The organism is Stenotrophomonas sp. YJH_SMC_81 (assembly GCF_059370875.1).
On sequence record NZ_JCAFUB010000009.1, the window covers coordinates 56,865 to 112,914 of the forward strand.

The 56,050-nt window shown below is 67.7% G+C and carries 50 protein-coding genes and 2 pseudogenes (2 of these 52 only partly in view); 26 read left to right on the forward strand and 26 right to left on the reverse strand.

The window, feature by feature from the left end; all coding sequences use genetic code 11:
* The 5 genes from AC5P8U_RS16405 to AC5P8U_RS16425 all read right to left on the reverse strand — a co-directional run.
* Positions 1–1,310, reverse strand: the 5' portion of a protein-coding gene (locus tag AC5P8U_RS16405) for an amidohydrolase (RefSeq protein ID WP_445391467.1). 538 nt of this gene lie to the left of the window's left edge; only the first 1,310 of its 1,848 coding nucleotides appear in the window; it begins with the start codon at positions 1,308–1,310; the stop codon falls past the left edge of the window.
* A gap of 119 nt (positions 1,311–1,429) precedes the next feature.
* On the reverse strand, positions 1,430–1,855 hold the full coding sequence (locus AC5P8U_RS16410) for a DoxX family protein (protein WP_188240890.1): 426 nt from the start codon (positions 1,853–1,855) through the stop codon (positions 1,430–1,432).
* 2 nt (positions 1,856–1,857) lie between these two features.
* Positions 1,858–2,514 carry a hydrolase gene (locus AC5P8U_RS16415; protein WP_005417006.1) on the reverse strand — a complete coding sequence of 219 codons (657 nt, stop codon included), beginning with the start codon at positions 2,512–2,514 and terminating at the stop codon, positions 1,858–1,860.
* Positions 2,511–2,954: a helix-turn-helix transcriptional regulator gene (locus AC5P8U_RS16420; RefSeq protein ID WP_072167487.1), complete on the reverse strand. Its 444-nt coding sequence runs from the start codon at positions 2,952–2,954 to the stop codon at positions 2,511–2,513. Before AC5P8U_RS16420 ends, AC5P8U_RS16415 begins: the two co-directional genes overlap by 4 nt.
* Before the next feature lie 50 nt (positions 2,955–3,004).
* On the reverse strand, positions 3,005–3,337 hold the full coding sequence (locus tag AC5P8U_RS16425) for a hypothetical protein (RefSeq protein WP_353080434.1): 333 nt from the start codon (positions 3,335–3,337) through the stop codon (positions 3,005–3,007).
* Positions 3,338–3,433: 96 nt separating this feature from the next.
* Between AC5P8U_RS16425 and AC5P8U_RS16430 the strand changes: the two genes are divergently transcribed.
* Both AC5P8U_RS16430 and AC5P8U_RS16435 read left to right on the forward strand, forming a co-directional pair.
* Positions 3,434–6,463: a sensor histidine kinase gene (locus tag AC5P8U_RS16430; protein ID WP_088497895.1), complete on the forward strand. Its 3,030-nt coding sequence runs from the start codon at positions 3,434–3,436 to the stop codon at positions 6,461–6,463.
* Entirely contained in the window at positions 6,456–7,109 is a 654-nt protein-coding gene (locus AC5P8U_RS16435; protein ID WP_447897306.1) for a response regulator, read from the forward strand. Before AC5P8U_RS16430 ends, AC5P8U_RS16435 begins: the two co-directional genes overlap by 8 nt.
* 588 nt (positions 7,110–7,697) lie before the next feature.
* Here the strand turns inward: AC5P8U_RS16435 and AC5P8U_RS16440 are convergent.
* A complete protein-coding gene (locus AC5P8U_RS16440; RefSeq protein ID WP_447897281.1) occupies positions 7,698–8,891 on the reverse strand; it encodes an MFS transporter in 1,194 nt (397 codons plus the stop codon).
* A 93-nt stretch (positions 8,892–8,984) separates the two neighbouring features.
* Here AC5P8U_RS16440 and AC5P8U_RS16445 point away from each other — a divergent pair, with 93 nt between their 5' ends.
* Entirely contained in the window at positions 8,985–9,914 is a 930-nt protein-coding gene (locus AC5P8U_RS16445; protein WP_005417015.1) for a LysR family transcriptional regulator, read from the forward strand.
* 88 nt (positions 9,915–10,002) lie between these two features.
* On the opposite strand, the gene AC5P8U_RS16450 is transcribed toward AC5P8U_RS16445, so the two are convergent.
* Together AC5P8U_RS16450 and AC5P8U_RS16455 are read right to left on the reverse strand one after the other, a co-directional pair.
* Positions 10,003–11,460 carry an amidohydrolase family protein gene (locus tag AC5P8U_RS16450; protein WP_072167483.1) on the reverse strand — a complete coding sequence of 486 codons (1,458 nt, stop codon included), beginning with the start codon at positions 11,458–11,460 and terminating at the stop codon, positions 10,003–10,005.
* A 54-nt stretch (positions 11,461–11,514) separates the two neighbouring features.
* On the reverse strand, positions 11,515–12,216 hold the full coding sequence (locus AC5P8U_RS16455) for an ankyrin repeat domain-containing protein (RefSeq protein ID WP_088497337.1): 702 nt from the start codon (positions 12,214–12,216) through the stop codon (positions 11,515–11,517).
* Positions 12,217–12,331: 115 nt separating this feature from the next.
* Here AC5P8U_RS16455 and AC5P8U_RS16460 point away from each other — a divergent pair, with 115 nt between their 5' ends.
* Together AC5P8U_RS16460 and AC5P8U_RS16465 are read left to right on the forward strand one after the other, a co-directional pair.
* On the forward strand, positions 12,332–13,213 hold the full coding sequence (locus tag AC5P8U_RS16460; RefSeq protein WP_072167481.1) for a LysR substrate-binding domain-containing protein: 882 nt from the start codon (positions 12,332–12,334) through the stop codon (positions 13,211–13,213).
* A gap of 131 nt (positions 13,214–13,344) precedes the next feature.
* Positions 13,345–13,782, forward strand: a complete 438-nt coding sequence (locus AC5P8U_RS16465; protein WP_088497338.1) for a DUF3806 domain-containing protein — start codon at positions 13,345–13,347, stop codon at positions 13,780–13,782.
* Positions 13,783–13,830: 48 nt separating this feature from the next.
* On the opposite strand, the gene AC5P8U_RS16470 is transcribed toward AC5P8U_RS16465, so the two are convergent.
* Positions 13,831–14,991 (reverse strand): amidohydrolase family protein, encoded by a 1,161-nt coding sequence (locus AC5P8U_RS16470; protein ID WP_227837780.1) that lies wholly within the window; start codon positions 14,989–14,991, stop codon positions 13,831–13,833.
* A gap of 183 nt (positions 14,992–15,174) precedes the next feature.
* On the opposite strand from AC5P8U_RS16470, the gene AC5P8U_RS16475 reads away from it, so the two are divergent.
* Positions 15,175–15,819, forward strand: a complete 645-nt coding sequence (locus tag AC5P8U_RS16475) for a hypothetical protein (RefSeq protein WP_072167478.1) — start codon at positions 15,175–15,177, stop codon at positions 15,817–15,819.
* Between the two features lie 79 nt (positions 15,820–15,898).
* Here AC5P8U_RS16475 and AC5P8U_RS16480 read toward each other — a convergent pair whose 3' ends face one another.
* Positions 15,899–18,625, reverse strand: coding sequence for a TonB-dependent receptor plug domain-containing protein (locus AC5P8U_RS16480; protein WP_072167477.1), 2,727 nt, complete (start codon positions 18,623–18,625; stop codon positions 15,899–15,901).
* 218 nt (positions 18,626–18,843) lie between these two features.
* Here AC5P8U_RS16480 and AC5P8U_RS16485 point away from each other — a divergent pair, with 218 nt between their 5' ends.
* Positions 18,844–19,443 (forward strand): GNAT family N-acetyltransferase, encoded by a 600-nt coding sequence (locus AC5P8U_RS16485; protein WP_072167476.1) that lies wholly within the window; start codon positions 18,844–18,846, stop codon positions 19,441–19,443.
* Here AC5P8U_RS16485 and AC5P8U_RS16490 read toward each other — a convergent pair.
* On the reverse strand, positions 19,440–20,219 hold the full coding sequence (locus AC5P8U_RS16490; RefSeq protein WP_134971857.1) for a CDP-diacylglycerol diphosphatase: 780 nt from the start codon (positions 20,217–20,219) through the stop codon (positions 19,440–19,442). The two genes, AC5P8U_RS16485 and AC5P8U_RS16490, sit on opposite strands and share 4 nt — an antisense overlap.
* Before the next feature lie 68 nt (positions 20,220–20,287).
* Positions 20,288–20,947: a decarboxylase gene (locus AC5P8U_RS16495; protein WP_227837778.1), complete on the reverse strand. Its 660-nt coding sequence runs from the start codon at positions 20,945–20,947 to the stop codon at positions 20,288–20,290.
* A gap of 170 nt (positions 20,948–21,117) precedes the next feature.
* Here AC5P8U_RS16495 and AC5P8U_RS16500 point away from each other — a divergent pair, with 170 nt between their 5' ends.
* A complete protein-coding gene (locus AC5P8U_RS16500; protein WP_069138284.1) occupies positions 21,118–21,414 on the forward strand; it encodes an I78 family peptidase inhibitor in 297 nt (98 codons plus the stop codon).
* 102 nt (positions 21,415–21,516) lie between these two features.
* Here AC5P8U_RS16500 and AC5P8U_RS16505 read toward each other — a convergent pair whose 3' ends face one another.
* The 7 genes from AC5P8U_RS16505 to AC5P8U_RS16535 all read right to left on the reverse strand — a co-directional run bounded on the left by AC5P8U_RS16505 (position 21,517) and on the right by AC5P8U_RS16535 (position 29,395).
* Positions 21,517–22,401, reverse strand: a complete 885-nt coding sequence (locus AC5P8U_RS16505) for a hypothetical protein (RefSeq protein ID WP_447897284.1) — start codon at positions 22,399–22,401, stop codon at positions 21,517–21,519.
* Positions 22,402–22,511: 110 nt separating this feature from the next.
* Positions 22,512–24,218: a D-lactate dehydrogenase gene (gene dld / locus AC5P8U_RS16510; RefSeq protein ID WP_447897285.1), complete on the reverse strand. Its 1,707-nt coding sequence runs from the start codon at positions 24,216–24,218 to the stop codon at positions 22,512–22,514.
* Positions 24,215–25,354 carry an FMN-dependent L-lactate dehydrogenase LldD gene (gene lldD, locus AC5P8U_RS16515; protein ID WP_088497346.1) on the reverse strand — a complete coding sequence of 380 codons (1,140 nt, stop codon included), beginning with the start codon at positions 25,352–25,354 and terminating at the stop codon, positions 24,215–24,217. Before lldD ends, dld begins: the two co-directional genes overlap by 4 nt.
* Before the next feature lie 4 nt (positions 25,355–25,358).
* Positions 25,359–26,123, reverse strand: a complete 765-nt coding sequence (gene lldR, locus AC5P8U_RS16520; RefSeq protein WP_012511377.1) for a transcriptional regulator LldR — start codon at positions 26,121–26,123, stop codon at positions 25,359–25,361.
* 53 nt (positions 26,124–26,176) lie between these two features.
* Positions 26,177–27,835 carry an L-lactate permease gene (gene lldP, locus AC5P8U_RS16525; protein WP_227837776.1) on the reverse strand — a complete coding sequence of 553 codons (1,659 nt, stop codon included), beginning with the start codon at positions 27,833–27,835 and terminating at the stop codon, positions 26,177–26,179.
* 222 nt (positions 27,836–28,057) lie between these two features.
* Positions 28,058–28,510: an MgtC/SapB family protein gene (locus AC5P8U_RS16530; RefSeq protein WP_005413774.1), complete on the reverse strand. Its 453-nt coding sequence runs from the start codon at positions 28,508–28,510 to the stop codon at positions 28,058–28,060.
* 126 nt (positions 28,511–28,636) lie between these two features.
* Positions 28,637–29,395 (reverse strand): SDR family NAD(P)-dependent oxidoreductase, encoded by a 759-nt coding sequence (locus tag AC5P8U_RS16535; protein ID WP_447897286.1) that lies wholly within the window; start codon positions 29,393–29,395, stop codon positions 28,637–28,639.
* Positions 29,396–29,715: 320 nt separating this feature from the next.
* On the opposite strand from AC5P8U_RS16535, the gene AC5P8U_RS16540 reads away from it, so the two are divergent.
* Positions 29,716–30,669 carry a helix-turn-helix transcriptional regulator gene (locus tag AC5P8U_RS16540; protein WP_072167468.1) on the forward strand — a complete coding sequence of 318 codons (954 nt, stop codon included), beginning with the start codon at positions 29,716–29,718 and terminating at the stop codon, positions 30,667–30,669.
* Between the two features lie 120 nt (positions 30,670–30,789).
* Here the strand turns inward: AC5P8U_RS16540 and AC5P8U_RS16545 are convergent, their stop codons facing one another.
* From AC5P8U_RS16545 to AC5P8U_RS16555, 3 genes are all read right to left on the reverse strand, one after another.
* Positions 30,790–32,700, reverse strand: coding sequence for a CocE/NonD family hydrolase (locus AC5P8U_RS16545; RefSeq protein WP_088496135.1), 1,911 nt, complete (start codon positions 32,698–32,700; stop codon positions 30,790–30,792).
* Positions 32,701–32,923: 223 nt separating this feature from the next.
* Positions 32,924–33,310 (reverse strand): DUF4440 domain-containing protein, encoded by a 387-nt coding sequence (locus AC5P8U_RS16550; RefSeq protein ID WP_088496136.1) that lies wholly within the window; start codon positions 33,308–33,310, stop codon positions 32,924–32,926.
* Positions 33,307–34,668, reverse strand: coding sequence for an MFS transporter (locus AC5P8U_RS16555; RefSeq protein WP_447897287.1), 1,362 nt, complete (start codon positions 34,666–34,668; stop codon positions 33,307–33,309). Before AC5P8U_RS16555 ends, AC5P8U_RS16550 begins: the two co-directional genes overlap by 4 nt.
* Positions 34,669–34,773: 105 nt before the next feature.
* Between AC5P8U_RS16555 and AC5P8U_RS16560 the strand changes: the two genes are divergently transcribed.
* Positions 34,774–35,679: a LysR family transcriptional regulator gene (locus AC5P8U_RS16560; RefSeq protein ID WP_447897288.1), complete on the forward strand. Its 906-nt coding sequence runs from the start codon at positions 34,774–34,776 to the stop codon at positions 35,677–35,679.
* A 120-nt stretch (positions 35,680–35,799) separates the two neighbouring features.
* Here the strand turns inward: AC5P8U_RS16560 and AC5P8U_RS16565 are convergent, their stop codons facing one another.
* Positions 35,800–38,595 carry a beta-glucosidase family protein gene (locus AC5P8U_RS16565; RefSeq protein WP_447897289.1) on the reverse strand — a complete coding sequence of 932 codons (2,796 nt, stop codon included), beginning with the start codon at positions 38,593–38,595 and terminating at the stop codon, positions 35,800–35,802.
* Positions 38,596–38,933: 338 nt separating this feature from the next.
* Here AC5P8U_RS16565 and AC5P8U_RS16570 point away from each other — a divergent pair, with 338 nt between their 5' ends.
* Together AC5P8U_RS16570 and AC5P8U_RS16575 are read left to right on the forward strand one after the other, a co-directional pair.
* Positions 38,934–39,368 carry a VOC family protein gene (locus AC5P8U_RS16570; protein WP_069138262.1) on the forward strand — a complete coding sequence of 145 codons (435 nt, stop codon included), beginning with the start codon at positions 38,934–38,936 and terminating at the stop codon, positions 39,366–39,368.
* Positions 39,369–39,671: 303 nt separating this feature from the next.
* Positions 39,672–40,376: an AraC family transcriptional regulator gene (locus tag AC5P8U_RS16575; protein ID WP_072167461.1), complete on the forward strand. Its 705-nt coding sequence runs from the start codon at positions 39,672–39,674 to the stop codon at positions 40,374–40,376.
* Between the two features lie 9 nt (positions 40,377–40,385).
* Here AC5P8U_RS16575 and AC5P8U_RS16580 read toward each other — a convergent pair whose 3' ends face one another.
* Positions 40,386–41,276, reverse strand: a complete 891-nt coding sequence (locus AC5P8U_RS16580) for a sterol desaturase family protein (RefSeq protein ID WP_088497897.1) — start codon at positions 41,274–41,276, stop codon at positions 40,386–40,388.
* Positions 41,277–41,379: 103 nt separating this feature from the next.
* Between AC5P8U_RS16580 and AC5P8U_RS16585 the strand changes: the two genes are divergently transcribed.
* The 7 genes from AC5P8U_RS16585 to AC5P8U_RS16615 all read left to right on the forward strand — a co-directional run bounded on the left by AC5P8U_RS16585 (position 41,380) and on the right by AC5P8U_RS16615 (position 50,195).
* Positions 41,380–42,330: a LysR family transcriptional regulator gene (locus AC5P8U_RS16585; RefSeq protein WP_172412164.1), complete on the forward strand. Its 951-nt coding sequence runs from the start codon at positions 41,380–41,382 to the stop codon at positions 42,328–42,330.
* A gap of 92 nt (positions 42,331–42,422) precedes the next feature.
* Entirely contained in the window at positions 42,423–43,073 is a 651-nt protein-coding gene (locus AC5P8U_RS16590; RefSeq protein ID WP_061479094.1) for a DsbA family oxidoreductase, read from the forward strand.
* 36 nt (positions 43,074–43,109) lie between these two features.
* Positions 43,110–44,117, forward strand: coding sequence for a cyclase family protein (locus AC5P8U_RS16595; protein WP_227837762.1), 1,008 nt, complete (start codon positions 43,110–43,112; stop codon positions 44,115–44,117).
* Between the two features lie 339 nt (positions 44,118–44,456).
* Positions 44,457–45,071, forward strand: coding sequence for a translesion DNA synthesis-associated protein ImuA (gene imuA, locus AC5P8U_RS16600; RefSeq protein ID WP_053499642.1), 615 nt, complete (start codon positions 44,457–44,459; stop codon positions 45,069–45,071).
* 9 nt (positions 45,072–45,080) lie between these two features.
* Positions 45,081–46,490 carry a Y-family DNA polymerase gene (locus AC5P8U_RS16605; protein ID WP_065178507.1) on the forward strand — a complete coding sequence of 470 codons (1,410 nt, stop codon included), beginning with the start codon at positions 45,081–45,083 and terminating at the stop codon, positions 46,488–46,490.
* A gap of 6 nt (positions 46,491–46,496) precedes the next feature.
* On the forward strand, positions 46,497–49,607 hold the full coding sequence (locus AC5P8U_RS16610; protein WP_072167457.1) for an error-prone DNA polymerase: 3,111 nt from the start codon (positions 46,497–46,499) through the stop codon (positions 49,605–49,607).
* 81 nt (positions 49,608–49,688) lie between these two features.
* Positions 49,689–50,195, forward strand: coding sequence for a hypothetical protein (locus AC5P8U_RS16615; protein ID WP_069138254.1), 507 nt, complete (start codon positions 49,689–49,691; stop codon positions 50,193–50,195).
* 102 nt (positions 50,196–50,297) lie between these two features.
* On the opposite strand, the gene ptsJ is transcribed toward AC5P8U_RS16615, so the two are convergent.
* A complete protein-coding gene (ptsJ, locus tag AC5P8U_RS16620) occupies positions 50,298–51,584 on the reverse strand; it encodes a MocR-like B6 salvage transcription factor PtsJ (protein WP_334271341.1) in 1,287 nt (428 codons plus the stop codon).
* 76 nt (positions 51,585–51,660) lie between these two features.
* Here ptsJ and AC5P8U_RS16625 point away from each other — a divergent pair, with 76 nt between their 5' ends.
* The 7 genes and pseudogenes from AC5P8U_RS16625 (at position 51,661) to AC5P8U_RS16655 (ending at position 55,178) form a co-directional block, all read left to right on the forward strand.
* Positions 51,661–52,434, forward strand: a complete 774-nt coding sequence (locus AC5P8U_RS16625) for a YggS family pyridoxal phosphate-dependent enzyme (protein WP_447897290.1) — start codon at positions 51,661–51,663, stop codon at positions 52,432–52,434.
* A complete protein-coding gene (locus AC5P8U_RS16630; protein WP_005417093.1) occupies positions 52,431–53,132 on the forward strand; it encodes a glutamine amidotransferase in 702 nt (233 codons plus the stop codon). The genes AC5P8U_RS16625 and AC5P8U_RS16630 overlap by 4 nt, the downstream gene beginning before the upstream one ends.
* Complete coding sequence (locus AC5P8U_RS16635) at positions 53,129–53,353, forward strand: hypothetical protein (protein WP_005417095.1); 225 nt, start codon at positions 53,129–53,131, stop codon at positions 53,351–53,353. The genes AC5P8U_RS16630 and AC5P8U_RS16635 overlap by 4 nt, the downstream gene beginning before the upstream one ends.
* Before the next feature lie 108 nt (positions 53,354–53,461).
* A complete protein-coding gene (locus AC5P8U_RS16640) occupies positions 53,462–53,968 on the forward strand; it encodes a hypothetical protein (RefSeq protein ID WP_495214237.1) in 507 nt (168 codons plus the stop codon).
* Between the two features lie 125 nt (positions 53,969–54,093).
* Positions 54,094–54,300: pseudogene (locus tag AC5P8U_RS16645) on the forward strand (RNA polymerase sigma factor); the annotation flags it as partial.
* 1 nt (position 54,301) lies between these two features.
* Positions 54,302–54,472 (forward strand): annotated as a pseudogene (locus tag AC5P8U_RS16650) (ChaN family lipoprotein); the annotation flags it as partial.
* Positions 54,465–55,178 carry an energy transducer TonB family protein gene (locus AC5P8U_RS16655; RefSeq protein WP_447897479.1) on the forward strand — a complete coding sequence of 238 codons (714 nt, stop codon included), beginning with the start codon at positions 54,465–54,467 and terminating at the stop codon, positions 55,176–55,178. The pseudogene AC5P8U_RS16650 and the gene AC5P8U_RS16655, both read left to right, overlap by 8 nt.
* A 204-nt stretch (positions 55,179–55,382) precedes the next feature.
* Here the strand turns inward: AC5P8U_RS16655 and AC5P8U_RS16660 are convergent, their stop codons facing one another.
* Positions 55,383–56,050, reverse strand: partial view of a cation diffusion facilitator family transporter gene (locus tag AC5P8U_RS16660; RefSeq protein ID WP_447897480.1) — the 3' portion only. Its footprint extends 235 nt past the window's final position; 668 of the gene's 903 nt are visible here — the last part of the coding sequence; its start codon lies beyond the right edge, outside the window; its stop codon occupies positions 55,383–55,385.

Here is a 56,050-nt window from a genome sequence, read left to right on the forward strand (position 1 = left end):
CGGGTGGCGTCGGTGCCTGCGCCCACCGGCACGCCCTCGGCCAACATGCGCCTGACCGGCGGCGTGTGCCGTGCCGCCTGCACACCGTAGCGCTCGACGAAGGCTTCGCCCTGGTAAGCCATGCGGTGCTGCACGGCGATACCCCCACCCAGCGCGCGGATGCGCTCGATGTTGCGCGGAGTGATGGTCTCGGCGTGGTCGATGAACCAGTGCAGGCCATCGAACGGCACCTCCCGGTTGACCTGTTCGTACACATCCAGGATGCGGGTGATGCTCTCGTCGTAGGTGGCGTGGATGCGGAACGGCCAGCGCTTCTCGACCAGCAGCTTCACCACGTCGTGCAGTTCGGGCTCCAGCTCCGGCGGCAGTTCCGGGCGCGGCTCATTGAACAGTTCGAAGTCGGCGGCAGAGAACACCAGCATCTCGCCCGCGCCGTTGTGGCGCAGCAGGTCATCGCCCTGGCGCGGCTGCAGGATCTCGCTCCAGCCACGGAAGTCATCCACTTCCCTGCCCTTGTTCTGGGTGAACAGGTTGTAGGCGATGCGCACCGTCAGCTGGTCATCGCGGTGCAGCTGCTCGATGACCTGGTAGTCCTCGGGGTAGTTCTGGAAGCCACCGCCGGCGTCGATCACCGAAGTGATGCCAAGCCGGTTCAGTTCGCGCATGAAATGGCGCGTCGAGTTGGCCTGGTATTCGATCGGCAGGCGCGGGCCCTTGGCCAGCGTGGCGTACAGGATCAGCGCATTGGGCTTGGCCAGCAGCAGCCCGGTCGGGTTGCCCAGCGAATCGCGCACGATCTGGCCACCCGGCGGATCCGGTGTGTCCTTGCTGTAGCCGCAGGCGCGCAGCGCGGCGCGGTTGAGCAGTGCGCGGTCATACAGGTGCAGCAGGAACACCGGCGTATCCGGTGCGATGTCGTTGAGCTCCTGCAGCGTCGGCAGGCGCTTCTCGTTGAACTGCGCGGCGGTGAAGCCACCGACCACGCGGACCCACTGCGGCGCGGGAGTACGGTCTACCTGGGCCTTCAGCATGTCCAGGGCGTCGCCCAGCGAACGCAGGCCGTCCCAGCGCAGCTCCAGGTTGTAGTTCAGGCCACCACGGATCAGGTGGGTGTGGCTGTCGTTGAGGCCGGGCAGCAGGCGCCGGCCCTGGGCGTCGATCAAGGTCGCTTCATTGCCCCAGCCGCGCATGATCTCCTCGTCGCTGCCGACGGCCACGATGCGGCCTTCCTGTACAGCCAGCGCCTGCGCATGCGGCTGCTGCGGGTCGAGGGTGGTAATGCGGGCATTGCGGATGACCAGCGTGCTCATGCGACGCTCCTTGGAAGTGGGATCGAGTGCGGCACCGGCGCGACCTGCCAGGCCGAGCGCAACAGCGGCGCCGCTGGCCAGCACCACGTTGCGGCGGCCATGATCGAGGGGATCGTGACTCATGCGAATTCTCCCGGAAAGCGTTGGCCGTCCAGCGCCCAGGCACCGGGGCCGGCCAGCGCGAGGGCCAGCAGCACCGTGGTCCACATCAACGGGTACTCACTGCCGCCGCGCATCCAGAACCAGCCCTTGGGCAGGGCCAACAGCACGGTGAAGCCGATGAAGGCAGCCGCTGCAAGCGCAGCGATGCGAGTCTGCCACCCCAGCAGCACGGCCAGCCCGGACAACACCTGCAGCAAGGCCAACAGCAATGGCAACGGTGCCACTGCCGGCAGCCCGAAACCGCGCAGCTCGGTGGTGAAGCCGGAAAGCCCCGGCCCCCCGAACCAGCCGAACAGCTTGCCCAGCGCGTGCGGCAGCAGGAAGCCTCCTGCCGCCACGCGCAGCATCAGCAGGGCCAGGTCGAGGCCATGGCCGGCAACCATGCTCAGTGCCCGCCTTCCTGCGCACCGAACATCCGCTTGGCGTACTGGATGCCGATGCCGTAGCCGCCAGCGTGGTCGCGCGCAATGCCGGTGGTCAGGTCGTAGGTTTCACCCCGTGCCCAGTCGCGCTGCAGTTCGAGCAGGTACTGCACGCTGGTCATCGGCACCGCGCCGGCCTGCACCATGCGGGTAATCGCACGCTCGTGCGCTTCCTCGCTGACATCGCCACAGGCATCGGTGATCACATACACCTCGAAGCCCTGCGCCAGCGCCGACAGTGCCGGGCCGACGATGCAGACGCTGGTCCACAGGCCGGCGATGACCAGACGGCGCTTGCCGATGCGGTTGATCTCATCGATCACAGGCTGGTCTTCCCAGGTGTTCATCGAGGTGCGATCGAACACCGTCTGGCCCGGAAAGATCTGCGGTAGTTCCGGGAACATCGGCCCGGAGAACGACGCTTCGGCGACTGTGGTCAGCACGACCGGTACATTGAAGCCCTTGGCGCCCTTGCCGATCAGCGACACGTTGTTGCGCAGCGCGGAGATGTCGATGGTGTGGGTGGCGAACGCCATCTGCGACTGGAAGTCGATCAGCACCAGGGCGTGGTCGGTCGGCGACAGCAGCGCCGGGGCGGGAGTGGCGGTGGCAAGGCTCATGGGTGGACTCCGTTGGAAACACGATCAAGGGGATGCAACAGGGCGGCATCGCCGGCAACGTACTGGCCGGGGCTGCAGCCGGTCTCCGCGCGGAAGCTGCGGACGAAATGGCTCTGGTCGAAGAAGCCCAGCTGCTGGGCCAGGCAGGCCATCGGCAGCTGCGCGCCCGGCAGCAGCTCGCGCGCGCGCTCGATGCGACGGCGGCGGACATAGCGCAGCGGGCTGGCGCCGGTACCGGCGCGGAACAGGCGTACCAGATGGAAGCGGCTGACGCAGGCGGCCGCCGCCAGCTCGGTCACCCGCAGCGGCTGCGACAGATGCTCATCGACATAGCGCAGGGCGCGCTGCAACGCGGCGGCCTGTTGCGGTGCCAGTGAAGCGGCGGGCGGATCAGGCGGGAAGAGGGTGGCCATGCGGGACGCCGCGAAGGGGTGCCCCATGGTGCGTGACCCCTGCGTGATGCCCTACCCCCGTCGGTCGAGGCCAGCACCTACCCGAATGGGGGAGGCCGACGGCCGAGCAGGCGGCGCCCGAACAACCGCGCATCCAATGAATAGGCGCCAGGGCCCAGCATCAACAGCGCCAATGGCAGCGCCGCCTGCGGCCACGGCGCCTGCTGCGCGAACATGCCCACGGCCGCCATCAGCGCCGCCAGCGGCGTCAACGCACCCAGCACGAGCATCAGCACTGCCAGCAGGCACAACGCCGACCACCCGCCCGCCTGCATGCCGGGCGTCAACAGCGCAGCGGACAGGCACAACCGCAACCACAGCAGGCCGATGCCCGGACCGCGGTCGGGGAACATCACGAACAGGCGCTGCATGGCGAGGCTCCGGAGGGCATGCCGGCGTGATAGCCGACGCCGGCGCACGCCGCCTACCCCGTTCGGGTCACCCCGGACTGCCCCACACCTGCCAGAATGCGCGCCATGCGTGGCCGCCCCTTCCCGTCCGTGCGTCGCCTGCCGACGCTGCTGACGTGCCTGCTGCTGTTGACCTCCCTGCCCGCCTTTGCCGTGCAGCGCCCGCCGGTGAGCGGCGGGCTGCCCGATTACGAACACACCGCCTGGCGTGTCGGCCAGGGCGCGCCGGGCGATATCTGGGACATTGCCCAGGACCGTGAGGGCCTGTTGTGGCTGGCTACCGGCTCGGGCCTGTACCGCTTCGATGGCCGTCGCTTCGAACGGCAGGCGGCGCCCGCCGGCAGCCAGTTCCCGTCCACCAACATGGTCACGCTGGCGCATGCCGCCGGCGGTGCGCTGTGGATCGGCTACTTCCAGGCCGGCATCAGCCAGTTCACGCATGGGCAGCTGCGCAGCTACGGCCGCGAGCAGGGGGTGCCGGTCGGCGTGGTCCCACGCTTCAGCCAGGATCGCCAGGGCCAGCTCTGGGCGGCGATCAATGGCGGGCTGCGCCGCTTTGACGGACATCGCTGGCAGCCACTGCCGGCCGCTGCCGGCCTGCCAGAGCGCCGTGCGCAGTGGGTGCTGCACGACAGCCGGGGCAGGTTCTGGGTGCTGGCCGACCTGAAGATCTGGATGCGTGCGGCGGGCCAGACCGCGTTCGAGGACACCGGCATCGCGGTCTCGCAGATGGCGACGCTGGCCGAAAGCCCGCAGGGTGAAGTATGGCTGGCCGACCGGGTGCGCGGCACCTCGCCGCTGGCCAACGCGCAGGGTCTGCTGGCGGCCGGCGAACGTGAGGCGCGGCGGTTGCCGGAACTGGTTGCTGCGCGCCTGCAGTTCACTGCCGATGGCGCGCTGTGGGCCACGATGAGCCCGCACGGCGGCGTCGCCCGCATCACCTTCGACGGCACCCGGGCCGTGCGCATGGAACGCTTCGATACGCCGCAAGGACTGACCGCCACATCGGCAGTGCCGATCATCGTCGATCGCGAAGGCAATCTCTGGGTCGGCACCAATCTCGGCCTCAACCGCTTCCGCGCACGCAGCGTGCACGCCCTGGTGGTCGGCCCGAGCGATCCCTACCGCTCGCTGGTACGGGCCAGCGATGGGCGCGTGTATGGCTATGGCGAAGACCTCAAGCCCTACGACCTGCGGCGCCCCCTGCTGGATGGCAGCGCCACGCAGCTGCAGGCCGCCGCGCGCCAGGCACCCACGCCGATCTGGCAGTTCGACTGGGTCAACCTCGCGCGCACGGTCGCCGGCCGCACCACATTGATCCCGCTGCCGGCGCCGTTCACCGGGCAGCCGCTGCATGCCCTGTTGTTCCCCGATGACGGACAGGCCTGGGTCTGCGCCGGAGAACGCGGGGTGCTGCACTACCAGCATGACCAGTGGCAACGTGAAATCCGCCTGCCAGAGCAGGCCTGCTCATCGCTGGCGCTGGATGCCGATGGCCAGCTGCTGCTCGGCTATGCCGATGGCCGCCTGCGCCGCCTGGGTGCAAATGGCACCGAGAGCTTCGGCGCCGGGGACGGCCTGTCGGTAGGGCCGATCACTGCGATGCTGCACCACCGGGACCTTCTGCTGGTCGCCGGCGAAGCGGGGCTGGCGGCACGGCTGGGCAACGGCCGGTTCGTTCCGGTGCGCACCGACATGGCCGGCGTACTGGAAGGCATCACCGGCATGGTCGCCGATGCCAATGGACACCTGTGGCTCAACGGCAGCCGTGGCCTGGTACGGATGGAAAGCGGGTTGCTGCGCCGTGCCCTGCGCTCCGGCCTGCCAGTGACGCCACGCCTGTTCGATGCCATCGACGGCATGCCCGGCATCGCCCTGCAGAGCGGACCGATCTCCACCGCCGCCCTGGCCGACGACGGCCTGCTGTGGCTGGCCACCAACCAGGGCCTGGCCTGGCTGGACACCACCCGCTCGCACGTCAATACGATGGCTCCCAGCGTGCGTATCGGCGAGGTGCTGTATGGCAGCGAGCACGCGCCGCTACGCGATGGCCTGCGCCTCCCGGCAGGCACCAGCCAGCTGCAGATCGATTACGTGGCGCTGTCGTTGGCACGTCCGGAGCGCAACCGATACCGCTACCGCCTGTCGGGCGTGGATGATGGTTGGCAGGACGCGGGCAGCAGCACACGTGCGTATTACACCAACCTCGCGCCCGGCGGCTACCGGTTCGAGGTGGAAGCCGCCAACGAGGACGGCATCTGGAGCACCGCACCGGCCAGCCGCAGCTTCCGCATCGCTCCCACCTTCGTGCAGACCGTGTGGTTCAAGCTGCTGTGCACCGCCGCCGTGCTTGCACTGCTGGTGCTGGCGGTGCGCATCCGCAGCGGGCAGCTGGCCGCACTGTTCCGCGCGCGCCTGCAGGAACGCAATGGCGAGCGCGAACGCATCGCGCGCGACCTGCACGACACCCTGCTGCAGGGTAGCCAGGGCCTGATCCTGCGCCTGCACGCGATCAGCCAGTCAGCGCAGACACCAGAGCCGGTGCGCAGCCAGCTTGAGTCAGCGATGCAGCTGGCCGAGCGCAACCTGGCCGAGGGTCGCGAGCGGGTCAATGCGCTGCGCGAGGGGCCGTTCGCGGGTCGCGACCTCGCTTCGGCACTGGCCGATGTGCACGCCGAATACGCCGGGCATGGCATCAATCCCCTGCGCCTGACCGTGGAAGGCGCGACGCCACCGCTGCAGGCCGACGCGGCCGAAGAGGTGTTCCTGATCGGGCGCGAGGCCATCCGCAATGCGTTGCGCCATGCCAATGCCAGTGCCATTGAAGTGGAACTGTCCTATGGCACGCGTTGTTTTCTGCTGCACGTGCGCGACGACGGTGCCGGCATTGCCGACGAGAACGCCGGCCATGGCCATTGGGGCCTGCAGGGCATGCGTGAGCGCGCCCAGCGCCTCGGCGCGGAACTGCAGCTGTGGACCCGCCCCGGGCTGGGTACCGAAGTCGCGCTGGCAGTCCCGGCCCGGCGGCTGTATCACCGCCGCCGATCGCGTTGGCATTGGCCCTGGAGTAGAGAAAACCATGACTGAGTCCCCTGCCCCGATCGGCGTGCTGGTGGTCGACGACCACCCGCTACTGCGTGATGGACTGGCTGCGCTGCTGGGCGCCCATTCCGACCTGCGCCTGCTCGGCGAGGCCGCCGATGGCGAGGAAGCCATCGCGCGCTATCAGCAGCTGCAGCCAGACGTGGTACTGATGGACCTGCAGATGCCACGCCTGGATGGTGTGGAAGCCATCGTGCGGATCCGCGTGATGGATCCGCGCGCGCGCATCATCGTGCTGACCACTTACCGCGGTGACGTACGTGCGGTGCGGGCGCTGCAGGCCGGCGCCAGCGCGTACCTGCTGAAGGACATGCTGCGCCATGAACTGGTCGACACCATCCGCATGGTCGCCGGCGGCCGGCGCGCACCGATTCCCCCGGCGGTGGCAGCCAGCATCGCCGCGCACGTGGTGGAAGATCGCTTGTCGCCGCGCGAGACCGAGGTACTGCGGCACGTGGCCGGAGGGCTGTCGAACAAGCGCATCGGCGAGCGCATGCAGATTTCCGAGCAGACGGTGAAGGCGCACATGAAAAGCCTGATGGACAAGCTCGGCGTGGGTGATCGCACGCATGCGGTAACCCAGGCGCTGCGGCGCGGCATCATCAGCCTGGACGACAGCGGTCACGATTAAGGGGGGGGGTCGGCAGGGCTTGCAGCCCTGCACCCGCGGTAGTGCCGGCCGCTGGCCGGCAACTTCAACAGCAAAATCAAAAGCGCGCTCTCCGTGGAATGGCGCGGCGGTGTCGGAGTACGGGGACGCTGCAAGTACGTCCCTGTAAGCTTGGCAGCCGCATCCATGCGGCTGACACCCCGCACTCCGACACCGCCCCACCTCTGACAGATTCCGATGGCGGTTGGTAGGTGTCGACCTTGGTCGACACTTCTGTCAGATATCGAAATCAATCAGGGGTCAGATCCGTTTTCCTCCGGAAAACGGATCTGACCCCAAGAGCCATTCCAACAGAAGGCGGGGTGGGTCCGGTTGCGGGGGCGTGAGCGCCATGGATGGCGCGACCGAGCCCCCATGGGTGAGGGCGCTTCGCTTGCGAAGCATTGCTTCGCAAGCGCCCGAACGCCCAGCCGCCAGCGGCTGGGCCGGACTGGGGATTCACGGCGTCCCCCGCAACCGGACCCACCCCGCCTCCCTACAGGAACCCCGCTGTTGCTGTTGCTGTTGCCTCCAGCAGGTGCAGGGCTGCAAGCCCTGCCGAACAACCCCCTACTTCAAACGCAGTGCCAGGCTGCCGCCCGCACACACCACCGCCAGCCAGGCCACGCCGTGCCACCCCCACTGCGCCAGCGCCAGGCTGCCCAGCGCACCGCCGGCGGCCATGCCGATGAACATGCCGGTGAACAACAGCGCATTGAGCCGGCTGCGTGCCGGCGGCACCAGGCCGTAGACCAGGGTCTGGTGCGCCACCAGCGCCGACTGGAAGCCGAAGTCGAACAGCAGCGCACTCACCACCAGCAACGGCAGCAGCGCGGCGACCGGCAACCAGCCTTCGGCCAGCAGCAGGCCGAAGCCCAGCAGCGCCACCGCAATCGCCAGCCGTGCCACCGCATGGCACCCCAGTCGATCAGCGAAACGGCCGGCAAACGGCGCGGCCAATGCACCGGCCGCACCCGCAATACCAAACGCACCCGCCGCCGCACTGCCCAGCCCCAGGCGGGCATGCAGCATCAGCGCCAGGGTCGACCAGAACGCACTGAAGCCGACCGCCAGCAGCGACTGGCTGGCCACTGCACGTCGCAGCTGCGGCTGCTCACGCCACAACGCCAGCAATGAGCCCAGCAACGCCGGATAGCGCAGCGTGCTGGTCGGCGCGAAACGCGGCAGTGCACGCGCCATCACCGCGCCCATCGCCGCCACCGATACCGCCGCCAGCACGAACTGCGTGCGCCAACCCCACGCTTCAGCCACCACACCACTGACCACCCGCGACAACAGGATGCCGAGCAGCAGGCCGGTCATCACCCGGCCGACGATCTGGCCGCGCTGCGCATCCGGTGCCAGCACCGCAGCGGCGGGAACGATGTCCTGCGCCAGCGTTGCCATCAGCCCGACCAGCAGGCTGGCCATCAACAGGCCCGGCAGGTGCCCGGCCATCGCGGCGGCGCCCAGTGCCAGCGCCAGCAGCGCGGACTTCAACAGGATCAGATGGCGGCGGTCGAAGCGATCGCCCAGCGGTGCCAGCAGCAGGATGCCCAGTGCGTAGCCGAGCTGGGTCAGGGTTGGCACCAGGCCGGCGGCGCGCTCACCGGCGCCAAGGTCCTGCGCGATCAGGCCCAGCATGGGCTGGCTGTAATACAGCGACGCGACCGAGAAGCCAGCACCGGCCGCCATTGCCAGCACCAATGGGGCGGAAGGCACGGTCGCCGGTGCGGCCGCAACAGACAGCGAGGGGGTAGACATGGGGGAGCCCCGTAGAGGAAGTGGGCGTATCCTGCCTGTATTCGCCAAACGTCTGTAGTAGGCTCTGGCACATATACTTCATACGCCACACGCATGAATGACCTCGCCACCGGCGCTGATCGCCTGGATCTGCTGCGCACCTTCCTGCGCATTGTCGATGCCGGCAGCCTGTCTGCTGCGGCCCTGCAGCTGGGCACCACCCAGCCGACGGTCAGCCGACGCCTGCAGGCACTGGAGCGGCAGCTCGGCCTGCGCCTGCTGCAGCGCTCCACCCATGGCCTGCAACTGACCGAGGACGGCCTGCGCTGCCAGCGTCATGCGCAGCGCGTGGTCGACGAATGGGAGTCGCTGCAGGCCGAACTGAACGGCGAACCGGAAACGCTGCGCGGACGCCTGCGGGTGATGGTGCCGCACGCCTTTGGCCAGGCGCAGCTGCTGCCGACCATGCTCGCATTCCTCGCCCAGCACCCGCAGCTGAGCCTGGAGTGGATCCTGGAAGATCGGCGCCCGGATTTCATTGCCGAAGGTATCGACTGCGCGGTCCGGGTGGGCCCAGTCGACGAACCGCGCATGGTTGCACTGCCGCTCGCGGAAGTGCCGCGCATCGTCGTGGCAGCGCCCTCGCTGGTGGACGCCACGGCGGTCAGCACGCCGGAACAGGCACAGTCACTGCCGTGGATCTCGCTGGTCACCTACTACCGCGAACGCCTGCTGCTGCATGACGCGCAGGGACGCGCGCATACCCTTTCGATCAGCCCGCGCCTGCTCAGCGACAACCTGTTCGTGGTACAGCAGGCTGCACGCGCCGGGCTGGGCGCAGCGGTGGTCTCGGCCTGGCTGGTGGCCGACGACCTCGCACAAGGACGGCTGGTGCAGCTGCTGCCGGACTGGCAGGCGCCGGCACTGCCGGTCCACGTCGTGTTTCCTGCCGCGCGCCAGCAGCCCCCACGGCTGCGCGCCTTCATCGATGCGATGAAGGCCGCGTTGCCGCAGCTACACGGAATGCGGCCGGCACCGCGCTAGGTCACCGGCCGCATCATCCACGCATGGCGTGGATCTACTGAGGGTACGGTAGATCCACGCCATGCGTGGATTCCGTCCAACCACGCAATCAGTCAGCTTTCGCCGCCTCTGCATTCCACGCCGCGACCTTGGCCTTGGTGTCGGCCAGCATCTTGTCCAGCGCGGCGCGGTCATACACGTTGCCGCGCAGGATCACGCTGTCGATCTTCTCGGTGGCGGCGATGTCCTGCAGCGGGTTGGCGGTCAGCAGCACCAGGTCGGCGGCCTTGCCCTGCGCGACACCACCGTAGCGGTCCATCTGGCCGAACCAGGCCGGGCCGGAACGGGTTGCGGCCGACAGCGCCTGCGGCGCGCTCAGACCCTCCTTCACGAACAGCTGCAGTTCCTGGTGCAGGGCGATGCCCGGGAAGTTGAACGAGTTGAGGAAGCCCGCATCGGTGCCGGCAATGATCGTCACGCCCGCCTCCTGCAGCAACGGCAGCACGGCCGCCACCTGGTGGTACTGCGCGTGGCGCGCCTCGATCTGTGCCGGCGTCGCCTTCGCGGCGCGGTCCACGCGCCACTGGTAGGTCGCGCGCAGGCCCGGGCCGATGTAGGCCAGGTACGGATCGTTGGCGTGGTCATCCTGGTCCAGGAAATCGAGGATACGGCCACCGTTGAGGGTCGGGGTCACGAATACGCCGCGCTTGGCGAAATCACGGTAGGCGTGCATCGCGGTGTCACGGTCGAAGCTGGCGTCGAGGCGGCGATTGGCTTCCGCGCGGTCGATGCGGCCGGCGCCGAAGTCGGCGGCGATCTTCGCTTCGTCCTTGCTGCCGGCCTTGAATGCGTAGTCCAGGTGCTCGATCGAGGCCAGGCCGGCATCGACCGCCTGCTCCACCGTCAGCGCCATCGGAATGTGGCCCGAGGCCTTGAAGCCGGCCTTGCGCGCTGCGCTGGCCGAATACAGGAACAGATCCGGCTTCAGCGTGCTGTCGGTGATCTTCACGAAATCGACCTTATCGTGCTGCAGTCGGGTGATCGCCTTGTCGACGTCGGCCTCGCTACCCACTTCGATCGTGCCCTTCCAGACCGGCTTGATGCCTTCGATCTTCGCGCCCGAGCTGAGCAGGCGCGGGCCGAACAGCGTGCCCCTGGCGATCTCACCACGCCACTGCAGCACCTGCTCGGGCAGATCGCCGGAACAGTCACGCACGGTGGTGATGCCGTGCGCGATGTACAGCGGCAGCAGCGCCTTGTTCTCTTCGATCAGCGCCGGGCCGCCACCGAAGTGCACATGCATGTCCCACAGGCCCGGGATCAGGTATTTGCCCTTGGCATCGATCTGGCGGGCCGCGCTCCACTGGCCGCGCAGCTGCGCGTCCGGGCCCACCGCGACGATGTCCTCGCCGCGGATCACCACGCTCTGCCCGGCCCGCGCGCTGGCGTGCTCGACGTCGACCACGATGGCATTGCGGATCAGCAGGTCGGCGCGCTCGGCAGCAGATGCCGACAGCGGCGCCACCGCAAGAAGGATGGCAAGGGACAACGGGCGGGAACGGAACATGATGGACAGCATCCTGGTAGGCACGGCCAGCGTGCGGGTGGAAGGAGTAGCGGTTCAGCGCGCCGCGCCGTGCTGGCGCAGCAGGGTTTCAATGCCGGCATAGCCACGCTGGCGCGCGTGCGCCAGTGGCGTTACGCCATCGCCGTCGGCCAGCTCCGGGTCGGCACCGGCCTCCAGCAACAGCTGCACGATCTGCACATGGCGTTCACCACCGTCGCCAAGCAGGATCGCTTCCAGCAGCGCGGTCCAGTGCAGGCGGTTGACGTGGTCCACCGCCACACCTGCACGCAGCAGCATGCGCACGGTGGTGACGTGGCCGCGCTCGGCGGCCGGAATCAACGCAGTGCCCCCATAGCGGTTGGTGCTGCGCAGATCGGCGCCGTGCGCCAGGGTCATCGCCAGGATCTCATCCAGGCCGCGCGCGCCGGCATACAGGTAGGCACTGTCCTGCAGCGCATCCTTGGCATTGACGTCCGCCCCGGCCTCGATCAGTTCGCGCGCGGCATCCACGTTGTTGCCCTGCGTGGCCAGCAGCAGCGCCGTGCGGCCCTGGCCATCGCGCGCCTCAAGATCAGCACCATCGGCCAGTGCGCCGCGCACCGCCTCGGCATCGCCGCGGCTGGCGGCATCACGCAGGCGCGCGTCTGCGTCAGCTCTGGAGCTGGCAGTGCAGGCAGGGGTGACCATGGCCAGCAGACACAACAACAGCACGCGCGTGAACGGTGCAGGCCAGCCAGCAGGGCAATGGAAGCGCATCACGGTGTCTCCTTTTCTCCATCGCCGCGGGGCGATGGTCGCAGGGGCCGCGCATTGCCGGCCCCTGCCCCGCATGGTAGAAGTCGGCCTGGGTATCCAGAAGTGAAATGTTCAAATGCAAGACAGTGCCAAATCGAATAGAACCCTGTTCGAACTGGACCTGCTGCGGGCGCTGGTGATGGTGGCCGACTGCGGCAGCTTCACCACGGCGGCCACGCGCCTGCATTCGACGCAGTCCACGGTCAGCCAGAAGGTACGGCGGCTGGAGGAACTGGCCGGGCATCGCCTGCTCGAGCGCGGCCACCGCGATGTACACCCCACCGACGCCGGCCACACCCTGCTCGGCTATGCGCGGCGCATGCTCGACCTGAACGAGGAAATGGCACAGGCGCTGGCCGGCGCGACGGTGGAAACCGCGGTCCGCATCGGCGTACCCGAAGACTTCGTCAACCCGCAGACCACTCGCATGCTGGCCGCCTTCAGCCGCCGCCACCCGCAGGTGAAGCTGGAGATCAGCAGCGGCCTGAGCCGCGCCCTGGCACAGGGTTTCGACCACGGCGAGCTGGACCTGGTGCTGGTCAAGCAGCGCCGCAACAGCCGCCAGGCGGTGCACTGCCGCCGCGAGCCGATGCACTGGATCGACAGCCTGCGCAGCAGCTGCCTGCAGCAGGACCCGCTGCCGCTGGTCACCTTCCCGCCGCGAGGGCTGTACCGCGACGAGATGATCCACGCCGTGGAAGCGCTGGGCCTGCGCTGGCGCATTGCCTTCACCAGTTCGTCGCTGAGTGGCATCCAGGGCGCGGTGGCTGATGGCATCGGCATCAGCCTGCTGCCGCGCCGCGCGGTCACGCGCGAGCACCGCATCATCGATGGCGAGCGTGGGCTGCCGGTGATCGACAACTACGAAATCGGCCTGCTGCATCGTGCCGATGCCGATGATGCGGTGCGGGCACTGGCCAGCGAGCTGTGGCGGCAGGTACAGCGCGAACCGGATTGACCACGGTAGGTCCACGCCACGCGTGGATGCCTTACGCGCATTGATCATCGATATCTGATCAATCTTGCCGCACGGCAGGCATCATGGCCTCGTACAGTGCCCCTTGATTCCGTGCTCCACGGCGCCTCGCCATGTCCGACGAAACCCCGACCCGCTTCGATCCCCTGCCTGCGGCGCTGCAGACGCACCTGCAGCACCAGCGTGCACTGATCGCCGCGCGCGTGGCCGCCAGCTTCCCGACGTTGCCGGTGCAATGGCCGCTGGCCGCCAGCACATTGCAGCGCGTGGTCGATGCCGAACTGATCGATCGTGACGACTGCGGCGGCTGGGAAGCCCTGGGCGTGGCGTTCGGTGACACTCTGGCGCAACGCGTGCCGGGCCTGGCCTGGATGCAGGTCACCGATGCCTGGGGCATCGACGCGGTGCTGCGCCATGCCGACAGCAACTTGCAGATCGGCGCCGGCACCCTGCTGCTCAAGCGCGTGGAGCAGGGCGAGGTCATCGACATCGCCCATCTGCTGGCGTGGCTGGAAGAGTTCGTCGCCACCCGCGCAGACGATTACGCCTGAAAGCCGCCGGGCATGGCTCGGCACTACACGGAGCTGGCGCGGCGTGGTCTACAGCCAACGGCCATCCACCACTACCCGGCGCTGCACCGGCACCCCGGCCACGGCAGCCGGGCCATGATCGGCCCGCACGGCCACGAAAGTGGCCGGATGCCCTTCCACGAGACCGTATTGCGGCAGCCCGATCACCTGCGCCGCATGGGTCGTGACCATGTCCAGCGCCAGCATCAGGTCGGCATCGGTGTAGAAGCCCGAGCGGTAGCCCAGCAGCATCGCCCGCTGCAGCAGATCGCCGTTGCCGTAAGGCCACCAGCAGTCGCGGATGTTGTCGTTGCCGGCGAACACGCGCACGCCCGCATCATGCAGTGCGCGCAAAGGCGGAAATGGATGATCACCCGGCGCGTTGCTCATGATCGCCACACCCGCCGTGGCCAGCGCCTCGCCCACCTGCAACGCGCGCGCCAGCGGCACGTCGCCCAGCGAGTAGGCATGACTGACCGCCACCCGCCCCTGCAGGCCAGCGGCCCGGGTCCGCGCGGCAATGCGCAGCAACTGGGCCAGTCCGGTTTCGCCGGGGTCGTGCAGGTGGATGTCGAGGCGCACGCCATAGCGCTCGGCCAGGCCGAACAGCAGTGCCAGCTGGCCCTCAGCATCGCCATCCAGCGTGGTCGGGTCGATGCCTCCCAGCACCTCCACGCCCGCTGCAAGGGCCTGCTCAAGCACGGCGGCGGTACCCGGACAGGACATCACCCCGGCCTGCGGGAACGCCACCAGCTGGATCCGCATGATGTCGGCGCAGCGCAGCGCCGCCTCGCGCACCGCTTCGAGATGACGCAGGCCCGTGCTGCCGTCGATGTCGACGTGGCAGCGCATGGCCACCGTGCCGAAGCGGCTGCACTGGCGGATCAATGCCTCGGCACGGTCCACCATCGGCGCGGCACCCGCTACCGCGGCCTTCTCTACCGCCAACCGCTCACGCAGGCTGTTCACCGGTTGATGCGGGTGCCAGCGGTCGCCGACAAAACTCTTGTCCAGATGGATGTGGCCGTCGACCAGCCCGGGCAGGACCGCGAAGCCCTGCAGGTCGACGCATTCCGCCCCGTCGGCCGGCGAGGCCTCGCCATTGAGGCCACTGATGCGGCCGTCACGGATATGGAAATGCAGTGGCGCGCCGTAGCGGTCTACACCGCCATGGACGAACTGAAGCGTCATCGGAAACTCCCGGAAAGCCAAGTCATGACGCCATCCTGCGCGCCCGCGCTGCCATCGGCCAACGAAATATCTGGATGCCACATATTCACCAATCCGATGAACGCGGTTGCGACGGAGCTCGCAGCCACGCCGTGCACACGCCTGAACGGGTACCATAGGCACCTGTTTCCGCTGTGATGCCGCATGGGCCCGTCCGACCGCCACGATCGCCTCCGCCGCTGGCAGGCCGCGTCCCTGCTCGCTGCTGCCCCGATGGCCAGCCTGTCCGCCGCCGATACGGCCGCCACCGCGCCGCTGCAGGCGCCGCCGGGCCAACAGCGCATCGCATCGGCTGCCCTCGTCGAGCGGTTGCACCAGCGTGTGCTGTCCGGGCAGAGCGCCACCGCCACCCTGGAACACTGGTGCGCCGAACACGGCCTGGCCGAACAGGCGCGGGTGCGCGCGGTGCGTGTGCATGGCCAGGACAAGCCTGCCCCTGCCGATGTGCTGCAGGCGCTGGGTGCGACGCAGCCTGGCACCGCGCTGCGCTACCGCCGGGTACAGCTGGTCTGTGGCAGCCGCGTGCTGTCCGAGGCCGACAACTGGTACCTGCCGGACCATCTCAGCCCGGCCATGAACCAGGTGCTGGACAGCACCGACGAACCCTTTGGCCGCGTGGTCGGCCCGCTCGGTTTCCAGCGCCAGACCCTGGCTGACCAGACGTTCTGGCCACCGCGTGGCGAAGGCGACGACGGCGTGGTCCTGGAAGTGCGCGCGCTGCTACGCGATCGCCAGCAGCAGCCCTTCAGCTACGTCATCGAGTCGTACCTGCAACAGGCGCTGCCCTAGCCGACCGGCGCGCGCCATCACCGCGGTGTCTAGACAGCAGAAGGCCCGGCATTGCCGGGCCTTCTGTCTGCCCGCCCGATCAGCGGAACCGGTAGTCCAGCTGCAGCCAGTACTGGCGGCCATACGGGTCGTAGTTGCCGACCGGGTAGAACGGCCAGCCGCCCCCGTTCCTGTCCGCCGGCGGGCGGCTGTCACGCAGGTTGTTGACGATCACGCCCACCGACAGGTTCTCGCCGAACTGGCGGAACACGCTGGCGTTGTAGGTCATGTACGGCGCGATGCGGCCACTGCCATCGGTCTTCGGCAGTGAACCGAAACGATTGCCGTACAGCGTGGTGGTCCAGTCGCCCTGGTTCCAGGTGATGCTGCCATTGGCCTTGCTGCGCCACTGGTAGTCATCCAGTGAATTGCGGATGTCACGCTCCGGATCATCGGAGAACTGCCGGTATTTATGCTCCAGCACCACGGTATAGGCCAGGCGCGTGGTGAAGCGGCCATAGCGGCCGGCGTCGAAGCGCCAGTTGCCCTTCAGGTCCAGGCCGCGCACCGACTCGGAGGCCGCGTTGATCGGATTGATCAGCACGCGGGTTACCTGGTCCGGCTGCACCGTGGCATTGGACGGGTTGCGGATCACCCGCGACAGCGCGTCCTGGCACAGCGGTGAACCGATATCGCGCGCTTCGCCACCCAACGTGCGTCCCAAGCGGCAATCGGCTTCATCACGAAGAATACGGCTGGTGTCGAGGCTGGTGACCTCATTGTCGATGCGGATGTCGTAGTAGTCAGCACTGAAGTCCAGCCCGGACAGCGGCGACCAGACCACGCCGAACCCATAGGATTTGGCGGTTTCCGGCTGCAGCTGTGCGTTGGCACGGTTGCTGTAGTCGATCGACAGGCCGTTGTAGTCGCAGTTGTCGTACGACTGGCCTGCAGTACGGCAGCGCCAGTAATCGGTCATGCCCGGGTTGTAGCCGCGGGTCTCGGTGGCAAACACGTAGTTCATGTCCGGTGCACGGAAGCTGGTCGCAGCAGAGCCGCGGATCAACAGGCTCTCGATCGGGCGGAACTCGACGCCGAAGCTCCAGGTCGCCTTGCCGATGTGCTCGCCGCCTGCGCGGTACTGGTCGTAGCGGCCGGCCAGCGTGGTGGTCAGCGATTGCAGCAACGGCAACTGCAGTTCAACGCCGGCCGCATAGCGATCACGATCACCGCCGGCGCCGATACCGGCGCTGGTGTTCCAGAACTCGCCGGTGCCCAGGCGCGGGTCCGGGCGGTTGCGGTAGCCCTGGCTGCCGGCCTCGACCACCGCCGCCAGCGCAGCATCGCCGCCCGGCAGTGCGAACAGGCGGCCATTGATGCTGGCGCTGAAGGTCTGCAGCCACGCCGCGTTGCGACTTTCCTGATAGTCGGACAGGCCCTCGTACTCGTTCGGAGTCAAAGGCTTGAACAGGCGCACCGGGTCCGGCGCATAGACCTCCACGCCATTGCGCACGCCCAGCTTCGGGCCCAGCAGGTACTCGTTGATGCCGGCCAGCAGCACCGGGCGACGGGTGCGGTTCTCGTAGCGCGAACGGCTGTAGACCGCCTCGTAGTCCCAGCCGCTGTCGCCGATCTGGCCGCGCGCGCCCAGGTTGAACGACCACGAGTTCTCCAGGAACCGATTGGCATTGCGCGGCAGGCCACCGATTTCCTCCGGCGCGAAGCGGCGGTACCAGCTCTCCAGGTTCCCGCTGTTCTGGTTGTAGAAGTAGTTGCGTGACGACGTCCAGGTCGGCGCACGCGTGTTGTTGTAGATGCGCGCGCTGCCCACGGCGACATCGGCGAACAGGTCGGTGGTGTCGTTGACGTGGAAGGTCAACAGGCCATAGCCATTGAGGTTGCGCTTCTGGGTCTGCACGGTCCAGTAGCTGGCGGCGGCCTCGTTGCTGCCGCAGTACCAGCCCTGGCGCGGGTTGTTGGCACGGAACACGCTGCCGCCATAAATGCCCGACGCTGCGTCGCAGCCGCTCACGCCCGGATCGATGTTGCGGCCGGTGGCAGCATTGCGGCGATAGGCGATCGCGGTCGCCTGCGGCGCCTTGCCGGCCGGATCATCGTCCAGTGAATCCATGAAGTCGCGTTGGCGCGCGTGAATCGCCTTGCGCACGTCGAACTCGAAGCCGAACAGCGCATCCCAACGCTCGCCGGAACTGCCACCGACCACCTGCGCCCGCTGGTTGTCACCCCCGCCCTGCTGGGTGCCGCCGGCGCGCACGTTCACGTCCACGCCTTCAAAGCGGTCCTTGAGGATGATGTTGACCACGCCGGCGATGGCATCGGAGCCATACACCGCCGACGCACCCGCGGCGAGCACCTCGATGCGCTCGATCAGGGCGCTGGGAATGTTGGCGAGGTTGACCACGTTCACCGAGCCCTCGTAGGCCAGCGGGTAGTCGGCCTGGCGGCGGCCGTTGACCAGCACCAGCGTGCGGTTCGGACCCAATCCACGCAGGTTGATGGTGTTGGCGGCCGGTGTGAACGTATTGCCGAAGTCCTCGCCCTGCACGTTGCCGGTGTTCTCGGTCAGCGCGCTCAGCGCGTCGAAGGCATTGCGGTAGCCCTGCGCATCGATCTGCTCGCGGCTGATCACCGTCACCGGCGAGGGCCCCTCGACACTGGCACGGGGAATGCGCGAGCCGGTGACCTTCACTTCCTGCAATGTGGTGGGTGCGCTTTCCTGCGCGAAGGCCGGCAGCGAGACCAGCATCAGGGACGACAGCGCGAGCACCAGCGGACGCGGGCGCAACGCCTTGTGGGAGGCGGACATGGGCTTCCTGGGGGAGTGGGCGGGTGGTACGGGGGAGCCGTGGCCTGTGCGGCACATAACGATCCCGTAACGAAAGTGTCCTGAATGGGTGGTTTCAACGGAAATGACCAGCCCTGATGGGCTTATGCCTGAACCGAATCAGACCCCCGGCTCCGCTCACCGCATTTTTGCAATGTTTTGAATGGTGCAGGGAGGCGGGCACGGCCATCGTGCCGGGGATGATGATCCCGTATCCCACCTCGCTTCTCCCCCCGTTGCGACCGGTGCTGCGCCGTCACCTGCTGCAGCTGCAGGCCGCACCGGTCACCCTGCGCCCGTTCCAGCGTACCGACCTGCCGCGCTGGCGCCTGTTCGATGATCGCCGCCGGCGCGGCCGACGCCATCCGGCGGGTATCGACGAGGAAGCCCGCTTCCTGGCCCACATGCACCGCTCGCGGCTGGAGCAGGACAACGATCAGCTGATGCTGGGGGTATTCGATGACGAGCACGGCACCGTGCTGGACCAGTTGCATGTCCGCCTGCAGTGCTTGCATACGCGCTGCGCCGAGCTGCTGTCGCTGCAGCATTGGCACCCGCACGCGGATGCAGCGCTGCGGGCGCTGTGCCCGTTCCTTTTCGAGGATGTGGGCGTGCACCGCCTGTTCGTGATGCTGCCACCGGACTGCAGCAGCCCGTTCGCCACTGCACTGCACGCCTTCGGCTTCGAACAGGAAGGGCTGCTGCGCGACCACCACCTGGATCTGGACGGTTGGCAGGATCGCCAGCTGCTGGCACTGACCGCGCCGGTCTGGCGCAGCCGCCAGCACCCCGAGAGTTAGCGGACCCGCTCCAGCGATGCACCTGCGCCGGTCAGCACTGCGCAGGCGTGGTCCTGCAGCTCTTCAGCGCTGGCCTCGTTGCCGGTGCCGGGGTCCACACGGGTGGCCAGCAGGATGAAACCCGGGCCACCCTGCACCGGATCCCGTCCCGCCACCACCAGGCTCCACTGGCCCACGTCGTCCACGCCGGCGAGGTCATAGGCCAGCAGATTGAGCGGATTGGCGGTCAGTTCCGCGCCCGGCAACAGGCGGGCCTGGTACTGATGACCGCGCAGCGGCACCGGCAACGGTGACCACTGGCTGCCCAGGGCAGCGGCATGCACGTCCAACGCCTGCAACACGTCGCCACGCAGGCAATCCACGTGGATATGCAGCTGGTGCTGCGAACGGCCGTGCGGCGAGTTCAATGCCAGGCTCGCGACGTTGCGCGGCAGCGGTTGCCGCAAGGCTTGTTCGGTGTGGCTGCGCGCCTGCCAGGCCGCAGCGAAGTAGTTCGGCGCCCCACGCTGGTAAAGACCGCGGTTCTCGATGCCACTTACCTTGTCCAGCGGCATCAGCAGGAACTGGTAGTCACCGTGTGCATCCTTGACCAGCACGTCACGGCGGCCGGCTGCCGTCTCCACCCGCAGGCAGCTGCCGCGCGGGCCGTCAGCTGCCTGGCAGTCACGCTCGATCAGGCGCCACAGCGCATCGGAATGGACGGGCTGCAGAGGCGGCGCGCTCGCACAGGCGGACAACAGCAGCAGGGGCGACAGCAGCAACGAGCGCAGGGACACGGCGGCGACTCACGGAACAGGCACGGCAGGCGGCGCCGCACTGCATTCTAGCCAGCGCGGTGCTGCAATCAGTAGGTGCCGAACGGCACTTCAACCACGATCGGAGCCACGCCCTCGCCCGCCTGCAGGGTGTAGCGGTCCAGTGCGCCATCATCTTCGGCGTGCGGCTGGCGCTGGAAATGCAGGGGATAACGGTCATCACCCAGGCGCACGGCGCTGCCATCGGCCTCCAGCGCGGCACCTTCGGGAATCAGCAGCCCCCCCAGGTCGCTGTAGGCCCCCGGCACATCGGTGAAACCATAGTCAGCCAGCTCATCCACGCGCTGCATCGCATAGACGTGCGGCAGGTAGGGGCGTGCCGGGCTGCGGCCATTGCTGAGGTCGGTCACCCAGGCCTGTGGCAGGTGGTATTGCTCGCGCAGTGCGGCCACGCCCAGCGACGGGCTGGCCACCTGCAGGCAGCACACCGCGCGCTTGCCCTCACGATCGACAATGGCGAATCGATCGCCACGAGTGGCGGCCTGCGGCAGCATCGCGAACGCCAGGTTGCGCTGAGCGGGTGCATAGCCTGCCTCGGTCTGCAGGTTGCGCCAGGCACCGAACACCGGCGCTTCCGCAACGGCGTCCGGCGCCGGCTCGATGGCAGAGGCGGCAAACGCCACGCCCAGCACCGACACTGCCAGTACCCTTCTCGCCCTGCGCTTGTCGCGCAAACTGCCTGCCGTCATAGCGTATCCAACACCTGCACCGGAATGGCCCGGCCTGCCCGCTGGCGCGCTGCCAGCCATCCCTGCCACTATGCAATGACCACGCTGTGCCGGCAATGACCGGAGTGCTGACGCCTTTCGCGCGACGGGTGCTATCGTTCCGCCCATCTTCCCTGCGCAGGAGCGCTCGCATGTCCGCCTTCCGTCTGTCCCTGCTACTGCCTGCGTCGGCCCTGCTGCTGTCGGCCTGCGTCAGCACCCCTGGCCCGCAGGTCAAGGGTACCGGCCACTGCGATGCCAGCCAGCTGGGCTGGGCGATCGGCCAGCCGGCCAACGAACCCAACATCCGCCGCCTGTCCCGCGAGAGCGGCGCCGGGCTGGTCAACCCGATCGGCCCCAGCACCATCACCACCAAGGACATCCGCCAGGATCGCCTGCGCGTGTACGTGGACAAGGACAACATCATCACCGCTACCCGCTGCGAGTAGGCGCTGTAGAGCCGAGCCCACGCTCGGCTGCGCTTCCGTGACAGCCGAGCGCAGGCTCGGCTCTACAGAAAACTCCAGTCGAGCATGGCTCGACGCTACATGTCAGGGTTCGGTATACCCCGCGCAGTCCGGCAGCGCCTGGTCGGGGTTGAACACCCCATCACTGAAGCGGAACAGCCGCGTGTAGCTGCACGCCGGGTCCTGCTCGGTGCGCAGGTCCTTCTTCTTCAGCGGGCCCTTGGTCAGCGAATCCTCGAAGCGCGAAACACCCGCCGGGAACCGGGTCGCCACGGTCTGGTAGCGCAGCATCGGCATGCCCTCGGCCACCGGATCCAGCCCGAGCTTGGCCGAGAACCCGTATTCGTCGTGGCAGGCGCCTGCGCGCTGCTTCATGTCCTGCTCGCTGAAACAGGCGCGGATCATCGCATTGCCCAGCCATGGCACGGTCAGCACGTCGTCGTCCACCTGGATGTCGTCCTGCAGGTGGCGCACGCGTGCCAACTGCAGCGTGGACGCGTCGGCACCTCCACCGGAGTACATGGTGCTGAACTTGACGATGCCGCCTACCAGCACATTCTGGCGGGCGCGCTGCTGCGGGTCGGTCACTGTTTCGTCGCTGCCCACGCCCGACGCCAGGCGCACGATCCACGGCCACAGTGACAGGTCGGCTTCCTGCGGCACGTCGATGCTGACGTGGTAGGTGTGTGGCTTGCCCTGGCCCTGCACCTTCTCAAGCACTTCCAGCACGCTCGGCCGGTCACCCTCCTCGGCGACCGGCTGCACGCGCACGCACCAGTTGCCGTCCCGCGTGCAGTCGTAAAGCCCCGATGGTCCAGTCTCACTCGCGATCAGCACCTGCCCCAGCGGTTCCATCACATTGCCAGCGGCATCGCGCTGCTGCGGCAGGATAGAAGACTGCGCCAGCACCAGCAGCGGGGTCGCCAGCAATGCAGCGCACAGGGCGGCGCGGACGGGAATGGAAGGCATGGGCGGCTCCTGTGGCTGGGATTCCGATGGTAACCGCTACCCGGACGGCGGCGGGCCTGCCCGGCATCGCCCTTGTAGCGTCGAGCCATGCTCGACTGCCCTTTCCGTCCTCAATGCCCACTGCAATCGCAGCTGCCCCACCCCTTCGCCTTCGAGGTCTGGCCGATGCCCGGGTTGAACGTATTGCTCGGGTCCAGCTGCTTGTAGAACCCGGCCAGCGCCGGCTTGGCCGGGTACAGGTGGCCGACGTTGTGCTCGGCCGGATACTCGGCGCCACGCTGGTCCAGCAGCGCCCACATCGCATGCTCGATCGCCATCGGGTCTTCGCCCTTGCGCGCGATGTAGTCCTGATGGAACACGTGGCACAGGAAGTGCCCGTAATACAGCTTGTGCAACAGGCGGCCGTCGATATCCGCCGGTAGCTGCTCGAACCAGTCGGCGTCGTCACGTCGCAGCGCGATGTCCAGCGCGACGATGTCCTGCACCTGCTCACGATGCACTTCGCGGTAGCGCACCGCGGCACCGGCTACGGCGAAACGATGCAGGAACGCCTTGCGCCCCTCCTCGGCCGTGCAGTGGAAATAGCCGCCTTCGTGGCCAGCGAAGAAATCGCGCAGCCAGGCTTCGGTTTGCGCTGCGTCCTGCGCGGACACCTTCAGCAGCAGGTGATGCTCATAGCGCTGGCGGAACTCACCCATGCGCTTGGGCAGGTGCGAGGGCAGCAGGCCGGTCAGCATCTGCATCACCCGGTCGGTCACCCCGCGCAGGCCCAGCCGTTCGAACCAGCCATCGATGCGGCTCTTCAATGCGAACGCCGCGGGCACACGAGAGGTACCGAGGCGATCAATCAGCAGGAAGCTGTCCTTGCCGTAGCGCTCGCCGATGTCATAGGCATCGCGGTGAATGTACTCGCCCGCGATCGGCAGGCGCTCGAAGCCGGTCAGCAGCTGGCGGCGGATCGCGGTGAGGCTGTCGGTGCGGTTGCTGCCGATGTAGAAGACTTCGGCGGCCTCCTTTTCGAAGGTGTCCAGGCGCACCGCGAACACCGCCAGCTTGCCCGCGGACCCGGCCGCCTCGAAGTGGCGGCTGGGATCGGCGTTGAAACGTGCGGGGGTATCGGCATCGACCTTGCGTACTTCCTCGGCATAGCGTGGATCGGAAGCCGCACGGCCGTCGCCATCGCCCACGTCGGCGGCCGTGTAGTCACCGGCCTGCAGGCGCTGCAGGATCTGCTCGGGCGTGTCACCCAGCGCGATGCCCAGATGGTTGACCAGCTGCAACTGGCCCTGCGCATCGACCTGCGCATACAGCGCCAGCTCGGTGTAGGCCGGGCCACGTCGCACCAGCGCGCCACCGGAGTTGTTGCAGATGCCGCCCAGCACCGAGGCGCCGATGCAGGACGAGCCGATCACCGAATGCGGTTCGCGATCCAGCGGGGCCAGCGTCTGCTCCAGGCGGTCCAGCGTCGCGCCAGGCAGGCACAGCACCTGCCGGCCTTCGTTCAACAACTGGATGCCGGTCAGGCGCAGCGTGCTGACCAGCACGATCGGCCGGCCATAGTCATCGCCATCCGGGGTCGAGCCACCGGTCAGCCCGGTATTGGCCGCCTGCAGGATGATCGCGGCGCCGCCCTGCACCGCTGCCTGCAGCACGCGCCACAGTTCCAGCAGCGTCCCCGGGCGCACCACCGCCAGCACTGGGCCATCGCCGAAGCGATAGCCGCGACGGAAGCGCCGCGTGGCCTTGTCGCCGGTCAGTACATGGCGATTGCCGACCGCATCGCGCAACTGTGCCAGCACGGCGTCGTGGCCGCTCATGGCAGGCTGACCAGCGAATCGCGGCCGATGTCGGCGATGCGGCGCGCACCGGTCAGGGTCATCGCCACGCGCATTTCCTTGGCGATCAGGTCCAGCAGGTTGGCCACGCCGGCCTCGCCCTGCGCGGCCAGCGCATAGATGAAGGCGCGTCCCAGCAGCACGGTATCGGCCCCCAGCGCCAGCATGCGCACCACGTCCAGGCCAGTGCGGATGCCGGAATCGGCGAGGATCTTCAGATCGCCCTGCACCGCATCGGCGATGGCCGGCAACGCACGCGCGGTGGACAGCACGCCGTCCAGCTGGCGGCCACCGTGATTGGAGACCACGATGCCATCGGCACCGAACTTCACCGCATCACGTGCGTCATCCGGGTCGAGGATGCCCTTGATCACCATCGGGCCCTTCCAGAATTCGCGGATCCACTCCAGGTCCTTCCACGAAATGGAGGGATCGAAGTTGCTGCCCAGCCAACCGATGTAATCCTCCAGCCCGGTAGGGTTGCCGCGGTAGGTGGAGATGTTGCCCAGGTCATGCGGGCGGCCGAACAGGCCCACGTCCCACGCCCAGTGCGGATGGGTGATGGCCTGGCCGATGCGGCGCAGCGAGGCATTCGGGCCGCTCATGCCCGAGTGTGCATCGCGGTAGCGCGCGCCCGGCACCGGCATGTCCACGGTGAATACCAGCGTGGTCACGCCGGCAGCCTGTGCACGCTCCAGCGCATTGCGCATGAAGCCACGGTCGCGCAGCACGTACAGCTGGAACCACATCGGCCGCTGGATGGCCGGTACCACTTCCTCGATCGGGCACACCGACACCGTGGAGAGGGTGAACGGGATGCCGCGGCTGTCGGCCGCGCGCGCCGCCTGTACCTCGCCGCGCCGCGCATACATGCCGGTCAGGCCGACCGGCGCCAGCGCCACCGGCATCGCCAGTTTTTCGCCGAACAGCTCGGTTTCCAGGCTCAGGTCGGACATGTTGCGCAGGATGCGCTGGCGCAGCGCGATGTCGGACAGGTCGGAAACGTTGCGCTTCAGCGTGTGCTCGGCATACGCGCCGCCATCGATGTAGTGGAACAGGAACGGCGGCAGCCGGCGTTCGGCAGCAGCACGGTAATCGGTGGAGGCGGAGATGATCATGGGGTCAACCGTGGGGGGAAGGCAGGCGCGAGGCCCGCGCACGCCGGGCTTCGTTGTCATCGAGGGTGCGCAGTGTGGTGTGCACGAACTCGAGGTGGGCATGCGCGGCGGCGCGCGCGCGTTCGGGGTCGCCGGCCAGCACCGCATCCATCATCTCGCGGTGCTGGTCGGACAGCGGCGAGAAGGTCCTCGCCGAGGTGTAGAGCTTTTCGCGGCTCTGCGAGATGTTGGTCTGCAGCAGTTCGAACAGCCCGCGCATCACCTGCAGCAGCACCAGATTGTGCGAGGCCTCGGCGATGGACAGGTGGAAGGCCGCGTCGGCCTCGGCTTCGCCGGTGGGGTCGTCCTTGCCGTGCGCGTCCATCATGGTCTGGAAGGCTTGTGCGATGCGCGCGCGGTCCTCGTCGGTGGCACGCAGCGCCGCATGCCAGGCGGTGGCACCTTCCAGCGCGTGGCGGATCTCCAGCACGTCGAAGCGGTATTCCGGGTCGCCCTGGAACAGCGGCAGGTACGGCGCCAGCGGTTCATCCAGCGCCTGCCGCGCGCGTGCCGCAGGCTCGGCCACGTAGGTGCCGCCACCGACCCGTGCGGTCAACAGACCCTGGCTGGCCAGCTGCGCGATGGCCTCGCGCAAGGCCGTGCGCGAGACCCCCAGCTGCACCGCCAGGGTGCGCTCGGCCGGCAGCCGGTCACCCGGCTGCAGCCGTTGTTCCTGCACCAGGCCGCGCAGCTGCGCGGCCACCTTGTCCGAAATACGTTGCGTGCTCATGGCGCCATTGTGGCCCGAAGCGCGCAGCGGGTGGTCGGCCAGCCGCGCATGGCTCAGGGAATCATCCAGGTCAGCCAGTAAGCCTGGGCCAGGGTGATCAGGCCGACCATCGTGGTGAAGATCAGGCTGTGCTTGACCGTGAAGCGGAACAGATCCGACTCCTTGCCGGCCAGGCCGACCGCCGCGCAGGCAATGGCGATCGACTGCGGCGAGATCATCTTGCCGGTGACACCGCCGGTGGTGTTGGCCGCTACCAGCAGCACGTCGGACACGCCGATCTGCTGTGCGGTGGTGGCCTGCAGTGCCGAGAACAAGGCATTGGACGAGGTGTCCGAACCGGTCAGGAACACGCCCAGCCAGCCCAGGAACGGTGAGAAGAACGGGAACGCGTCGCCGGTATGCGCCAGCGCCAGGGCCAACGTGGCAGACAGTCCCGAGTAGTTGGCGATGAAGGCGAACGCCAGCACCATGCCAATCGAGTAGATCGGCATGCGCAGCTCACGCACGGTCTCGCCGAAGGTCTGCAGCGCCGAACGGACCGGCATGCGCAGCGCGATGATGGCGATCAACGCGGCCAGGATGATCGAGGTACCGGTGGCCGAGAACCAGTCGAACTTGTAGATGGCTTCATAGCTCAGCGGCGCAGCCACGATCGGTGGCATCTTCTGCACCAGCTGGTCCAGGCCTGGCACCGGGATCTTCAGCACCCAGCCTTCCAGCGGACCGCCCGCCGCGAACAGCGACTTGAACGGCTTGATGCTCCACAGCGTGACCATCGCGGTGAGGATCAGGAACGGCGACCATGCCCTGGCGATCTGGCCGACGCTGTGGAGCGGTGCCTCCAGCGCCTGTGCGGCCGCCTCGGCGCTGGTTTCGGTGTCGAAACGGAAGATCCGTACCGGCTTCCAGCGGCGCAGGAACAGGGTCAGGCACACCAGCGACGCCAGCGAGGCGGTGATGTCCGGCAGCTCCGGGCCGATGAAGTTGGAGGTCAGGTACTGCGCGATGGCGAACGAGCCACCGGCCACCAGCACCGCCGGCCAGGTTTCCTTGATGCCGCGCCAGCCATCCATGATCGCCATGATCCAGAACAGCACGATGATGGTCAGGAACGGCAGCTGGCGACCGGCCATCTGGCCGATCTCGAATGCATCCAGGCCGGTGACCTGCCCGGCCACGATGATCGGAATGCCCATCGCGCCGAACGCTACCGGCGCGGTGTTGACGATCAGGCACAGGCCGGCGGCATACAGCGGCTTGAAGCCCAGCCCGACCAGCAGCGCCGCGGTGATCGCCACTGGCGCACCGAAACCGGCCGCACCTTCCAGGAAGGCGCCAAAGGCGAAGCCGACCATCAGCATCTGCAGGCGCTGGTCTTCAGTCACGGACAGGATCGAGGCGCGGATGATGTCGAATTGCCCGGTCTTGACCGAAACTTTGTAGAGGAACACCGCACCGATGATGATCCACGCGATGGGCCACAGGCCGTAGACGAAACCGAAGCCGGCGGCGCCCAGCGCCTGGGGCAACGGCATGCGGTAGAACAACAGGGCCACGCCGAGTGCGATGGCCACGGTGATCGTGCCGGCCAGCCAGCCCTTCATGCGCAGCACGGCCAGGGCAACGAAGAAGAACGCGATCGGCAGCAGCGCGATCAGGCTCGACAACCACAGGTTGCCGGCGGGGTCGTACAGGTGTTGCCAGGGCTGCATGAAGACTCTCGACTGGAAACGGAAGGAGCCCACCGCAGGCGGTGGGTCGCCGTGGCCGTCGATCATTGGTATTACCATTAATGATTGCGATCAGACCACTAGCAGCGGATTTAACCGCTACTCCGACGAAGAGCCTATTAGACCATAGGGCTAGCCCTTTATTGGTCTGACCATTGGAGCCTTCATGGTGGTGCCGGCCGCTGGCCGGCCACTCGACCTTCCCTACGAGATCCGTTTCTCCAACCGCCGCATCACCGCCAGCACCAGCACGCACAGCACGCTGACCCCGATCGCGATCACGTACTTGCTGATCCCCACCGCAATCCCGATCGCCGCCGCCATGATCAGCGAACTGGCCGTGGTCAAGCCGCTGACCTGGTCCTCGCGTGAGCCGCGCAGAATGGTGCCAGCGGCCACGAAGCCGACGCAGGCCACCACCGCTTCGATCAGGCGCACCGGATCAACCTGCAGCAGGTCGCGGTAACGCTCCTGCTGGAAATGCTCGGCCACCGAGTCGCCGAGACCGACGATCAATGCCGCCGCTCCGGCAATGAGCATGTGCGTACGCAGGCCGGCGGCGTGCTTGCCCATTTCCCGCTCGACACCGAGCACACCGCCGAACAGCATCGCTGCGGCTACGCGCAGCAGGATCGAGACATCCTGGGTGAGTTCCATGGGCAAGCTCCGGAATTTTCCCGCAGCGTCGCGCGGCGATTGTGGGACGGCGGTGAAGGCCATGGCACGCCTTCTTCACCGCCCGCTTTCATCCACGCATGGCGTGGATCTGCGGGCCGCATTCGCTCACTGCGCGAGGTAGCCACCATCGATGGCGTAGTACGTGCCGGTCGCGAACGAGGCATCGTCGCTGGCCAGCCAGGCTACCAATGCGGCCACTTCCTCCGGCGTACCCAGCCGCTTCAACGCGTGCCGCCCTTCCAGCGTGGCGCGCACCTTCGGGTCCATCTTCTCCAGCAGTGGCGTGCTGATGAAGCCCGGACCCACCGCGTTGACACGGATGCCGTCAGCCGCATGTTCCCACGCTGCGGTCTGGGTCAGCCCGACCACGCCGTGCTTGGCCGCCACGTACGCAGTGGAACCGGCATAGCCCACCTGGCCCAGGATCGAGGCCATGTTGATGATGCTGCCGCCCGTGCCGGCCGCGCGCATGGCCTGGATCTGCGCACGCTGGCACAGGAACACGCTGGTGAGGTTGACATCGATCACGCGCTGCCAGCCATCGATAGGATAGTCACCGCTGGCGGCGGCCGGCCCGCTGATGCCGGCGTTGTTGACCGCCACGTGCAGGCCGTCGAGTTCCTTGATCGTGCGCTGCACCGCTGCCTCCACCGCCGCCTCGTCGGTGACGTCCAGCGCGATGCCGATGGCCTGTGTGCCGGTGCTGCGCAACTGCGCCACGGTGGCATCCACTGCATCCTGCTTCAGGTCCCAGACCGAGATACGGGCACCGGATGCGGCCAGCGTCTGGGCCACGGCCAGGCCGATGCCCGACACGCCTCCGGTCACGATCGCGGTCTTGCCGGTGAGCTGGTAGTCAATCATCTGCGTTCTCCAAATGCGGGGGTATCGAAGTGGCCTGCAACAGCCAACCTACCTACCTTACGCGCGCGCCCGTGATGGCCGGGCTGACATCGCATCTCCAGATCGTTCCAGCCATGAAACCTCAACTGCAGTTTATGTATGGAATTGCGTACGGATATGCGTGCAAAACCCCGGCGTATGTTCTTCTGCTTTTTCACTTTGGCCGTAATCGCAAATCGTTTTGACCTTATCGAAGTCAAAAGCGCGCGAATCGCGGCGACAATGGGAAACGCTTCCAGTTTCTTCGACACATTCAATTCAACCTGTGTTTGCGCAGAGCGATGTCCCGATATTTCACTTTTGCTGATTACCGCCAGTTCGGCGAACGCCATGGCTACGACTACCGGATCGAAGGGAGTGAACTGCGCGACGACCAATGGGCAGGGCGTGGCGACGTCCACGAACAGTCACTGCGCGGTGGCTTGGGCCTGATCGCCTCGGACGTGCACAACCGGTTCACCTACACGGCCACCGCTGTGCACGGTGCCGGCCTGACCATCCGCCTGATGCTTCAGGGCGAAGTGGATGTCCAGTTTCCTCGTCGCAAGGGGTTCACCCTGCGCGCCGGCACAGGCATGACCACCAGCCACCATGAACCTGTGTCGATGGCCGGGCTGCATCCCGGTGGCAGCCACCTGCGCGGGGTCAGCTTGAGCGTACCGGCCGATCTGGACGTGGACATGCTGCGCCTGCCGGCACTGCAACGGGTCCTTCATTCCCCTCTGCAGTGCCGCCACTGGGCCATTCCGCATGCCTTGCTGCCGACGCTCGCCCAATTGTTCGACAGCCCCTGGCAGGACGACATCGATGCGCTGTGGCGCGAAGGCGTGGCCCTTCAGGTGTTGGCCGTCGGCCTGCAGGCCGAGGATATGCAGACCGAGCATGTACGCACGCTGCGCGCCGGCCAGCGCGAGCGGCTGGAGCGAGTGCGCAGCTACCTGCATGACGACCCCAGCCATGCCCACAGCCTGATCGAACTGGCCCAGCTGGCCTGCATGAGCCCCAGCTCCTTGCGCCGCCATTTTGCCCAGCAATATGGAAGCTCGGTGTTCGACTACCTGCATGAGCAGCGCATGCGCCATGCCGAACAGGGCCTGCGCGAAAACGGATGGACCGTCGAGCAGGCTGCCGCCGCCAGCGGCTACCGCCACCCCAGCAACTTCGCCGCCGCGTTCCGCAAGCGCTTCGGCCTGGTCCCCAGCCGCTGGCGTACGGGCCCCTCGAAGGTGGGCTGAAGGCCCGGGCCCTGGCAGGTGTGGACCTTGGTCGACACGCTCCTGCGCCATTGCGGGTGCCGGCCAGCGGCCGGCACTACCACGTGCTACCAGGCACGGCCCGGCGTCACCCTGCGGGCCTCAATACACCGGCAGATCGATGTAGCTGGCCTGCGCCGCGCTATGCCAGACCCGCTGCGTGGCCTTCTGGTAATCGCCCGGCTTGGCCAGGTAGATGTTCGGCACGTAGGTCTGCGGATTGCGGTCGTACAGCGGGAACAGGCTGGACTGCACCTGCACCATCACCCGGTGGCCCTTCTGGAACGTATGGTTGGCGTTGGGCAGATCGAAGCGATACGGCAGCACCTGGTTGGCGGCCAGCGGCTTCGGATCGCTGAAGCTCTCGCGGTAGCGGCCACGGAAGATCGCCAGCGACACCGGCAGCTCGTAGCCCCCCATTTCCGGCGTCGACGCTTCCTGGTCCGGATACACGTCGATCAGCTTCACCACCCAGTCGCTGTCGGTGCCACTGGTCGACGCCTGCAGATGCACCACCGGCGCGCCGCCGATGCGCAGCGGCGCGGTCAGCGGTTCGGTGATGAAGGTCAGCACGTCCGGGCGACCATCGACAAAGCGCTGGTCCTTGACCAGCCAGGTGGTCCACATGTCGCGGTCACCGAAGCGCACCGGGCGCGGCACGAACGGCACCGGCTTGGCCGGGTCGGACACGTATTCCTCGAAATCACCCTCGCCCGCCGCCGGTGCCTGGAACGCCAGCTTGCCCCCGGCGCGCAGGTACAGCGGCTTGCTGCTGGCGGCACACCCCTTGTCGCAGCTGCGCGGCCAGCCCTTCAAGCGGTCCCAGTGGTTTTCGCCGGTGTTGTAGATCAGCACCGGTGGCGTATCGGCCTTCGGCGCGCCATCCACCAGGTACTGGTCAAAGAAGGGCTTGAGCACGTCGCGGCGGAACTGCAGTGCGGTATCGCCGTCGAACTTCAGCGCACCCAGTTCGCTGCCGCTGTAGTTCACCTGGCTGTGTCGCCACGGCCCCATCACCAGGTAATTGCGGTTGTTGCCGCTATCGCGTCCTTCCATCGCCTGATAGGCGTGGTTGGCACCCCACATGTCCTCCTGGTCCCACAGGCCCTGCAGCCACATGGTCGGCACCTTCAGCGGTGTCTTTGCCATCACCGCGTCCAGCGCCTGGCCCTGCCAGAAGCCGTCATAGGCCGGATGCTCGACCAGCTTCTTCCACCAGGTCAACTGGTCCACGCCGGTGAAACGCGCGTAGTCGCCTGCCGAGCCGATGCGCAGGAAGGTGCTGTAGTCGTCGTAGCCGAGGCTGGGCAGCGGCGTACCCTTGCCGCGCTTCTCGGTCTGCATGGCGAAGTAGTTGAAGTTGACCTGGCGGAACGCACCGTAGTTGAGCCAGTCGTCACCCATCCAGCCATCGACCATCGGGCTCTGTGGTGCGGCCACTTTCAGTGCCGGGTGCGGGTCGGTCAGCGCCATCACCACGGTGAAGCCCTCGTACGACGAGCCGAGCATGCCGACCTTGCCATTGCTCTCCGGCACGTTCTTCACCAACCAGTCGATGGTGTCCCAGGCATCGGTGGAATGGTCGACTTTGGTGTTGTTCAACGGCCCGCGCAGCGGCCGGGTCATCACGTAATCGCCCTCGGAGCCATACTTGCCGCGGATATCCTGGAACACGCGGATGTAGCCGCCGTCGACAAACACCTCGTCACCCTGCGGCAACAGGTCGCGCATGCGCGGCGAATCACTGCGGCTGGCGCGACCGGCAGCATCATAGGGGGTCCGGGTCAGCAGAATCGGCGCATTGTGGGCGCCCTTGGGCACCACGATCACCGTGTACAGCTTGGTGCCATCACGCATCGGCACCATCACCACGCGCTTGTCGTAGTCGCGACCGACATCCGGGGCAACGAACGGCTTGCCGCTGATATCCGGGGTCATCGGCGGGGTATCGGCGGCCAGCACGGTGCTGGACAGGCAAAGGGCAATGGCTACAGCGACGGCACGCACACGCATGGACAACCCCTCCCGGCAGGAAAGCCTCAAGCCTACTCCTGCCTGGCGCCGTGAAGTGTGCGCAGGCTTTGCATTCTTCGGTGGATGCGGGCAGGACTGATGGCACATGTGCCTGCGGTGCCGCCCGCGCTCGCCAACGACCGGTAGTGCCGGCCGCTGGCCGGCAACCGCGTAACGCGCCCCAGGATCATGAAGTTGCCGGCCAGCGGCCGGCACTACCCGATCAGGCTGCCGTTACTTCATGCAACGCCAGCCAACGCCAACGGCCGTCTTCCTGCCGCAGCACGGCCAGTGCTTCACGCCAGGCCATCCCACCTTCAGCAACGCCCTGCCCTTCACGGTAGCGCAGCATTGCCAACGGTGCCGGCACCGCAATGAACTGCAGGGCATCGACTTCGATACGCAGGCCCGGGCGGGCACCGTGGCCGCCAGCGAACATGCCGGCCAGTGCTTCGCGGTCCAGGCGCTGCCCAGCAATACCGACCATGCTGAAGTCGGTGCAGAAATGATCCATCAGCGCATCCAGCGTACTGGCGGCTGCTTCCGCACGGAACCAGGCCTGCAGCTTGGCGATCAGATCATGGAACTCGTTCTCTGCGGTCATCATCATTGCATTGTCTCGGGTTGGGAAAGAGAGATCGATTGCGGACGGCGCAGCAGCGTCATCGGCAGCAGCGTCATTGCAGCGGCCAAACCCAGCGCCACGCTGGTGGCGCGTTCCGGCAGCCATTGCATGGCCAATGCCAGCAGCAGTGCGATGGCGGCGGTGCCGAGGCAGAAGCTGAGCTGGCGGTTGAGGTTCCAGAGTGCACTGGCATCGCCCAACGCCTCACCTTCCACGCCATGGAAGGCCAGCGTCTGCGCGGTGCTGCTGCACAGGCTGCCGCCGGCGCCCATCAACGCGAACAACAATCCGGCCAGCACGAAGGCCGGCTGCGGCAGCAGCGCCATCAACAACAGGCCGCTGGCCTGCAGGAGCATGCCGGCGCGCAGTACCGCGGCCGGACCGAAGCGAGCCAGCAGGCGCTTGCTGGCCATGATCGCGATGGCCGCAGCCAGCGCCCAGGGCAGCATCAGCGCGCCTATGCGTGCCGCGCTGTAACCGGCGTGGTGCAATTGCAGGGTACTGACCAGTTGGCTGCCGATGAACACACCGGGTACGGCGAGATACACCAGCATCGCCAGCCGCAGCCCGCGATGGGACAGCAGCGACCAGCGCAGCAGTGGCTGCGCCTGCCGACGTGCATGTCGCAGGTGCGTCGCCGCCAGCAACAGCGCGGCCAGCAGCAACACGGCACCTGCACCGCGATGTCCCGATTCGCCCAGCCAGGTCAGCGCCCGCAGCAGCGCACCCAGCGCCAGCATCGCGGTGGACAGGGCATAGGCCTGCAGGCGCGGCGCACTGCGCGCGCCATCGGCCGGCATCCAGGCCAGCACCAGACCGATGACCGCTACCGCCAACGGCAGGCTGGCCCAGAGCACACCGCGCCAGGACAGCCACTGCACCAGCAGCCCGCCCAGCGCCGGCGCCAGTGCTGGCACCAGCAGCGCCACCAGCAGGATGCGGCGGGTCAGCGCGCCACGTTGGTCGGGCGTGCATTGCCGGTACGCTGCGGCTTGCGCCACGGGAATCAGCAGGCCACCGGCCAGGCCCTGCAGCAGGCGCCAGCCGAGCAGCCAGCCGATTCCTGGCGCTGCGCCAGCCAGCACAGCGGCGACCGCGAACAACAGCAACGCCGCCAGCAGCAAGCGACGCTCGCCACAGCGTGCGGCCAGCCACGGCGCCAGCGGAATCACCATGCTCAGGCCCAGCATGTACGCCGTGCCGACCCAGGCCAGGGTGCTCACGTCGGCGTGCAGCTCCGCTGCCAATGCCGGATAGGCCACCGTGGCGATGAACATGTTGACCAGATCCAGGGCGAATACCAGCAGGAAGATCGCCTCATGGCGCAGGCGGGGGGACGGCATCGGCGGCGCTCCAGCGAGGAAGCAGCCAGCATGCCGCCCGGACCCCATTGGAAAAACACGACAGCACCTGCGACACTGTCAAAACTGTTTTGACAATGAATCGCCATGGTCAGCCTCGATCGCTTCGATATCTTCCGTGCCGTGGTCGAAGCCGGCAGCCTGACCGCTGCGGCCGATCGGCTCGGCCTCAGCCGCGCGGTGGTCAGCTTCAACCTGAAGCGGCTGGAGCAGGAGCTGGGCGTGACCCTGCTACTGCGCAGTACCCGCCACCTGTCCCTGACCGAGGCCGGCGAGCAGTTCCTGCAACATTGCGTGCAGGCACTGGATGCTGCGCAGGCGGCGATCGATGCCGCGCGCCGCGACCAGCACCAGCTGCAGGGCGTGCTGCGCCTGACCACCACACCGGAGTACGCCCAGCTACGCCTGATTCCCGCGTTGGAGGCGTTCCGCGCGCAGCACCCGGTCCTGCAGCTGCACCTTTCAACTTCTCCAGCGCCAGCGGACCTCATTCCCGAACGCTTCGACCTGGCGATCCGCCTCGGCCGCCTGCCGGATTCGGGCCTTCACGCCAGTGAACTGGAGCGCCACCCACTGTGCGCGGTGGCCGCTCCCTCGCTGCTGGCGCGCCTGCCCTCTGCCGAGGCTGCCGATGATCCAGTACTGCTGGGCACCCTGCCCCGCCTGGGCTATCCGCGCCTGGCCGATGTGCCGGTGGTTGCACCTGACGGCAGCGATGCCTTGTTTGCCACCAACCCGGGCAACGCCGTGGTACGCGTGGATGGTGCCAGCAGCCTGCGCGCGTTCGCCTTGGCCGGCGCCGGGGTCACCGTGCTGCCACGCTGGCTGATCGAGGACGACCTGGCCCAGGACCGGCTGCGCCCGGTGCTGCGCCAGCACCGCTTCCCGCAGCAGAGTGTCTACGCGGTCTATCCGCACAGTTCGCAGCCTTCACCGAAGGTGCGGCAGCTGATCGATTTCCTGCGCAGGTGGTTCGGCACCGCACCTTTGTAGAGCCGAGTCCATGCTCGGCTGCCCGTCGGTTCGATTGACCGTTCTTCAGCCGAGCGTGGGCTCGGCTCTACAGGAACACCACGAACGGACACGGCCCTGTGCGGGCCGTGTCGTCAGGCATCAGCGCAGCACCTGCTCCACCAGCTGCACATCTACCGTCTGCAGCGGCTCGGCGGCATTGCGCGACAGCTGCACCTGGTAGGTGCCACCGTCGATCTTCCACTGCCGCGCCTGTGCATCGTAGTGGGCCAGGGTCTTCGGCTCGGCTTCGATGCGGATGCGGCGCTGTTCGCCCGGCTGCAGGTTCACCTTGTCGTAGCCGATCAGGCGGATCGGCGTGGTGCTGCCGGCCGGCAGCTTCAGGTACAGCTGGGCCACGTCGGCGCCGGCGCGCTTGCCGGTATTGCGGATATCGACGCTGGCGACCAGGCGCGAGCCTTCCACGCTCACCTTCAGGTTGTCATAGGCGAACGAGGTGTAGGACAGGCCATGGCCAAAGGCGAAGGTCGGGGTCAGGCCCTTGACCGCCATCCACTTGTAGCCGACGTTGGCGCCTTCGATATCGAAATCGAACACATCACCGAACGGCTTGGCCGGCTTGAAGCCGAGGCCATCGATATGCGGGCGCGGCAGCTGCGATTCGTCCGTCACCCAGGTCACCGGCAGGCGGCCGGACGGATTGACCTGGCCGGTCAGCAGCGCGGCGATGCCTTCGCCGCCGCGGATGCCCGGGTACCAGGCCTGCAGCATCGCTGGCACCTGCGCCAGCCACGGTGTGCGCACCGGGCCGTTGGTTTCCAGCACCAGCACGGTCTTCGGGTTTGCCGCGGCCACCGCCGAGATCAGTGCGTCCTGGTTGTCCGGCAGCTGCATGTCCGGCAGGTCCACAGATTCGGCGGCCCATTGCGTGGCAAACACAATGGCCACATCGGCCTGCGCGGCGGCCCTGGCCGCAGCGGCGGCATTGGTGCCGTCCACATATTCGATGGTTGCGTCAGGGCGCGCCGCACGCAGCGATTCCAGCGGCGAGGACGGGTGGAAGATCACCGGGCCCGGCCAGGTGGTCGGCAGCACGCCCGGCACCGCATTGGTGCCCTTGGCGGTGACGCCCACCATCGACGAACCACCGCCGCCGATCACGCCCTTGTCGGCATGGCCGCCGATGATGACGATGCGCTTCACGCTGTCGGCCAGCGGCAGCAGGTTGCCCTCATTGCGCAGCAGCACGCTGCCTTCTTCCACCGTACGCTGGGCGACGGCGAAGCCGGCCTCGGCATCCACCTTCTGGTGCTGCGGCGGGTTGTCGAAGTTGCCGTGCAGGAACATCGTGCGCAGGATGCGCGTGACCATGTCATTCAAGCGCGCCTGCGGCACCACGCCGCCATGCACGGCCAGACGCAGCGGTTCGTCGAAGAACACCGCCGCGTCGAACACTTCACCGGCCGACTGCTGGTCCAGGCCGGCCAGCGCCGCCTTCGAACCGCTGTGCACGCCGCCCCAGTCAGACATCACGAAACCGGGGAACTTCCATTCCTGCTTCAGCACCTGGTTCATCAGGTAGCCGTTCTCGCAGCCGTAGGTGCCGTTGATCTTGTTGTACGAGCACATCGCCACGCCCGGGCGGCCAGCCTCCAGCGCGATCTCGAAGGCCAGCAGGTCCGACTCGTGCATGGCCTGTTCGCCGATGCGCACGTCGTGGAAGTTGCGCCGGGTCTCCATGTCGTTCAGCGCGAAGTGCTTCATCGAGGAGATCACGTGCTGGCTCTGCACGCCCTGGATCAGCGCGCCGACCATCGAACCGGCCAGCAGCGGGTCCTCACCGGCATATTCGAAGTTGCGGCCGTTGCGTGGATCGCGCTGCAGGTTGACGCTGCCCGACAGCAGGATGTTGAAGCGCTGCTGCCACGCCTCGCGGCCCATGGTCGCGCCACCTGCGAAGGCGACTTCGCGGTTCCAGCTGGAGGCGGTGGATGGGCCTGAGGGCATTGCCGTGGCGAAATCGCCCGGACGGATGCCGCCCGGATTGGTCACGCCGACGCCGGCATCGGCCGACTGCTGCGACGGAATGCCCAGCCGCGCCACGCCCGGCACGAAACCGGCCGAACCGACCGCGCCTTCCGGCAGTGGGCCACCATCCTTGCCCAGCCCGAAGTAGCTGTGCAGCATCTGGAACTTCTCATCCTCGGTCATCGCCTTCAGCAGCAGCGCAGCGCGCGCATCGGCGTTGAGGGCGGTGTCCATCCATGGCTTTTCGCCGTGCTTGTCGGCGGCATAGGCCAGTGTCAGCAGGGTGGCGCGCAAGGCGCTGCCTTCCACCTTGAACGGCGCGCTGCTGGCGGCCTGGAAACCGTCGCTGAAATAGCTGGCATCCGCTTCCAGCGCCACACGCGCCGGATCGAAGCCGGCGGCCTTGGCCGATTCACCGGCCACTGCGCCGAGCAGCACCGCCGGTGCACCCAGCCGCGAACGGGTGACCAGCGCTGGCAGCTGCGCGGCACCTGCACCGGCATCGGTATAGACCGCCACGGTGTGGCGGCCATCGTCCAGGCGCAGGTAGTTCAGGCCCGGCTGGTCCGGGCCGGATTCAGCGGCGATCGGCAGCCGGGTCAGCACGGCCTGGCCGCGCTGGGTCTGGCCATCGTCCCTGCCCGCAGCAATGAAGCGGTATTCGTAACCCAGTCCGTCGGCCAGCACCTGCAGCGGATCGACCTGGCCGATGCCGCGCTGCACCTGGCGCACGCTCACTGCGTCCACCTGCAGGGTCTTCAGCTGGGCGGCCAGGGCCGGCATCGCCTCGGCGGTCGGGGCCTGTTCCAGGGTCAGCACGGTGAACGCGGCAGGGTCGGCCCAGGCCGGAGCGGCCAGTGCAGCGGACAGGGCCAGGGACAGTACAAGCGGCTTTGTAAACGTTTTCATCGACAGGCGTAATTCCGTTGCCAAGGCAATCGGTCCAGGGAAAGTGCCGCCGAAGGGTGCAGCGTTCATGCCGCGCAGGGGTTGCCAGGCAACCTCCCGCAGGCCGAAGGACGGGCCGGTCTGCGCGCGGGACCCTCCTCCCGGCGTGACAACCTGCCTGCCCGGGCCGCGCAGGGCGACCCAATCCTGTGAAGATTGTGCGAGGGCGTTCACACCTGTCAACAGGACCTAAGTCACAGGGGCGATCGCTGCCTGCAGTTATCAGGCCATCACCGGCGGTCATCAGCGCGCCGTGCGAGGCTGCCGATAATGAAGGTCCCTGGCCACGAACCGATCCCATGAACGTACATCGCGACTTCGACCATCTCTGGCGCGACCGCTGCGATACGTCCAGCCAGCGCGCACCGCGCGTGCTGATCCGTGTGTTCGTGGCCCCCGGTGAGCTGGAACGCAGCGTGGCGTTCTACGAGCAGTTGCAGGGCGTGGTGGCCGATGCGGGCTTTCCGTTTCCGGAGGCCGGGCTGCGCCTGGCCATGGTCGGTGCGTTCCTGTTGATCGAGGGCAGCGAGGCGGCGCTGGCGCCGTTCACCTCGACCACGGGGACACTGCTGGTCGATGACGTTCGGCCTTATCACGACAAACTGGTCGCCGCCGGCGCCGAGATCATCTTCCCGTTGCAGGTGGTCCCGACCGGGGCGGCGTTCAATGCGGTGCATCCCGATGGCACGGTGGTCGAGTACGTGCATCACCGGCCGGATCCGCAGGGGCGGTGAGGGTGCGCACGGTCGGGCTGCGCCCGGCCCCCGCGGTAGTGCCGGCCGCTGGCCGGCAACCTCAGAAGCAACAGCCGAAGCAAAAGCGGGCTTCCTGTGGGATGGCGGGGTGGGTCCGGCTGCGGGGGGCGCTGCAAGTACGTCCATGTAAGCTCGGGCGCGCCATCCATGGCGCTCACGCCCCGCAACCGGACCCACCCCGCCTTCGACAGTCTCTCGCGACCTGCAGTAGATCCACGCCATGCGTGGATGCTCTTCGTTTCATTGTCGAATTACTCGATTTCGATGGAGATTCATCCACGCATGGCGTGGATCTACAATCCCGTCATGTCTTCCCCCGCCCTGCCCTGGAACGGCACGTTGCTGCTGGATGCGCACGCCGCCGTGCTGCACGGCCATGCCGGTGACAGCGCTTTGCATGCGCACTACGCCCATCAATTGCTGCTGAGCGACGGTACGCCCTGGCACGTCGAGATCGATGGCGTACAGCAGCAGGGCCAGCGGCTATGGCTGCCTTCGTTCCAGCCGCACGCGATCCTGTCGGCACCGGAAGCAGGCTGCACGGTGTTCCTTGAGCCGGCCCACGCCGATCCCACCCAGATCCAGCAGCATCTGCACGCGCTGCCGGGCAACGCGCTGGAGCTGCGCGATTGGTTGCCACGGCTGAGCCGCCCGCAACCGCTGGACCGCCGCGTGCAGGCGGCGTTGGCCCGTATCGCCCAGTACCTGCCCGGCCCGGTGCCGGCTGCCGACATCGCCGAAGCCGCGCACCTGTCAACCAGCCAGCTGCACCGGCGTTTCCAGTCCGACCTGGCGGTGACCCTGCGCGGCTGGGTGCTGTGGCAGCGCTTGCGTACCGCGCTCGCGCACCACCTGCAGGGGCACAGCCTGACCGCCAGCGCGCATGCCGCCGGCTTCGCCGACCTGGCCCATCTCTCGCGCAGCCTGCGCCGCATGTTCGGCATCGGTGCCGCACAGCTGCAGGGCCTGCAGTTGCACGCGACCTGACACGGCCGATCACCCGCGCCTGCGCAGGCCTTCGGGTAGCTCCGGCACCTCGCCATGCGGCAGTTCACGAAACGGCGCCAGCAGCTGCCCCGCGTAATCGCGCGGATAGTCCGGTTGGCTGCCGATGCCGAGATCACATTGCTGCAGCCGATAACCGGGCGCATCGAAGGCGGTCCCCAGCAGATGATCCCATGCGGTCAGGAACAGGCCGAAGTTGACGTCACCGGCGGTGCCGTAACGCATGTGATGGAAGCGATGCAGCGGTGCCCACGCCATCACCCGGCCCAGCACACCCGGGCGCATGTCCACGTTGGAGTGCTGCAGCAGCAGCTGGATGGCGATGGCAAACGCCAGCACCGCCGCCACCGGCATCGGTAGGCCCAGCAGCAACAATGGCAGCACACCTCCCACCGCTTCGGCCGCCTGGTGCAGTGGGTGTTTCATCAGCCCGTTGAATCCGTACATGCGGGTCACGCTGTGATGCACCGCATGCAGGCGCCACAACCAGCCGATGCGATGGCTTGCGTAGTGCACCAGGGTGATGCCGAGATCGGCAGCGATGATCGCCACCAGTACCTGCAGCGCGAACGGCCACTGCAGCGGCCAGACCTGCCACGGAATGATCGCCGCCAGCAGCGGCACCGTGGCGATCGACAGCAGGTTCAGGCTCTCGTTGACCAGCGCGTGCAGGGCATCACGCACACGGTCGCCCTGGTCATGGTTGAACGCAGGGTCATACGGCCAGGCGCGCTCAGCGACGAACGAGACCGCAATGGCGATCGCCAGCAGGGCCAGCAGCCACAACGGATCGCCATGGCAGTGGCCGACCCAGACGACGGCAGTGGCAACGAACCCCAGCAGGAACAACGGGGCATACAGGCGCAGGATCCAGTGCTTCATGGGCAACCCGGGAAATGAGGGGCCTGCATGCTGGCGCCACGTGCGGGTTGCCGGCTTGAACAAACGGCGCAACCCTGCCGCACCGCGTTTCCCACATCCACGCATGGCGTGGATCTACAATGGCGCCCTCATCGCGCCCGGGACCGGCATGGATTCCTTCAACCTGATGCGTGCCTTCCGCCGCATCGTCGAACGCGGCGGGCTCGCTCGTGCCGCCGAAGACCTGGGCATGTCGCCCGCCGGGCTCAGCAAACAGCTGCGCACGCTGGAAGCGCATCTGGGCGTGGTACTGCTGCAGCGGACCACGCGGCGCATGAGCCTGACCGAAACCGGCCACGCCTATTACCGCGAATGCTGCCGCCTGCTCGACGAGCTGGAAGCGCTGGAACGTGGCATCGCCGAGCAGCGTGGCGAGGTGACCGGGCGCCTGCGCGTCAATGTGCCGCAGTCGTTCGCGCTGAGCACGCTGTCGCCGCTACTGCCCCGCTTCCTGCAGCAGCATCCGCAGCTGTCGCTGGACCTGGTGATGGAAGACCGCCTGCTCGATGCGGTCGGCGAGGGTTTCGATGTGTCGCTACGATTGCGCGCTGAGCTTGATGACTCACGACTGGTGGCACGCCGGCTGGCCTCGCTGCAGCAGGTGCTGTGCGCGGCGCCGTCCTACCTGCAGCAGCATCCGGCACCCCAGGCAGTAGGCGATCTGCAGGCGCATAGCGTGCTGGCCTACAGCCTGTCCGACTCGCCCGGCAGTTGGCCGCTGCTCGGCCCGGATGGGCAGGTGACGATCACCCTGCCGGCACGCGTGACCGTCAACAACAGCCTGCTATTGCGTGACCTGCTGGTGGCCGGCATGGGCATCGGCGCCCTGCCCTCGTTCCTGGCGGCACCAGCGCTGGCCCGTGGCGAACTGCAGCAGGTGCTGCCCGACCATCGCTATCCGCCGCGCTTCGTGCATGCGGTCTACCCCACCTCGCGCCATCTGCAGCCCAAGGTGCGTGCCTTCATCGACTTCCTGCACGCCGAGCTGCCCGGCTGCGCCGGTCTGGATTCGTAACCGCCAGCGAAAACTGAGCTGCCCGCAGCGTGCTGTTTCGGCCACGCCGCGCTGCCTACTCTGCCGCCTCCCCTCTCACCGATGGCAGGCAGATGTCTTCCGTTCCTTCCCCCGCCACCGCAGCGCCGGTGGTCGATTTCTTCCACGACGTGGTCTGCGGCTGGTGCTTCGTGCTGGCCCCGCGCCTGCAGCAGGTATCGGCCGAACTCGGCATCCAGGTGCGCCACCGCAGCTTCGTGCTGCAGGATTCGCGCGCGCAGATGGTCGAGGTGTTCGGCTCGATGGCGCGCGCCAAGGCGATCATCCTGCGCCACTGGACCGACTGCGCCGCGCATGAAGACACCGCGCGCATCGATATCGAAGGCATGCGCGCACAGGACTTCGAGTATCCCTCCGGCTGGCTCGGCGCACTGGCCTGCCAGGCCGCAGGACTGATCGGTGGCAATGATGCCCATGGCGCGATGTTCGACGCGGTGCAATGGGCACACCTGCACCAGCACCGCAACATCGGCGATGCCGAAGTGCTGCTGGATATTGCCGAATCGCTGGGCCATCCACGTGGCGCCTTCGCTGACCACATGCGCAGCGACGCGGTGCGCCAGCGCGTGCAGGCCGATCGCGCCGACGCTGCCGCGCTCGGCATCCGGTCCATCCCCACCGTGATCGGCGGCAACGGCCTGCGCCTGCAGACCCTGCCGCTGCCGCAATTGCGCCAGGCCCTGGCGCCCCTGGTCGCGGCCTGAGCCGCGCCCTCCCCCACCCTGCAAGGAGATTTCCTCATGACCCCACGTACCCTGTCCACCGCGCTGGCCCTGCTGCTGGCCGCCACCGCCGCTTCCACCCCCGTGTCCGCACACGAACGCGTTCCCTCCGGCCAGCAGGTCGGCACCAGCCCGTGGGGGCCGAAGGACGAGATCGGCCGCCTCAACCTGATCACCGAAGCCTCTCGCGCCGCGATCCTGTCGCGGGTCAGCGGCGGCAAGGCCTATGACCTGGCCACCGAATACTACGTCGGCATGCCCAGCTGGCAGGATGCCGGCGACCCGCACTACCAGTTCTGGATGACCCACACCCCGCGCGGCACGGTGATGGACGATCCGATGGGCGTGGGCGAGGCCATGAACCTCACCCGCAGCTACACCGGCACCGCGTTCTCGATGTACAGCCACACCGGCACCCACATCGATGCGCTGAACCACTTCGGCATCCACGGGAAGATCTGGAACGGCTTCGAGGCCGACAAGCACCTCGGCGACCGTGGCTGGAATGTCACCGGCATCGAGAAGTTCCCGCCGCTGATCGCGCGTGGCGTGCTGATCGACGTGGCCGCCGCCAAGGGCGTGGACATGCTGCCGGACAGCTACCGCGTCACCCGCCAGGACCTGAAGGATGCGCTGGCACGCCAGAAGGTGAAACTGCAGCAGGGCGACGTGGTGCTGATCCGCACCGGCCGCATGCGCCTGTTCGAGCAGCCCAGGGCCTACATGGCCAACCCGCCGGGCATGGGCCTGGACGCGGCACGCTTCCTGGTCGAGGACGGCGGCGCGATGATCGTCGGTGCCGACAACCTCAGCTTCGAGACCTTCCCTTCGGAGGTGTCCGACGACTACGTGCCGCTGCACACCTACCTGCTGGCACAGCAGGGTGCGCCGATCATCGAGCTGGTGGCGCTGGACGAACTGGCCCGCGACAAGGTCTACGAATTCGCCTTCATCGGCGGCCCGCTGAAGATCCGCGGTGGCGATGCCGCGCCGCTGCGCCCGGTGGCGCTGCCGGTGCGCCCGTAACCAGGGGCATCCCCGGGTAGCGCCGGGCCATGCCGGGTGGGTGCCGACCTTGGTCGGCACCGCGCTTTACCGCTATCCACGCATGGCGTGGATCTACCAGGCTGCGGCATGGATTTGCCGGGGCTCTCTCCAGTAGATCCACGCCATGCGTGGATGCTTTCCCCTTCAGCAACCTGAAACCGGACCCTCCGATTTCATTAGTAATTCTACTTACAACGCGAGTAGCATGTCTGGTCTCAGCCCCTGATACCGGCCCGTCGATACTCGCGCCATGCCCGCCGTTTCCGCCCGTTCCTGCCGTTTCCAGCCCGCCCGGCGCCTCCCCTGGAGGGCTGACTGATGGGTGCCGTCGTCGCCCTCGACCGGCTGCTGGACGGGCGCCAGCTGTGGCGTGGCCCGGCCCGCCAGGGCCCCGCCAGCGACCATCTGGCCAGCGGCCATCCGGCACTGGATGCACGCCTGCCCGGCGGCGGCTGGCCGGCCAGCGGGCTGTGCGAGGTACTGCAGGCGGCGCCCGGCGTTGGCGAACTGGCGCTGGTCTGGCCGGCACTGGCCAGGCTGAGCCAGCGCGACCGCCCGATCGTGCTGGTCGCTCCGCCCTATCGCCCGCACGCTCCGGCCTGGGCAGCGGCCGGGCTGGAACTGGCCCAGCTGCAGGTCATCCAGGCCACGCCGAAGCAGGCACTGTGGGCCGCCGAACAGTGCCTGCGCTCTGCGGCCTGCGCGGCGGTACTGTGCTGGCCGCATCAAGCCGACGACCGCGCCCTGCGCCGCCTGCAGGTGGCCGCCGACAGCGGCCAGTGCCTGGGCTTCGTGTTCCGCGAGGCGCAGGCCGCGCGCAATCCTTCCCCGGCCAGCCTGCGCCTGCAGCTCGACCACGGCCAGGTGCGGGTGCTGAAGTGCCGTGGCGGCCTGCCGCCGGCACAACCGTTGCCGCTGGCCATCGCCCACTGAGGACGCGCCATGCACTGGGCCTGCCTGTTGTTGCCGCAGTTGGCGCTGGACAGCGTGCTGCGCCTGCAGCCCGACCCACAGCGGCCATTGGTACTGCTGCAGGGGCCGGCGCAGCGTCGCGTGCTGCGCGCGGTCAGCCCGTCGGCACGTGCAGCAGGGCTGCGCCCGGGCATGCTGCTGTCGGCTGCACAGGTACTGGTGCAGGACATGCACCTGCACGACTACGACCCCAATGCCGAACAGCACACCCGGCAGCTGCTGGCCAGCTGGGCCTATGCCTACAGCTCGCAGGTCAGCCTCGATTTTCCGCATGCGCTGGTGCTGGAAATCGGTGCCAGCCGCGCCCTGTTCGGTGACTGGCTGACGATCCAGCAGCGCCTGCGCAACGAACTGCACGAACTCGGCTTCCGCCACCGCCTGGTGGCCGCGCCTACCCCACATGCCGCGCGCGTGCTGGCCAACGTCCACGATGGCCTCGGCCTTGATGCGCAGCAGCTGCCGGCGGCGCTGGCGCAGCTGCCCCTGGCGCGCTGCGGCCTGCCCAGCGAGGCGGTGACGGTGCTTGGCCGTTCCGGCCTGCGCACGTTGGGCGCGGTGCTCAAGCTGCCGCGCGACAGCCTGGCCCGGCGCTTCGCCCCCGAGGTCCTGCAGCAGCTGGATGCATTGCGCGGGCTGCCCACCGCGCCATTGCGCTACTACCAGCCACCGGACCGTTTCGATGCGCGCATCGAATTCGAATACGAGATCGAATCCAGCCAGGCCCTGCTGTTCCCGCTGCGCCGCCTGCTGCTCGACCTGGCCGCGTTCCTGTGTTCGCGCGATGGCGGCGTGCAGCGCTTCGACCTGCATTTCGAGCATGACCTGTTGCCGGCCAGCGTGCTGACCATCGGCCTGTTGGCGCCCGAACGCGATCCCGCGTTGCTGTTCGAGATCGCGCGCAACCGCATGGAAGCGTTCGCCCTGCCGGCCGGCAGCCGCGCACTGCGCCTGCAGGCCGAACAGCTGCCGCCGTTCGTGCCCGCCGCGCGTGACCTGTTCGATACCCGTCCGGCGCAGGCGATGCCGTGGAACCAGCTGCGTGAGCGCCTGCGCGCGCGGCTCGGCGATGACGCCGTGCAGCCGCTGGCAGTGCAGGCCGACCATCGCCCCGAACGCGCCAGCGGCACCCAGCCAGCAGCCAGGCCACCGGCATACTGGCCACTGCGCCCCGGTTGGCTGCTGGACGCTCCACAGCCGCTGCGTGACCCGCGCCTGCGCATCATCGCCGGGCCGGAGCGGATCGAATCGGGCTGGTGGGACCAGGCTGACGCGCGCCGCGACTACTACGTGGTGGAAACCGCGCATGGCCAGCGCGGCTGGGCCTTCCGCGCGCGCAACGATCCGCATGCGCCGTGGATGCTGCACGGCTGGTTCGGCTGAGCCGCCATGCACAGCGAACTGCCCGGCTACGCCGAACTGCACTGCCTGTCGGCCTTCAGTTTCCAGCGCGGTGCTTCGATCGCCGAAGAGTTGTTCGCGCGCGCCGCTGGCCAGGGCTACCGCGCGTTGGCGATCACCGACGAATGCTCGCTGGCCGGCATCGTGCGCGCCTGGCAGGCAGCGAAGACACATGGCGTGGCGCTGATCGTCGGCGCCGAATTCCAGGTCGAGGACGGGCCGAAGCTGGCCCTGCTGTGCACCGACCAGGCCGCCTATGCCGGGCTGTGCCAGTTGATCACGACCTGTCGGCGGCGGGCTGCCAAGGGCGAATACCGCTGCCTGCGCGACGATCTGCTCGGCCTGCCCGACGGTTTGTTGTGCCTGTGGCTGGACCGGCAGCCATCCGCCACCGATCTTGAATTGCTACGCACCGGCTTCGATGATCGGCTGTGGCTGGCTGTGGAACTGCACCGCGAACACGATGATGCACGCCGCCTGCAGCAGCTGCAGGCCTTCGGCGAACGCCACCGCCTGCCCCTGGTCGCCAGTGGCGATGTGCACATGCACGTGCGCCGTCGCCGTGCCCTGCAGGACACACTGACCGCGATCCGCCACCGCTGCAGCGTGGCCGAGGCCGGCTGGCGCCTGTTTCCCAATGGCGAGCGCCACCTGCGCCCGCGTACCGCGCTGGCCCAGCTGTATCCGCCCGAACTGCTGGCTGAAACCCTGCGCATCGCCGATCGCTGCCACTTCACCCTGGAACAGCTGCAGTACACCTATCCGCGCGAGCTGGTGCCCGAAGGACACGATCCGGACAGCTGGCTGCGCGTGCTGGTCGAGCGCGGCATCCGGTGGCGCTGGAAAGGCGGCATCGAAGCGAAGCAACGCACGCAGATCGAGCACGAACTGGCGCTGATCAAGCAGAAGAACTACGCCTCGTATTTCCTCACCGTGCAGGACATCGTGCGCTTTGCGCGCAGCCAGGACATCCTCTGCCAGGGCCGTGGCTCAGCGGCCAACTCGGCGGTGTGCTTCGTGCTGGGCGTGACCGAGATCGACCCGGCACGCAGCAACCTGCTGTTCGAGCGCTTCATCTCCGCCGAGCGCGACGAACCACCGGATATCGACATCGACTTCGAGCACGAGCGTCGCGAGGAGGTGCTGCAGTACGTGTTCAAGCGCTACGGCCGCGAGCGCGCCGCACTGACCGCGGTGGCGATCAGCTACCGTGGCCGCAGCGCGATCCGCGACGTGGCCCGCGCACTGGGCCTGCCGATGGACCAGGTCAACGAACTGGGCGCGGCGATGGACCACTGGGGCGGCAACATCCCGCTGCCGGAAACCCTGCGCGAGCGTGGCTTCGATCCGGACACGCCGTTGATGCGGCGCCTGCTGGCACTCACCGCAGAGCTGATCGATTTTCCGCGCCACCTGTCGCAGCACCCGGGCGGTTTCGTCATCTCCGAGCATCCACTGTCGACCCTGGTACCGGTGGAGAACGCGGCGATGGCCGACCGCACCGTCATCCAGTGGGACAAGGATGACCTGGATGCCACCGGCCTGATGAAGGTCGACTGCCTGGCATTGGGCATGCTCACGGCCATCCGCAAGTGCCTGGCGATGCTGAAACAGCATGGCCTGCACGAAGGGCGCATGGATGCCATCCCGCCCAAGGATGCGAAAACCTTCGACATGATCTGCGCCGCCGATACCATCGGCGTGTTCCAGATCGAATCGCGCGCACAGATGGCGATGCTGCCGCGCATGCAGCCGCGCACGTTCTATGACCTGGTGATCGAAGTGGCGATCGTGCGCCCCGGGCCGATCCAGGGCGACATGGTGCATCCCTACCTGGAGCGGCGGCGGATCCTGCGCGAACAGGGCCCGGAGGCACTGAACGATCCGGACAATCCGCTCTACCCACCGCAGCTGGAACGCGTGTTCGCGCGTACGCTGGGCGTGCCATTGTTCCAGGAACAGGTGATGCAGCTGGCGGTCGAAGCAGCTGGCTACACGCCTGGCCAGGCCGATGCCCTGCGCCGTTCGATGGCCGCCTGGAAACGTCGTGGCGGGCTGGAACCGCATCGCGAGAAGCTGTTGGCCGGCATGCTGGAGAACGGCTTCAGTCGCGAATACGGCGAGCACCTGTTCGAGCAGATCAAGGGCTTCGGCGATTACGGCTTCCCGGAAAGCCACGCCGCCAGCTTCGCCCTGCTGACCTATAACAGCTGCTGGCTGAAATGCCACCACCCGGCCGCATTCACTGCCAGCCTGATCAACAGCCAGCCGCTGGGTTTCTACAGCCCCGACCAGCTGCTGCAGGACGCACGGCGGCATGGCATTACCGTTCTTCCCGTGGACGTACGCCACAGCGACTGGGACTGCACGCTGGACTTCAGCAGGGGGCCGGCGGCGATCCGTCTGGGCCTGCGCCTGATCGACGGCTGCAACGAAGATGCCGTGCAGGCCATCATGCGCGAGCGCGCGCGGCGCCCGTTCGACGACGTCGGCGACCTGTGCCAGCGCACCGCGCTGGACCGCCGCCAGCAGGGCCTGCTGGCCGATGCCGGGGCACTGCGCGGGCTCAGCGGCCATCGCCATCGTGCACGCTGGGATATCTCGGGCGTAGAGAACCGGCTGCCGCTGTTCGACCAGGCCCGTGCCACTGCCGAAGCACGCGTGCCCCTGCCACTGCCCAGCGCCTGGGAGGACATGCAGGCCGACTACCGCAGCACGGGCACCACCCTCGGCCGCCACCCGATCTCGTTCCTGCGCGCGCAGCTGCGCAGTCGTGGCTGCCTGGATGCCGCACAGCTGGCCGGGCACGGCCACGGCCGCCGTGTGCGCATCGCCGGACTGGTGCGCATGCGCCAGCGGCCACAGACCGCCAGTGGCGTTACCTTCCTCACCCTTGAAGACGAGACCGGCATGGTCAACGCCGTGGTCTGGCGCCACCTGGCCGACCGCCAGCACCGGGTGCTGGTCGACACCCAGCTGATGCAGATCGATGGCCGCCTGGAGCGCGTTGATGGCGTGCAGCATGTCATCGTGCAGCGCATGCACTGCCTGGATGAGCTGCTGCAGGGACTGCGCAGCCACAGCCGCGATTTCCACTGACGATACAGATCGTCACACAACGAACTGGCCTTTGCCCGCCGGCATCCGCTATCGTCGGCCTATCCAAGGAAGGACGACCCGATGCCCCGTGTGCTGCTGCTGACCACCCTGGTGGTCTCGACCCTTGCCCTGCTCGTTTCCGGCTGGACCGCCTGGAGCCTGCATCGCAGCCAATCGCCTGAGCGGATCATCGAAGCGCGCGGCCTGGTCATCCACGATGGCACTGGCCAACCACGGCTGATCCTCGGTGCGCCGGTGCCGGACCCCCTCAGCAGGGGCCGCACCCAAGGACCGCGTGCAACCGCGCTGTCCGGCCTGATCCTGCTTGGCCCCGACGGTTCCGAGCGCGGCGGTTATGGCACCAGCGACCGCGGGGGCGAAGCCCTGCTCACTCTGGACGATGCCACCGGCACCACCGAAGTCTTCAAGGTCGTCGCCAACCCGGACCGTGGCGCCAGCCTGATGGTCAAGCACCAGAACAATACCGGCGCCATGCTCACCTCCTGGCAGGGCAAGCCGGAGCTGATGTTCGTCGATGACAGTGGCCAGTCCTACTACGTGCGCCCCGGCGCCAACGCCGCGCCCTGATCTGCTTCTGTAGCGCCGAGCCATGCTCGGCTGCTTCTACCAACAGCAGCCGAGCATGGCTCCGCGCTACAAAGGCGAAACAACGTCGAGCATGGCTCGACGCTACAGACCACACACCGCCGCCAGGTCATCGGCAAGCTGCCGCAGCTGCGCCGCCCCCAGCGCCGCGCAGGTGATGCGCAGGCCATGCCCTGGTGCAGCCACCGCAAACACTTCGCCAGCACGCACATGCCATCCGCGCGCAGCCAGCGCCAGTACCTGTGGATGGCTGTCGGCCGGCAACGGCAGCCACAGGTTCAATCCCTCCATCGGCAACGGCGTCGGCACACCACGCGCGCGCAGCAGTTCCTGTAGCGACTGCAGGCGCTGCTGGTACCGCTCGCCTGCCGAGACGATCTTCGCCCGCTGCGGCGCCGAGGCCAGCACCGAAGTGGCGGCATCCTGCAGCAGATGACTGACCCAGCCGATGCCGGACGCCAACCGCAACCGCAACCGCATCGCGGTCTCGTCATCACAGGCCAGCCAGGCCAGGCGCAGGTCGGGGCCGAGCGGCTTGGACAGCGAACGCAGCAGCGCCCAGCGCCGGCCATCCAGCGGCAGTACCGAGTGGTAGGCCTGCTGCGAGAGCAGTGCGTAGTGGTCATCGATCAGCACCGCCACCTGCGGGTAGGCCGCCAGCAGCTGGCGCAACGCCCGTGCCCGCTTCGCATCCAGGCTGGCCCCGGTCGGGTTGTGCGCACGCGGGGTCAGCAGCACCGCGCGCGCCCCGGCCTCCAGCGCCTGTCGCAGCGATTCAACCTGCATGCCATGCGCATCCACCGTCACCGGCAACGGCACATGGCCCACGGCATTGAGCACATTGAGGCTGCCGAGGAAGCATGGATCCTCCACCGCGATGCGATCCCCCGGCAGCAGCCATGCCGCCAACAGGCGCTCGATGCCATCGACCGCGCCATGGGTCAGCTCCAGCGCGTACCCCTCGGGGCAATCCGCATCCAGCGAGGCGCGTGCCAACGCCTGCAACCTCGGGTCGACCGTGCCCACGCCATACAGCCGTGGCGCCGCCGGGGCCAGGCGCAGGCTGGGCAGCAGGCGAGGATCCGGGTTGCCACCGGCCAGGTCCTGCAGCGCCAACCCCGGCGTACTGCCCTCGCGCGCCAGCGTCGGCGGCAGGCCACGCACCACCGTGCCGCGTCGGCCCGCGGTACTGGCCAGGCCGGCCGCATCCAGTCGCTTGTAGGCAGCAGCCACGGTGTTGCGATTGACCCCCAGCTGATCGGCCAGTTCGCGCACCGGCGGCAGCACGCTGCCCGCCGGCAGGCGGCCCTTGCCGATGCCATCACGGATGCTGTCGAAGATCGACTCGGCGCTATGCCCGGTGATTTTCATTTTGTCCTATGCCAAAATAATTCTTGTCCTGTGCCAGTGTATCCCACCCTGGCCATCCTGCATTGGAGGTGCCCGCATGCCCCTTGCCGCCGCCGACTGGCCCATCGCCCAGTCCGTTGAACAGATCGCCGCCAACCTGGTCACGGTGCGCCAACGCATCGCCGCTGCCTGCGCCCGCGTCGGCCGGGACCCGGCCAGCGTGCGCCTGCTGCCGGTCAGCAAGACCGTCGATGACGCCCGCATCCGCATGGCGGTGGCCGCCGGTTGCCGCGAGCTGGGCGAGAACAAGGTGCAGGAGGCGCAACGCAAGGCCGAGACGATGGCCGATCTGGGCGTGCACTGGTCGGTGATCGGGCATCTGCAGACCAACAAGGCGCGCTACGTGGCGCGCTTCGCCAGCGAGTTCCAGGCGCTTGACAGCCTGCGCGTGGCCGAAGCGCTGCAGCAGCGCCTGCAGCTGGAAGACCGCACGCTGGATGTTTTCGTGCAGGTCAACACCTCCGCCGAACCCAGCAAGTACGGACTGGAACCCGCTGCCGTCGAGGCATTCGTGCAGCAGCTGCCAGTCTTCGACCGGCTACGCGTGCGTGGCCTGATGACTCTGGCCATCTTCACTCCCGAAGTCGAACGTGTGCGCGCGTGCTTCGTGCGCCTGCGCGAACTGCGCGAGCAGCTGCAGCGTACCGCCCCACCCGGCATCGACCTGTCGCAGCTGTCGATGGGCATGTCCGGCGACTTCGAAGTGGCCATCGAGGAAGGCGCCACCGTGGTCCGTGTCGGCCAGGCCATCTTCGGCGCACGCGCCACCCCGGACAGTTTCTACTGGCCCAGCAATGGAGCCCCGGCATGAAGCACGCGGTTGTCCTGCAACACGTTGCCTTCGAGGACCTTGGCACCCTGCAACCGTTGCTGCTGGCCCAGAGCTGGCAGCTGCAGGTGCTGCAGGCGGGTGTAGATGCACTCGATCCGGCCGAAGCGGCTGACCTGCTGGTGGTGCTGGGTGGCCCGATCAGCGTCAACGATGTTGATGTTTACCCGTTCCTCAACGATAGCATCGCGCTGTTGCAAGGGCGTTTGCAGCAGCAGCGGCCCACGCTGGGCATCTGCCTGGGCGCGCAGCTGATGGCACGTGCACTCGGTGCCGATGTCGCCGCCAGTGGTGGCAAGGAGATCGGCTTTGCGCCACTGCTGCTCACCGATGACGGTCAGCGCTCGCCACTGCAGGCCCTGCAGGGCATTCCGGTACTGCATTGGCATGGCGAGGCGTTCGAACTCCCGGCGGGTGCACGCCGCCTGGCCAGCACGCCGGCCTGCCGCCACCAGGCCTTTGCCATCGGTAACCATGCGTTGGCACTGCAATGCCATCCGGAGCTGGACGCGCGCCAGTTCGAGCGCTGGCTGATCGGTCACACCCTGGAACTGGCGCAGGCCGGCATCGATCCGAACGACCTGCGCACGCAGGCGCGTCGCTATGGCGCGCCACTGGCCGCGGCCGCCACCGCGATGTTCGACCATTGGCTGCAGGACCTGCCGGAGCTACCGCGATGAACTACCGATTGCAGATCCACCGCGATGGCGCCTACTGGGGCCACTTCGACTGCAGCGGCCCCGATGCCATGCAACGCATGGACGCCATCGCCGCACAGCTGCCTGCAGACCAGGGCTTCCAGCTGAAACGGCAGAAAGGCATCGGCGAAGAGCGCATCCTGTCCAGCAATGCCGATGGCCTGCGCGTACTGGCTTCGCAGATCCAGTACCGCGACCTCTGACGATCGTCACGGTAGTGCCGGCCGCTGGCCGGCACCCGACGGGCAACAGATTTGCCGGCCAGCGGCCGGCACTACCCCGGCTGTTCGCCCGCGTGCGAAGCTTCACCCATGCTGACCCTGCAACGCGGCAGCCACCACGGACTGCTCATCGCACCGCGCTGGCCCTCCATCCGCATCCAGCTGGAAGAAGAGGCACTGCAACGCCTGCTCGACGCGCAGGCATTGCTGCCCGCCGGGCTGGGCCTGCTCGTCACGCGCGGCTTCGAACCCAGCCACAGCTGGCTCGGCAGCTTCCGTCGTGGCGTGCGTTGGCTCGGCATCGCAGTGTTCCGCGCCTGCTATCCGCAGCGCCATGATGAAGTCGATGCCATCTTCGGCGCCAACGGCCACGACATCGATGGCCGTCATATCGATGTCTCAGTGGTATTGCACGGCAAGCGGCTGCGGCTGCTGCCACTGGGCGTGTTCACCCCGCCGCGCTGGCAGCAGCGTCGCACCGCCCGCCATGCCGAAGCGATCGCCCGGGTGAAGCGCAGCCTCCAGCACTGCGGTTTCGAGCTGCATCACAACCCCACCGAAGCCCTGCAGATCCACTGCGACTTTCGTCCGCGCTGACCTCGCAGTCGGCCACGCATGCCGCGCCTCGCGTCCATGGATGCAAATGATTCTCTTTTGCTGTAAGGTGTAGCCGCTGCCCTTGCCGCCGCGGGCTGTTCCCTTTCCCAGTTGTCGCCCGCCCCGTGTCCACGCCTGTCGAACCGAAGGATGTCGCGCAGCTGTGCGCGGCCCACTACCAGCCGCTGCACGCCCATGTCCGCCGTAAGCTCCCGCAACGCAGCGATGCCGATGATGTCGTCCAGGAGACCTGGCTGCGCGTCGTCAGAATCGCCGCCAGTGGCCTGCTGAGCAATGGCCGCGCCTACCTGTACCGCGTCGCCCACAACCTGAGCCGCGGCACCCGCGCTGCTGGTGGCCGGTCGCTGGCATGTACTGCGCGGTACTGGCATGCCGGACTACCTGCCAGCGGGCACACCAGCGCTGGTGATCGCGCTCGCTTCAGTCGGTGCATCCGTCGATGCGACCGACGCCGACCTGCTATGGGTGCTGGACGATGAGTGAGCGCGGCCAACACTGGCAGGCGATCGCCATCAGCATCGGGCTTCACCTGTTGCCCCTGCTGCTGTTGGTGCACTGGGTGGCCGCGCCGCCATTGCTGCCGCCGCCCGAGCAGGACGTGCGCATCAGCCTGCGCCTGCTGGCACCGGCGACGCCGCCGCAGCCAGTGGAAGAACGCCAGGCCGACACCCCCAGCCAGGCGCAGCAGGCGCGCGCATCCCAACCCACGAAGTCGCCCCCTCCACCGAAGCCTACCGCCGCACGCGAGGGCGAAGTGGCCGCCAGCGAACGCAGTGGCGCTGGCCGGCAAGCCCTGCCGGTCGCCCCGCCTGCGGCCGCGACCGATGCAAGTCCCGCACCGGCATCGATCACGGCCGCGCCGCCCGCTCCCGACGCCCCACCGGCGGACTTCCAGGCCGGCGCCGCCAGCGACCAGTGGGAAGCCCGCCTGATGGCGCGGCTGGAGCGCTATCGCTACTACCCCGCTGCGGCCCGCTCACGGCGCCAGCAGGGCACTGCCTGGGTCAGGGCCAGCATCAATCGCGAGGGACGCCTGCTGGCCCTGCGGTTGGAGCAGTCCAGTGGCCAACCGATGCTTGACGGCGCCGCACTGCAGACCTTCCGCCGCGCGCAGCCACTACCGCCCATTCCCGATGAACTGAAGGCACCACAGGAACTGGTGGTGCCGGTGGAGTACTACCTGCGCTAGGCGTTGTGGAACTGTGCTGCAGTCTGCAACCTCAACCCAGGTTCAGGTCAAACACATCCGGCGCAACAGAGCAGTCCGCCGTGTGCAACGATCGCGTGGCCGGGCCGGCTCGGCCGCTCCACGCGAACGGCAGCCGAGCATGGGCTCGGCTCTACAGGGGAACAGAACCTGGCCGGACGAGGCCCCGGCGCGAAAGAGGCAGGGCTACGTCCACGCCGGATCCGCAGTGAGATCGATGGTCAACCAGAACGTGCTGCCCCGCGCATCCAGCCGCACGGCGATCTCATCGCGCATCGCATCAACCTCGCCCACCGAGCCCAATGGCGTGCCGGGGTCTGCCAGCACATGGATCTCGATGAAGCGCATCCGCCCCATCTTCGCCACGTGGCTGGTGAAACCGGCATAGCCACGCTCGGACACGAACGCCTGCATCACCTGCTGCACGCGCCGGTCCAGGTCATCCGGCGCCACCTGCAGCACTTCGCGCATGGCCTTCCATGCACTGCGCGCCGGCACTGGCAGTACCGCCAGGCTGATCAACGCCAGCACGATCGAATCCAGGTACGGGACCCAGTGGTGCCACTTGCCGCCATGCAGGGCCAGGGCCAGCACGAAGGCCAGCACCACCGCCAGGCTCATCAACCCACCCAGCAACCAGCCTCTTACATCCAGCCACAACAGCGCCGAGCGCAGGTGCCGCGCACGCTGCGCGACGAACGTCGCCATTGCCAGGTTGCTGGCACTCAGCAGCGCCGCCCACCACAGCGCGGGCCCGAATTTCACCTCATGCCCGCCCGTGGTCAAGCCAATGACCGCGTTGGCCAGCGCATACACGCAGGCCAGCGACAGGATCACGCCGCCGAGTGCCTCGA

Bases quoted from the DNA above. Each gene is read 5' to 3' on its own strand.
- AC5P8U_RS16545 (WP_088496135.1), bottom strand. From the start codon at position 32,700: ATGCGTGTGCGTGCCGTCGCTGTAGCCATTGCCCTTTGCCTGTCCAGC.
- AC5P8U_RS16560 (WP_447897288.1), top strand. From the start codon at position 34,774: ATGGTCAGCCTCGATCGCTTCGATATCTTCCGTGCCGTGGTCGAAGCC.
- AC5P8U_RS16410 (WP_188240890.1), bottom strand. From the start codon at position 1,855: ATGGTTGCCGGCCATGGCCTCGACCTGGCCCTGCTGATGCTGCGCGTG.
- imuA (WP_053499642.1), top strand. From the start codon at position 44,457: ATGGGTGCCGTCGTCGCCCTCGACCGGCTGCTGGACGGGCGCCAGCTG.
- AC5P8U_RS16435 (WP_447897306.1), top strand. From the start codon at position 6,456: ATGACTGAGTCCCCTGCCCCGATCGGCGTGCTGGTGGTCGACGACCAC.
- AC5P8U_RS16430 (WP_088497895.1), top strand. From the start codon at position 3,434: ATGCGCGCCATGCGTGGCCGCCCCTTCCCGTCCGTGCGTCGCCTGCCG.
- AC5P8U_RS16540 (WP_072167468.1), top strand. From the start codon at position 29,716: ATGTCCCGATATTTCACTTTTGCTGATTACCGCCAGTTCGGCGAACGC.
- AC5P8U_RS16615 (WP_069138254.1), top strand. From the start codon at position 49,689: ATGCCCCGTGTGCTGCTGCTGACCACCCTGGTGGTCTCGACCCTTGCC.
- AC5P8U_RS16550 (WP_088496136.1), bottom strand. From the start codon at position 33,310: ATGATGATGACCGCAGAGAACGAGTTCCATGATCTGATCGCCAAGCTG.
- AC5P8U_RS16635 (WP_005417095.1), top strand. From the start codon at position 53,129: ATGAACTACCGATTGCAGATCCACCGCGATGGCGCCTACTGGGGCCAC.
- AC5P8U_RS16655 (WP_447897479.1), top strand. From the start codon at position 54,465: ATGAGTGAGCGCGGCCAACACTGGCAGGCGATCGCCATCAGCATCGGG.
- AC5P8U_RS16460 (WP_072167481.1), top strand. From the start codon at position 12,332: ATGCAAGACAGTGCCAAATCGAATAGAACCCTGTTCGAACTGGACCTG.
- AC5P8U_RS16605 (WP_065178507.1), top strand. From the start codon at position 45,081: ATGCACTGGGCCTGCCTGTTGTTGCCGCAGTTGGCGCTGGACAGCGTG.
- AC5P8U_RS16625 (WP_447897290.1), top strand. From the start codon at position 51,661: ATGCCCCTTGCCGCCGCCGACTGGCCCATCGCCCAGTCCGTTGAACAG.
- AC5P8U_RS16475 (WP_072167478.1), top strand. From the start codon at position 15,175: ATGGGCCCGTCCGACCGCCACGATCGCCTCCGCCGCTGGCAGGCCGCG.
- AC5P8U_RS16610 (WP_072167457.1), top strand. From the start codon at position 46,497: ATGCACAGCGAACTGCCCGGCTACGCCGAACTGCACTGCCTGTCGGCC.
- AC5P8U_RS16495 (WP_227837778.1), bottom strand. From the start codon at position 20,947: ATGACGGCAGGCAGTTTGCGCGACAAGCGCAGGGCGAGAAGGGTACTG.
- AC5P8U_RS16450 (WP_072167483.1), bottom strand. From the start codon at position 11,460: ATGTTCCGTTCCCGCCCGTTGTCCCTTGCCATCCTTCTTGCGGTGGCG.
- AC5P8U_RS16415 (WP_005417006.1), bottom strand. From the start codon at position 2,514: ATGAGCCTTGCCACCGCCACTCCCGCCCCGGCGCTGCTGTCGCCGACC.
- AC5P8U_RS16570 (WP_069138262.1), top strand. From the start codon at position 38,934: ATGAACGTACATCGCGACTTCGACCATCTCTGGCGCGACCGCTGCGAT.
- dld (WP_447897285.1), bottom strand. From the start codon at position 24,218: ATGAGCGGCCACGACGCCGTGCTGGCACAGTTGCGCGATGCGGTCGGC.
- AC5P8U_RS16455 (WP_088497337.1), bottom strand. From the start codon at position 12,216: ATGCGCTTCCATTGCCCTGCTGGCTGGCCTGCACCGTTCACGCGCGTG.
- ptsJ (WP_334271341.1), bottom strand. From the start codon at position 51,584: ATGAAAATCACCGGGCATAGCGCCGAGTCGATCTTCGACAGCATCCGT.
- AC5P8U_RS16595 (WP_227837762.1), top strand. From the start codon at position 43,110: ATGACCCCACGTACCCTGTCCACCGCGCTGGCCCTGCTGCTGGCCGCC.
- AC5P8U_RS16640 (WP_495214237.1), top strand. From the start codon at position 53,462: ATGCTGACCCTGCAACGCGGCAGCCACCACGGACTGCTCATCGCACCG.
- AC5P8U_RS16505 (WP_447897284.1), bottom strand. From the start codon at position 22,401: ATGCCTTCCATTCCCGTCCGCGCCGCCCTGTGCGCTGCATTGCTGGCG.
- AC5P8U_RS16440 (WP_447897281.1), bottom strand. From the start codon at position 8,891: ATGTCTACCCCCTCGCTGTCTGTTGCGGCCGCACCGGCGACCGTGCCT.
- AC5P8U_RS16470 (WP_227837780.1), bottom strand. From the start codon at position 14,991: ATGACGCTTCAGTTCGTCCATGGCGGTGTAGACCGCTACGGCGCGCCA.
- lldD (WP_088497346.1), bottom strand. From the start codon at position 25,354: ATGATCATCTCCGCCTCCACCGATTACCGTGCTGCTGCCGAACGCCGG.
- lldP (WP_227837776.1), bottom strand. From the start codon at position 27,835: ATGCAGCCCTGGCAACACCTGTACGACCCCGCCGGCAACCTGTGGTTG.
- AC5P8U_RS16585 (WP_172412164.1), top strand. From the start codon at position 41,380: ATGGCGTGGATCTACAATGGCGCCCTCATCGCGCCCGGGACCGGCATG.
- lldR (WP_012511377.1), bottom strand. From the start codon at position 26,123: ATGAGCACGCAACGTATTTCGGACAAGGTGGCCGCGCAGCTGCGCGGC.
- AC5P8U_RS16630 (WP_005417093.1), top strand. From the start codon at position 52,431: ATGAAGCACGCGGTTGTCCTGCAACACGTTGCCTTCGAGGACCTTGGC.
- AC5P8U_RS16590 (WP_061479094.1), top strand. From the start codon at position 42,423: ATGTCTTCCGTTCCTTCCCCCGCCACCGCAGCGCCGGTGGTCGATTTC.
- AC5P8U_RS16485 (WP_072167476.1), top strand. From the start codon at position 18,844: ATGATGATCCCGTATCCCACCTCGCTTCTCCCCCCGTTGCGACCGGTG.
- AC5P8U_RS16565 (WP_447897289.1), bottom strand. From the start codon at position 38,595: ATGAAAACGTTTACAAAGCCGCTTGTACTGTCCCTGGCCCTGTCCGCT.
- AC5P8U_RS16555 (WP_447897287.1), bottom strand. From the start codon at position 34,668: ATGCCGTCCCCCCGCCTGCGCCATGAGGCGATCTTCCTGCTGGTATTC.
- AC5P8U_RS16530 (WP_005413774.1), bottom strand. From the start codon at position 28,510: ATGGAACTCACCCAGGATGTCTCGATCCTGCTGCGCGTAGCCGCAGCG.
- AC5P8U_RS16580 (WP_088497897.1), bottom strand. From the start codon at position 41,276: ATGAAGCACTGGATCCTGCGCCTGTATGCCCCGTTGTTCCTGCTGGGG.
- AC5P8U_RS16465 (WP_088497338.1), top strand. From the start codon at position 13,345: ATGTCCGACGAAACCCCGACCCGCTTCGATCCCCTGCCTGCGGCGCTG.
- AC5P8U_RS16535 (WP_447897286.1), bottom strand. From the start codon at position 29,395: ATGATTGACTACCAGCTCACCGGCAAGACCGCGATCGTGACCGGAGGC.
- AC5P8U_RS16480 (WP_072167477.1), bottom strand. From the start codon at position 18,625: ATGTCCGCCTCCCACAAGGCGTTGCGCCCGCGTCCGCTGGTGCTCGCG.
- AC5P8U_RS16425 (WP_353080434.1), bottom strand. From the start codon at position 3,337: ATGCAGCGCCTGTTCGTGATGTTCCCCGACCGCGGTCCGGGCATCGGC.
- AC5P8U_RS16420 (WP_072167487.1), bottom strand. From the start codon at position 2,954: ATGGGGCACCCCTTCGCGGCGTCCCGCATGGCCACCCTCTTCCCGCCT.
- AC5P8U_RS16445 (WP_005417015.1), top strand. From the start codon at position 8,985: ATGAATGACCTCGCCACCGGCGCTGATCGCCTGGATCTGCTGCGCACC.
- AC5P8U_RS16575 (WP_072167461.1), top strand. From the start codon at position 39,672: ATGGCGTGGATCTACAATCCCGTCATGTCTTCCCCCGCCCTGCCCTGG.
- AC5P8U_RS16500 (WP_069138284.1), top strand. From the start codon at position 21,118: ATGTCCGCCTTCCGTCTGTCCCTGCTACTGCCTGCGTCGGCCCTGCTG.